Genomic DNA, 57671 nt, shown 5'->3' with positions numbered 1-57671 from the left:
TTGGCGCGGGCAATGGGTTAACACGCCGCATGGCGAGCACGCTATTGCTGCATCAAGCACAACATGGCGCTGCGGATCGCCCCAAGGCCCAAAACGCCGCTTATCGCCAGGCCCAAAGAGGTGGATCGTGAGCGTGGCTTGGCTTACCGCCAAATGCAATGGGCCGTTATCAACTCCCAACACCACAGCGCAGCGCCCAAATAAAGCCGCCAATTGGCCTAAATTGGCCTGCCCAACTGCATTCAGATGCGGAATCGTCAGCTGCTGGCTAATTGCTGCCACATCAGCAGCATCGGCAGGCCCGCCAGTCAACACAATTTGCGCCTGATCAGCCAATTGTTCAGCAACCTGCGCCCAGCGTTCAGCTGGCCATAATTTCGCCGCGCCACCGCTGCCCGCCTGAATCGCCACCAATGGTTTTTGAATCTGATGCTGGGCCAGCCAAGCAGCTGCCCAAGCATGTTCTTCGTCACTTGGCACAAAGCGCAACCTATGCTTTTGCGTGTCAACAGAGCCAAGTGCAGCAACCAGATCCAAGGCTTGTTGGGTTACATGGGCATTTGGGTTCCAAGCCAAGGCCGTGGTTAAGCTTGGTGCAACCAAGGGATGCGCAAACCCAATCCGGCGGCCACAGCCAGCTCCCACAGCCAACAAGCCACCCCACCAATGGTCATCGCGCATAACCAAGGCTGTATCAAACTTCATTTGGCGCAAACGAGCAGCTTCCTGCCAGAGCAAGCGATAGGGAGCCAAAGCCGAGGGCTGAGCACCACGCACAAAGCCAGGAAATTCGCAAATTTCAATTGCATCAAGATCGGGGTTATCGGCCAAGAGCCGCTTGGCCCACGAACCAACCAACACGCTGATATGGGCTTGCGGTTGGCTTTGGCGCAAAGCACGTAAGGCGGGGGTCAACAATAAAACATCGCCCAAATGGTCGGGCTTAATCACCAAAATGCGCTGCGGTTGAGCTGGCGCTGGCTGGGTAAAAACACCCAAGGTCAACGCCAAACTGCGCACGATTGTCGAACGAAGCAAAGCTTTCATAGAAGGATGAAGGATGAAGGATGAGGGATGAAAGCCGCCATCACAGCATCATAAAGCTCCCAACATAGGCCACTTTTATGCAGAAATGTGAAGGATGAGCGATGATCATATTCATACTTCATCCCTCATCCTTCATTCCTTAAAACAGGAGGCTTGCCGATTCGCGGGCGACTTGGCGCAAGCGATCAACGACTTCTTTGCGACCTGCTTTTTCCATTTGTTCGGCCAATTCGTTGACTTCTTTGACGAAATCGCCGTTGACCAAGGCCATGTTTTTGCGCAGCAACTTGGTAGCATCGCCAGCAGTTTCAGCACTCAACAATTGATTGATCAAGCGTTCTTGGGGAGTCATGGCCTCTTGCAGCACTTCGGCAGCGGTTTGGCGCAACAGAATCAATTGCTCGGCAATAATTTGCTGATTGGTGCGCATCGCTGCATTCAAGTTGGCATCGATCACAACAAAGAAGGCTTCGCTTAGCTCTTTATTCCGCTCGCTCAACAAGGCCCGTGGATCTTCGGCTTGCAAGGCATCGCGCAACAGGCCATTAGCTTTTTCAAAAATAGCTTGCGCTTCAGCATCCATGCGTTCGAGGGTGCTGTAAATATGCTCGCGGCGAGCTTGCGCAGCAGCTTGCTCTGCCTCAGGCAAGGCAGCAATTTGCGCATCCCACGCTTCGAAGGTTTCATCATCAATCAAGGGTCGATAATTGCTAATCACATCTTCGAGGTTTGCATCATCTGCATCGCGCAAGGCAGCAACCACATCTTCGACCGCTGGCTCTTGTAAGCCTGCGGCAACCGGATCAAAGCCACTTAATTGCATCACTCGTTGGCTTAATTCGCCAATCATTTCGGCGCTATCTTCGCGACCTTGTTGCAAGGCTGCTTCGATGTAGGAATTGAGCGTCAAGAAGAATTCGCCATCAAGTGCAGCTTTGTTATCGGCCACCACTTGGGCCAATTTACCTTCGGCTGAATCGAGCAAATTCTCGGCCCGATCGGCTTCGAGCGCTTCGGCCAGTTGGCTCAGCAACTCGACCCGTTGGCGTTGAGCTTGCATCGCTTCTTTGGTAATGCCTTCGCTTTCCAACAGCGTTTCAATCAGCGTTTGCATCGTCATAAAGCGCCGTGGCGTGAGCAAATAGCCGCGGGGAGCATCTGGTGGCAACAATTGCATGGCCACTTTGGAAGCCTCGCCAACGAAGCGTTCTTGTTCTTCTGGTGGCAAGTTTAATTCTTGCGGAAAGAGCGTCCAGAAAAATTTCTTTTCAGGATCATGGTAAATCAAGGGTGAGGCCAACATGCCGCCAGCGCCACAATTGGGGCAGACAGCGACATTTAATTGACCAGAAAGCATCGCACCTTTTAATTCGGGCTGCACCCCAACATCAACGTATGTCCAAAGTGCCACCACAAACGGCGTTTGGCAATTTTGACAGCGAATCTGAACCCGCTGTGGCGGCACAACAGGCCGCTGCGGGCCACCTTGGGTGGTTTCGTCCAGCCCTTGTGGTGGATTGGTCATTGAGTGATTCCTTTCAACGAACACGATTAAAAGCCACTATGCATTATACGCGAGGTTGCAGCAGAATACTATTCGTAGGCTGTTAGATTCAATTAACCAAAAAACCCCACGCTTGCGTTACCAAGCGTGGGGAATTCACTCTATACAGCTAATTACTTATTTGGATGTGATTGGAAGATAAACTCGGGCTTGCTCAACGCTAATTCGCGTCGCATACAGATTGCGATAACCATCGGCTACTGTACCCCCACGGAACACCACAAACGAGCTATCAGCGCTGATTCGAAACGGTACAGGGCCGCTTAGCGCATCAAAATCTGGATGGCCAGAAACAAATGGCACGAGGCCGTTCAATGCCAAGGGTCGCGCTGATCCATCAATTGGAGTGCTAAGCAATGCATGTTGCATATTATTGCCACTCCAAGCCCGATACACAACTTTTGAGCTATCGGGAGTAATTTCAATCGAAGGAATGTTAACGCGCCCATAGCTATAATTGTTAATTTGAACTTCTGGTTGCGAACCATCAACTGGAACGCTGAATAAGTTATTGGTGACAAACACCACTCGACTGCTATCAGGGCTAATGAAAAATCGCAAATCAACAGGATAATCTGGGTGTGGATTATCCAAGCGGATTCCAGTTCCACCTGCGCTTGGAATACTCCATAAACCCGTAAAGCCTGTATAGGTCGCAGCATATGTATAGATCACTTTTTGGCCATCGGGCGTGATCTGAAAACTCCGCACTTGGCCTTCAGGATCAGTATATTGGCTGCTCAAATTCGTCACAAGGCCATCACTCAAGCGCACTGAATGCAGCCGATGATCAGCAGTAAATGCTGCCATTGTGTCGCCTAGATAAAAAGAATTCATCGCGTTTGAGGCAAAAATCAAGGTTGGAGTAACACTAGTATGGGCTACTGCATATAAACCAGCAGGGTGGCCGGTTTCTGAAAAGGTAGTCGTGTAGAGAATATGCGTCTGATTGATTTGAGCATATTGATAGATACTGGAGTTCAGAGCGTATTGATCAAGCGCTACTTTAGCCCCAGTTAGCGGATTAACGCGATAGATGATGCGATCAGCCTCATTGGTAGCTTGAATCTCAATTAAGAAAGCTGAACCATCGCTCGCGAAGTAGCCACCATTGACACTATGCACATTTTCAAACAGCGTTTGATGGTTGCTGCCATCAAGATTCACCGAATAGACCGAATAGACTGCCATATTCTGGGCATTTCTGCTGCTTACATGGTAGATGAGTGTGGCAAACTGGGGATTGCGGCTAAACCCGGTAATTTGACTATTTGCAGGCAAATTGAGGCTGAGCAAGCGAGGAGTGCCACCAGTAATTGGCACTGTATACAATTGGCGTTGGCTATCGTTGCTATGGCGAGCAATATAGACCACATTTTTGCCATCAGCACTAATATTCATCGCGTAGTCAAGCCGTAAATCTTCGCTTGATAAGGCTGGGTTAAGCTTGATGCGATCAGTTCCATCAGCATTAATACTATACAGGCTTTGATTGTTATAGCCTGGCTTAATCCCGCTCACATAGACGATCCGGCCAAATTGCGAACTCAATTCCATAGTTAAAACGGTTTCAGTCTCGGGATTAAGCTGTTGCAGGCCGTTTGGTTGGGGTTGTTGGGCCGCAACACCCCTTAAAAGCCAACTAAGCATTGCCATAACGGCAATCACTCGCAAAGACCAACGTCGCATAGTTCACCTCACTCAAATAAAAACCTTGAGTGGTGCAGGCAGGAGCTTGTTTAAATTAACAGCTAGGATTTATAGGCGAGGAAATCCCTTGCTCATCCCATCTGTGCAACGCCATGCACGCTCATCGAGAGTGAGTCTATCACAGAGCTTTAGGATGTCAACCCCGCTAGTAAGCGTCACTTTTGCCATTTAGGCCATCCTTAGGTACCATAGCGAGCATCACACCGATGGGAACCCAAAATCCCCTCTTGACAATGAAACATTACCCTTGCTCAGCGCGTACCGAGTATAGTGGTGCGAGGTAGAACCGCGTGACAGAGATCAATAGTGAAGAATTGACGCTGGTGCGGGCGACAATTCGTGGCGACCAAATTGCATTTCAACGGATTGTCGAATTGTACCAGGGGCCAATTTTCAACTTGGCCTACCGGATGTTGCACGATGGCCATGAGGCCGAAGATGCAGCCCAAGAAATTTTCATCCGGGCCTATACCAAGCTTGAAACGTTCGATCAAAGCCGCAAATTTTCTACATGGCTCTTTTCAGTCGCATCGAACTACTGCATTGATCGCTTACGGCGACGGCGACCGATAGTGCCACTTGATGATTTGGCATTTGCCCTACCAAGTACCGATGATGGCCCTGAACGCTCAGCATTGCGTGGTGAGTTGCGCGATGCCGTCCAGCGTGCCTTAGCCACTCTGCCCGATCATTATCGGCTGGTGGCAGTGCTACGCTACTGGAACGATCTCTCCTATCAAGAGATCGAAAATATTACGGGGCTATCAGAAAGTGCGGTTAAAACCCGGCTCCATCGTGCTCGCAACATGGTGGCCGCTGCGTTGGATAAACAAGGAGCAGAGCTATGACATGCCGTTCGATTCGCGAGCTACGCGCTCAGCAACCAGATGACCCTGACGACCAACAACTGATTTCTCGCCATGTACAGGAGTGCCCAATGTGCCTCGATGAACTTGGGCAATTGCCCGCCGCCTTAGCCGCTCCCAAATCGGCTATTCCACCGCCAAATTTTGCCGCCAGCTTAATGGCAAAATTACCAGCGACTCCTGCGCTTGCAGCAACTCAAGCCCGTAGCCGTGCCTTACGTCAACGTGTGCTGTGGGGTGTGGTTCTGGGCTTCGTCACATTAATCGTCCTCTGGGGCGGTTATGGGGTCTTGTTCGATAGTTCTTTGCCTGCCGCCACCTTTGGCGGGGTTGATTCAAGCGCAGGCCGTGGGGTTATGGCCTTGACCTTAGCAGGCAAGCCGATGGCGGCAACCCTTGGATTAATTGGCATCCCCTTGCTCCTTGGGGTGCTTGTGCTTGCAGGTGCAGCACTGATGATCTGGCGACGTTTGTTGACCCCTTCACCGGCGCTGCTTGTGGAGGTAGAACAATGAAACGCAATCCACGAGCTTTCTTATTTGGCTGGATCATTCTAGCCCTGATTATTATTGCCTCACCAACCTTTGTGTTTGCGCAAGCACTGCGAACCGATGGTGATGCGTTGGTAGTTCGCGCTGGCTCAACCGAAGGTGGCGACATCGCAACCATCAGCCAACCAATCGTGATCGATGGCGTGGTTGAAGGCGATGTAACTTCAGTCACTGGATCGATTATCGTCCGTGGCTCAGTCGAAGGCGATGTAGTCAGTTTGTTTGGCAATGTTACCTTCGAAGCAGATTCGATTGCCCAAGGCAACGTGATGGCCGCAACGGGCGAAGTTCAGATGCAATCGGGCGCTGATGTTGCCCAAGCTGGAGCCGTTTTCAATGGCAATCTCAGCGACAGCGGCGCAGCAGCGCTCTTACCAGTCGAAGGCAATCAAACGCTTAACACGTCAACGCGGGTCATTCTGGCAGTTGTTTTGGCAATTTTGGCCACAATTATCGCCAGCTTGTTGAGCTTGATTTGGCCACGCTCATTTGCCAGCGGCGCGCAAATTATTCGCTTGGCAACCCAACGCGCTTTGGGCTTGGGATTGGTGTGGTCGGTGCTTTCGGTGGTGGTGGTTGGCGGCATTGCCTTGCTCTTGATCTTCTCGTTGGTTGGCTTAGCGGTCTTGCCAGTGCTGTTGCTGATTGCCCAAGTCCCCTATTTGATTGGGCTGGCAGCAATCGCCATGGTGATTGGCCAACGGCTCAACTTACATGGCCCAGCAGCAGTTTTGGTTGGCAGCCTAGCAATTGTGCTCCCAGCAATTGGCTTGGCAGCAATCAGTTTGCCCGCCGCGTTTGTTTGGTTCTATCTTAGTTCTGGGGTCGGCATTGGCGGCATGTTCTTGCTACGCTCGACAGTCGTTCAACGCCATAGCCTCCAGTTCTGAATACAGCAACAACCGATTATCATTTGAGAGGGTTGGTTTGTACCAACTCTCTCTTTTGGCTTAAATGGAGTTGTTATGGTGATTGTGGTTATGGGCGTGAGCGGAGTTGGAAAAACAACGATTGGTCAGCAATTGGCAGCAGCCCAAGCTTGGCAATTTATCGATGCAGACGATCTGCATCCCGAGGCGAATCGCCAAAAAATGGCCAGCGGCCAGCCATTAACCGATGCTGATCGTTGGCCATGGCTGGCTTTAGTGCGCCAACAAATTGAGGCTGCTTGTAGCCAAAACCAGAGTTTGGTGTTGGCATGCTCAGCCTTACGCGCCGAATATCGGGCCTATTTGCAGATTAATCAACAGGTGCATTTTGTACATTTGGTTGGCGACCCAAGCTTGATTCAGGCGCGGTTACAACAACGCAGCAATCATTTTATGCCCAGCAGCCTGTTAACCAGCCAATTGGCAACCTTGGAAATGCCGAGCAATGCCTTAACCGTCAACGTCGATGCTGAACCAAACACGCTGGTTGGGAGTATTCAGCAATGGATTCTCGGGTTAGAATAAGTTAGCCGCATAACACGAGGTATGTATGGAGTTTCCAGTGGTTTCTGAGGCGCAGATTCAGGCAAGCGCAGGCGTAGTGAACTTTGCACAGGGCTTGGAATATTTCGAGCACGGCATGGTCGAAGCTGTCCAAGCCCATGGCGCAAGCGTTCAGGCCTCGGTTGGTGATCGTAATAATCGCCATTATTTGGTTAGTATCCAAACTCATTCTGCTCAGCAGATTACAATTCAATGCACATGCGATGCCCAGCCCAGTGAGTTTTGCGCTCATGGCGTGGCGGCACTGCTCTTTTTGAGCTATTGCTCCGACCAAGTTCTGCCAGAAGCAACAACATCCAAGGTTACGCTCGATGAACTTGAGGCAGGCCAATTGCGCACCTTGTTGCGCGATGTTGCTGAGCAACACCCAGAAGTGAGCAGTTTGGTTAACGATCGGATTGAACGGCTCGGCTTTTAGAACATTTAACGCAGAGGCGCAGAGACATTGAGGCTCTAGGCTAAGTGTAGAAGTTCATTGGGTTAAAGACGATTTTCCCCTCACCCCCTAGCCCGTTCGACGGGCTAGGGGGTGAGGGGAGTCGGTACTCCCCTCGCCCGCGTGCAGTGGGAGAGGGGCTGGGGGTGAGGGCATGCACCTGTTTACCAACCCAATGTACCTCTACACCTATAGCTCAAAGCCTATAGCCAAGCTCCTATAGCCCAAGCTCCTACAATATCAAATTATCGATCAGTCGAGTTTTGCCAATGCGCACGGCCAACGAAACCAACGCGCCACGCTGATCGATGGTCGTCAATTCCTGCAAGCTTTGCGGATCGGCAATGCTCACATAATCGACTTGAGCCAATGGTTCTTGGTTGAGAGTTGCAAGCATTAATTGGCGCACTGCTTCTGCATCGGTTTGGCCTTCTGCATAGGCGGTTTGGGCTGCGCTCAAGGCGCGATAGAGCACTGGAGCTGCTGCCCGTTGCTCAGGTGTGAGATAACTATTGCGGCTGCTCAGCGCCAAGCCATCAGCCTCACGAACGGTTGGCGCAATCACCACTTCAACTGGCAAGGCCAAATCGCGCACAAATTGGCGAATAACCACAGTTTGTTGGGCATCTTTTTGGCCAAAATAAGCCTTGGTTGGTTGCACAACATTAAATAATTTGGTTACAACCGTGGCCACGCCGCGAAAATGGCCAGGTCGGTGCGCACCTTCGAGCGGCGCAGTCACGCCTTCAACATCGACATAGCTGCTAAATCCAGCAGGATACATTTCTTCAACACTTGGCATCCAAACCAAATCGCAGCCAGCTTCGGTTAATAAATCAAGGTCGCGCTGGGTATCCCGCGGGTAGCTCGCAAAATCTTCGTTGGGACCAAATTGGGTTGGATTAACGAAAATCGAGACAATCGCCACGCCATTTTCAGCCTTGGCTTGTTGCACCAAGCTCAGATGCCCAGCATGCAAAAAACCCATGGTTGGCACAAAACCAACAGTATTCCATTGGCGACGAGCTGCCCGAACTTGCTCAATTGTGGTTACAACCTGCATACATCATTCCTCATAGCTAGAACATGTGCTAGCAATTATCTTAATTCAATCGCTTATAAAGTGCCAAATAGAATATTTTTAACAGAAAATAACCTATCAATTCAATAAATTCAAGCCAACATATAGGCTGCATTTTGCGATAATAGCATGTTAAATATGATATAAATTTAGTCATTTTATTAAAGAAATCTAAAAAATTAAGTTGCTTTAATTATCTGAATATGCTAGTATCATGATCATATGAACAATTTTGCATGTTTGCAGATATATTCCATTGTTTGAAGTAATTTTCCATGCATGTGATTTGTTTAATCATGCACGAACAACAATTGAATATTTAGCCTGCTTATATGTTTAATTGAGCCTAGTCTTAATTAAATTTTATCGAGCTGTGCTTATTTACATTCGGGTAATTCGATTGAATAGTTTATGCATGATTATAGCCTAATCAGATTGAGACCGATCCCATAGACTGAAATGTACTAAACCTGTATATTTTTAGCTGCTGTAATTCAGAATAGCACTACAGTATTGCGTAGCGGCAAGCTTATACTATCGGCTCTTTTTTTAGGCGTTGTTTTTAATCTTTATTAAGGATTCACCGATGAATCAATTTAATCGCCGTGATTTTTTACGACGTTTAGGCTTCGTTGCCATCGGCATTGCTGCCAGCCAATTGGATCTTGCGCCCGTCGCCGGGCAAACCACAAGCATCGTTGTTGCCAAAGATGGTAGCGGCGCACATACCACTGTCCAAGCAGCAATCAACGCTGTGCCAACCAACAACCCCAATCGGGTGGTGATTTTCATCAAAAACGGCACCTACAAAGAAGTCATCACGATTCCCAACAACAAACCGAAAATTACGCTGTATGGCCAAAGCCGCGATGGCACTGTTTTGACGTATGACAACTATGCCAGCAAAACCAAGCCCGATGGCACAACCTATGGCACAAGTGGCAGCGCCAGTTGCTATTTCTACGCCAACGATTGCAACGCCACCAACCTAACGATTCAAAATAGTTCTGGCAATGTTGGCCAAGCTGTAGCCCTGTATGCCAGCGGCGACCGCCTAAATTTTCGCAATGTGCGCCTGTTAGGCTATCAAGATACGCTCTATTCAAATGCAGGGCGGCAGTATTACAACAACTGCTTAATTCAAGGTGCGGTTGATTTTATTTTTGGCAATGCCACGGCAGTGTTTGATACATGCCAAATTGTGAGCAACGGTCAAGGCTATATCACCGCCCACTCGCGTACCGCCAGCAACCAAACGACAGGCTATGTGTTTACCAACTGCACGGTTAGTGGCTCCAGCAATACATTAACCTACCTTGGCCGACCGTGGCGGCCTTATGCGCGCGTGATTTTCCTCAACAGCAATCTTGGCTCGCATGTTCGGCCAGCAGGTTGGGATAATTGGGGCAATAGCGCCAACGAAGCAACCGCCTATTACGGCGAGCAAGGCAATACTGGCGGTGGCGCAAGCCTCAACAATCGGGTTGGTTGGATGAAAAAACTCACTAGCCAACAAGCCCAAAGCTTCAGCACCGCCACATTTCTGAATAACGATGGCTGGCTAACCACCTCTGAGCAATATCTGAGTGGCTTGATTCAAACTGGCTTTCCTGGCACAACCCCAAATCCAACTCCAGCCCCAACCGGCTATTTCAAGCTAATCAATCGCCAAAGCGGCAAGGCGCTCGATGTGGCCGCCAAATCAACCAGCAATGGAGGCAATGTGCAGCAATGGGCCGATAACGGTGGCGCAAATCAACAATGGCAAATCGTTGATGTTGGGAGCGGTTTCAAAAAAATCATTAATCGCCATAGTGGTTTGGCACTAGAAGTTGCAGCTGGCTCAAAAGCTAGTGGCGCAAACGTGCAGCAATGGAGTTATGGCGGCACGGCGCATCAGCAATGGCAGGTGCTCGATGCAGGTGGCGGCTATATCTATGTCGTCAATCGCAATAGCCAACAAGCGCTTGATGTAGCGGCTGGCTCGGGCGCAGATGGAGCGAACGTGCAGCAATGGGGCTATGCAGGCGGCGCGTGGCAGCAATGGCAATTGATTGCGATTTAAGAGCATAGAACATATAAGTAGGGGCTAGGGATCAGGGGTCAGAGGGCAGAACATAGAACAAAGAGCATAGAACATATTAAGTAGGGGCTAGGGGTCAGGGGTCAGAGGGCAGAGCATAGAACAAAGAGCATAGAACATACGGATCGAGACCAAGAGCTAGGATTCAGGGATGAGGTACATAGGAATAATGCACTGAACCCTGATCCCTGACAACTCATCCCGCAACAAGGAGTTTGACCAATGAAATTAACCACAGCCCGACGTTGGATGCTTGCAACTGGATTAGTGACGGCTCTGATTGGTGCAATCAAAAGCCCAATTACCAATGCCCAAGCTGGCCTCAGCTGCCAAGTTAATTATGCAATTACCAATCAATGGGGCAGCGGTTTTCAAGCAGATGTGGTGGTGCGCAACACTGGAACCAGCGCAATAAATGGCTGGACATTGGCTTGGAGCGCACCCAGCGGCCAGCAAATTGGCCAAAGCTGGAATGCGACCGTGAGCCAAAATGGCAGCCAAGTCAGCGCCAAAAATGTCGATTGGAATGCCAGCATTGCCGCTGGTGGCAACCAAAGCTTTGGTTTTACCGCCACAACCACTGGCAGTTTGGCCGTGCCAAGCAGTTTTACGGTGAATGGCGTAGTCTGTGGGGGCGGGGTTAGCCCAACCGCGACTGTGCCAGTTGCCACTGCAACCCGCACTCCAGGCCCAACCGCCACGCGGACTCCAGCGCCAACCGCCACTCGTACCCCTGTCGCCACGGCGACGGTTGTTCCAACCAATCCGCCAGTCAGCAATGGCCTGATTGGCTGGGCAACGGTTTCGGGGGCTGGCTTGAGCACAACGACTGGTGGCGCAGGCGGCAGCACGGTCACGGCAGCTAACTTCAGCGAATTGCAAAATTACGCCAAATCAAGCTCACCGATGATTATTAAATTCTCTGGCACGCTGCAAGGCACGCTCACGGTGGCCTCGAATAAGACCATCATTGGCAGTAACAAGGCGTTGATTCAAGGCAATGTAAAAGTTTCAAATGCGCAAAACATCATTTTGCAAAACTTCACCATCAACGGCAATAGCTGTGCTAGCTACGACGAATGCCGCGCTGGCAACGATGCCTTGGGGATTAGCAATTCGCACCACGTTTGGGTCGATCATCTGACCATCACCAACGGCCAAGATGGCAACTTCGACATCAATAATGGCTCGGATTTCATCACGGTTTCGTGGAGCAAATTCGGTTATACGACCAACAAAGAACATCGCTTCTCGAATTTGATTGGCAGCTCTGATGATTCTGGCTCAACTGATAGCGGCAAATTGAACGTAACCTTCCATCATAACTGGTGGTTTGCAGGCGCAATGCAACGGATGCCACGCACGCGCTTTGGCAAAATTCACGTCTTCAATAATTTATATACCGCCACTGGCAACGATTATTGTGTTAGCTCAGGCTATCAATCCAAATTGTTGCTCGAAAAGAATGCCTTTATCGGGGTCAACACGCCACACCGATTGCACGAAGGCGATCTCAAGGCTGTCGATAACCTCTACCAAAATACGACTGGCGATCGGATCAGCACGGGCGTAGCGTTCACCCCGCCATACAGCTATAACGCCGAATCGGCTAGCTCGGTTAATAGTTCGGTGCAAGCTGGAGCAGGGGCCAAATAGGCACTAGGGTTCAGCGGCTAGGATTCAGGGGTCGGTAGTTAGCGCATAGAACAAAGAGCATAGAACATATATTCATTCTTCGTGCTCTTCGTGTTCTTCGTGGTTTCAATCATCCCGATCCCCGATTCCCCAAATTACAAGGATGAGGGTTCAGCGGATAGGATTCAGAGGTCGGTAGTTAGAGCATAGAACAAAGAGCATAGAACATATATTCATTCTTCGTGCTCTTCGCGTTCTTCGTGGTTTCCATCGCACCTAACCGCTGGCCCCTGTCCCCTCATCCCTGAACACTCAAAAAGGAGTAGCAAACCATGAACAAGCGTTGGCGAATTTGTCTGTTATTAATTGCAATTTTGGTAAGTACGTTTAGCTACACCAACACCAAAGCCCAAGCTAGCCTGAGCTGCCAAGTCAATTATGCAATTACCAATCAGTGGAGCGGCGGTTTTCAAGCAGATGTGCTGATCAACAACACCGGAACCAGTGCGATCACCGGCTGGACAGTGGCTTGGAGCGCGCCCAGCGGCCAGCAAATTGGCCAAATCTGGAATGCGACTGTGAGCCAAAATGGCAGCCAAGTAAGTGCGACAAACGTCGATTGGAACGCCAGCATCGCCGCTGGTGGCAGCCAAGGCTTTGGTTTTACCGCTACGACGACTGGCAGTTTGGCTGTGCCAAGCAGTTTTACGGTGAATGGCGTAGTCTGTGGGGGCGGGGTTAGCCCAACCGCGACTGTGCCAGTTGCCACAGCCACGAACCAACCAACAATAATCGCAACTGCAACCAACGGCCCAACCAATGTGCCAACGGCTACGCGCGTGCCGACGAGTGTGCCAACCGCCACCCGTATGCCAACCAGCGTGCCAACCGCCACGCCTGGCCCAACCACAGGCCGCCAAATGGAAAAACTCAATCGCGGCATTATCAGCGTGCGCCAAGGAAACAACAATTTTGTGAGCTGGCGCATGCTCGGCACCGACCCAAACTCGATTGGCTTTAATCTCTATCGCGGCACAACCAAAGTTAATGCTAGCCCAATTACCAACGCCACCAGCTATCTCGATAGCGGCGCGGCGGCCAACAGCGTCTACAGCGTGCGGCCTGTGCTCGATGGCGTTGAGCAAACCGCCTCGGAAAACTCGCTCAATTTTGCCAACGGCTACCTTGATGTGCCGTTGCAAATTCCTGCTGGTGGCACAACCCCCGATGGCGTGGCCTACACCTACAACGCCAACGATGCCAGCGTGGGCGACCTCGACGGCGATGGCCAATATGAAATTGTGCTCAAGTGGGACCCAAGCAACGCCAAAGATAATTCGCAATCTGGCTATACTGGCAATGTCTATCTTGATGGCTACAAATTGAACGGCACGCGCTTGTGGCGCATCGATTTGGGCCGCAATATTCGGGCTGGCGCACATTATACCCAATTTATGGTCTACGATTTGGATGGCGATGGCAAGGCCGAAGTGGCTGCCAAAACCGCCGATGGCACGCGCGATAATGCTGGCACGGTGATTGGCAACGCCAGCGCCGACCATCGCAATTCGGGCGGCTATATTCTTTCCGGCCCCGAATATCTGACCGTCTTCAATGGCCAAACTGGCGCGATTCGCTCAACCGTTAATTATGATCCACCACGCGGCACGGTTTCAAGCTGGGGCGATAATTATGGCAATCGGGTTGATCGCTTTTTGGGCGGGATTGCCTACCTCGATGGCCAACGCCCAAGCTTGATTATGAGCCGTGGCTACTACACCCGCAGCGTGATTGCGGCGTGGGATTTTCGCAATGGCAGCCTGACCAAGCGTTGGACCTTCGATAGCAACGTTGCAGGCGGCCAATATGCTGGCCAAGGCAATCATGGCCTCTCGGTTGCCGATGTTGACCAAGATGGTAAAGATGAGATTATCTTTGGTTCCATGACGATCAATGATAATGGCCAACCGCTGTGGAACACCCGCAACGGCCACGGCGATGCTATGCACGTTGGCGATCTCAATCCAAATCGGCCTGGCTTGGAAATTTTCAAAGTCAGCGAAGATTCATCGAAGCCTGGCTCGTGGTTTGCCGATGCCCGCACTGGCCAAATCTTGTGGCAAACAGCTGCTGGTGGCGATAATGGGCGCGGCGTTTCGAGCGATATTTGGGCTGGCAGCCCAGGCGCTGAATCGTGGTCAGCGATGGATGGCAACTTGCGCAGCGTCAGCGGGGCGACGCTTGGCCGCAAGCCATCATCGATTAACTTCTTGATTTGGTGGGATGGCGACCCAGTGCGCGAATTGCTCGATGGCACGCGCATCGACAAATATGGTTCATCGGGCGATTCGCGCTTGCTGACTGGCAGCAACGTCAGTTCCAACAACAGCACCAAATCAACTCCTGCGTTGAGTGGCGATATTTTGGGCGATTGGCGCGAAGAAGTGATTTGGCGCACCAGCGATAATCGGGCGCTACGAATTTATTCAACCAGCACCTCAACCAACCGCCGGCTCTTTACGCTGATGCACGATGCCCAATATCGGGTTGCGATTGCCTGGCAAAACACCGCCTACAATCAGCCACCACATCCAAGCTTTTTCTTGGGCGATGGCATGAGCAATCCACCGCAACCAAATATCTACCTGCGCTAAATTGTTTTGGCTTCGAAATTGCCAAGGCCGAGGAAATTCCTCGGCCTTGGCAATTTTAAGAGGTCGTTCCCTCAACCCTAGCCCCTTTCAAGGGTAGGTTTTTTAAAAAGCATGGTGATCAAACATTCCCTCACCCCCCAGCCCCCGCTCCCACGAAAACGCGGGCGAGGGGGAGCACGATTGGAGAACCGAAAATCATCGATCAACCACCATTCATGCCAAATCCATCCAACCAAAAGCCCCTCGCCCGCACCACGGGAGAGGGGTTGGGGTGATGGGATCTTAACTACCTACCCTTGTAAGCCAGCCCCCGCTCCCACGAAAACGCGGGCGAGAGGTTGGGGTGAGGGGATCACTCTTCATATTTTTGGCCCAACTTGACAGCGCGCAGGCTTAGCCGCACAATTGCAAGCGCTTGCAGAAATTTAATAACCCGATCAACCGAATCAAAAATCGAAACTTGATTCAAAAAACATCCCCAGCTAAAAATCCAACCTGCATGGGCGGCAATGGCCGATTCTAGGCTGTCGAATGGTGATTGCCAACTTGACTATGACAGTCAGCGTGCTCAATGAGGACAAACAGATATGCAGTATGAGCAACAAATCGAAGCCTTGTTGGCCCAAATGACGCTAGCCGAAAAAATTGGCCAAATGCGCCAACTCCATGGTACTGGCGAGAACCAAAAAACTCTCGTGCGTGAAGGCAACTTAGGCTCAGTATTGAACGTGATCGATGCAGAGGCCCACGAAATTCAGCGCATCGCAGTCGAAGAATCGCGCTTGGGCATTCCACTGTTAATTGGCCGCGACGTAATCCACGGCTTTCGCACAATTTTCCCAATTCCGCTTGGCCAAGCAGCATCGTTTAACCCAGATTTAGTGCGCGAAGCCGCTCGGGTTGCCGCCCGCGAGGCCTCAGGCGCTGGCATCAACTGGACATTCGCGCCGATGATCGATATTGCACGCGACCCACGTTGGGGCCGAATTGCCGAAAGCTGTGGCGAAGATGCTTATCTTGCCAGCTTGATGGGCGTGGCGATGGTCGAAGGTTTTCAGGGCGACGATTTGACTGCTCCCGAGGCGATTGCCGCCTGCGCCAAGCATTATGTTGGCTATGGCGCGAGCGAAAATGGCCGCGATTACAACACCGCTTGGATTCCTGAGGTCTTGTTGCGTGATGTCTATTTAGCGCCATTCCATGCTGCTGCTGAAGCTGGCGCAGCCACCTTTATGAGCGCCTTCAACGATTTGAATGGCGTGCCAACCTCGGGCAACGAATTTACTTTGCGCCAGATTTTGAAAGGCGAATGGGCCTACGATGGCATGGTCGTGAGCGATTGGGCTTCGATTGTCGAAATGATTGCCCATGGCTATGCCGCCGATGCCCGTGATGCTGCCTTGAAGGGCGTACAAGCTGGGGTTGATATGGAAATGGCCAGCACCAGCTACGCCGAATATCTGGCTGAATTAGTCGAAAGTAGCACGCTCAGCCTCGATTTAATTGATGATGCAGTGCGGCGGGTGCTACGGATTAAGTTTCGCTTGGGCTTATTCAATCAACCCTACGCCAATGCTGCCGCTGCTGAAAGCTTGCTTGCCGCCGAGCATTTGGATTTAGCGCGCCAAATTGCCAAAGAAAGCTGCGTGCTACTGAGCAATAAACAAACCTTGCCGCTTAGCCAAAACCAAACCAAGGTTGCCATCGTTGGCCCATTGGCCAATCATGCCGCTTATCAACTTGGCTGTTGGGTATTTGATGGCAAGCCAGAAGATAGCCAAACCCCGTTGCAAGCGATTCGTGCGTTGCTTGGCGACGCACAGGTTGTGTTTGCCCAAGGTTTGGCTGAGGCTCGCAGCACCGATCACAGCTTGTTTGACGAAGCGGTTGCTGCCGCTCAAGCAGCCGATGTGGTGCTGGCCTTTTTGGGTGAAGATGCAGGCCTGAGTGGCGAAGCCCACAGCCGTGCTTTTATCGATTTGCCTGGCGCACAATTGGCCTTGATCGATGCCTTGGTGGCAACTGGCAAGCCTGTAGTCGCCGTGGTAATGGCTGGGCGTTCGTTGGTGTTGGGCGAATTGCAGGATAAAGTGCAAGCCATGTTGTATGCTTGGCATCCTGGTACAATGGCAGGCCCAGCGATTGCCGATTTATTGTTTGGCTTGGATAATCCCTCGGGTCGCTTGCCGATTAGCTTCCCGCGCACGGTTGGCCAAGTGCCAGTCTACTACAACCGCAAAAACACTGGCCGCCCGCCAAGCGAAGATGCGCCCAGCATTCCAACTGGCACACCGCTTGACCCCAGCGGCTTTACGTCAAGTTACCTTGATGTTGATCATCGGCCCTTGTTTGCATTCGGCTATGGCCTGAGCTACACAACATTCGAGTATAGCAACCTACGCTTATCCAGCCCAAAAATAGGCTTTGATGAAACCCTCAGCATCAGCGCCACCATTACCAACACCGGCAAGTATGCTGGCTCGGAAGTTGTGCAACTGTATATTCGCGATTTGGTCGGCAGCATGACGCGCCCAATCAAAGAACTCAAAGGTTTTCAACGAATAGCATTAGAGCCTGGCCAAAGCCAAGAAGTGACGTTTGAGCTACGCAGTGCCGACCTCAGTTTCCACAATAACGCCATGCAAAAAATCGTTGAGCCAGGCGAGTTTCATGTTTGGGTTGCACCAAGCAGCATTGGCGGTTTGCAAGCAACATTTGAATTGACTAGGTAGAACATAGAGCAAAGAACATAGAACATGGAGCATAAATGTAATGGTTCATTGGATTGGCAACCAGGTGCATGCCCTCACCCCCAGCCCCGCTCCCACTGAACGCGGGCGAGGGGAGCACTTGTCTCGTGGTTCCCCCTCGCCCGTTCGACGGGAGAGGGGGCTAGGGGGTGAGGGGGCAAACCGTCGTTAACGCAATAAACCATTACATCTATTGGCTATCGGAACATGATTTGGAATTTCAAACCAATCTCCGATAGCCCACAGCCAATAGCCTATAGCCTCTCTCTCTCTGCGCCTCTGCGTTAAACCTCTCCAACTAATTATTCTTCGTGGCTCTTCGTGTCCTTCGTGGTTAAATAAGCACTTTTGGATTAAAATAGATTCGTCCAGTGTTTACTTCATCCACAAGGAACAGAACTATGTCGCTTGCTCTCAATGTGATTAATCAGAATCAGCCGAGTTGTGCTGGTTGTGGTGGTTTGTGTTGTCGCTCGTTTATTTTGCCAATTGATACCCCCGAAACCCGCGAAGATTTTGATGTGTTGCGCTGGCTGGTGCTGCATCGCGGCGTAAAATGCTTGGTCAAACAATCGGTTTGGGAAATAGAAATTGGCCTGCCATGCGAGCATTTGCAGGACGATAGCCGCTGTGGCATTTATATGCAGCGCCCAAATGTCTGTGTTGAGTATGAAGTTGCCACCTGCGAGCGCCATCAGCCGCCACATTATGAGGCAGTGATTGATAACGAACATGCCTTGAAAGCTTGGGTTTTCTCGCGCTATGGCATGTATCCCGACGACCCGGATTTTCCCTATGGCGAGCAAACAATTCGGGTTGGTTTGTTTTAAGCGCAATCATCGGTATCATGTTCGCAGCGAACGTCTAGTGATAAGGAACGATCAATGTCGATCATTCAGAGTACGCTCGATATTCATAGCCCTGAATTTCGCCAAAACGCCGATTTTCATCGCCAATTGGCGGCAGAATTACGTCAACAAACCAAGCAGATTGCCCAAGGTGGCAGTGCTGAGGCCCGCGCCCGTCACGAAAGTCGCGGCAAATTGCTTGTCCGCGATCGGATTGAGCGGTTGCTTGACCCGGGTAGCGCTTGGCTCGAAATTGGCACTTTGGCTGCTTGGCAAGTCTACGCAGACGATGTGCCAGCGGCAGGCGTAATTACGGGAATTGGGCGCGTATCGGGCGTTGAGGTGCTGATTGTTGCCAACGATGCAACGGTCAAAGGCGGCACCTACTATCCACTCACGGTCAAAAAACACTTGCGCGCCCAAGAAATTGCGCTGCAAAATCATTTACCCTGTATTTATTTGGTTGATAGCGGCGGGGCATTTTTGCCGTTGCAAGCAGAAGTTTTTCCCGACCGCGAGCATTTCGGGCGTATCTTCTACAATCAAGCCCAAATGTCGGCCTTGGGCATTCCGCAAATTGCAGTCGTGATGGGCAGTTGTACCGCTGGCGGCGCGTATGTACCAGCCATGAGCGACGAAGTGGTGATTGTGCGCGAGCAAGGCACGATTTTCCTTGGTGGCCCGCCCTTGGTCAAAGCAGCAACCGGCGAGATTGTCAGCGCCGAGGATTTAGGCGGAGCCGATGTGCATACCCGCCTTTCGGGCGTTGCCGACCATTTTGCCGAAGACGATGAGCATGCCTTGGCGATCACACGCTCGATTGTGGCCAATTTGCAGCATCGCAAAGCCAACCCATGGCCGCTACGCACACCAGAAGCGCCGCGCTACGATCCCCAAGAATTGTATGGAATTATTCCCGCTGATACTCGCAAGCAATTTGATGTGCGCGAAATTATTGCCCGCATTGTCGATGGCTCGCGCTTGGATGAATTCAAGGCGCGCTATGGCACAACCTTGGTGACGGGATTCTCGCATATCTATGGCCACCCAGTCGGCATTTTGGCCAACAACGGCATTTTATTCTCCGAAAGTGCCTTGAAGGCAGCCCATTTTATTGAATTATGCAACGAACGGGCGATTCCGTTGCTGTTTTTGCAAAATATCACTGGCTTTATGGTTGGCCGCGAATACGAGCAACGCGGGATTGCCAAAGACGGAGCCAAAATGGTGATGGCGGTTTCGAATGCCCGCGTGCCAAAGTTTACGGTGGTGATTGGTGGCTCGTTTGGGGCTGGCAACTATGGCATGTGTGGCCGTGCCTATAGCCCGCGCCAACTTTGGATGTGGCCAAATAGCCGAATTTCGGTGATGGGTGGCTCGCAGGCGGCCAATGTATTGCTGACCGTGCGCCGCGACGGGTTGCAAGCCAAAGGCCAAGATTTGAGTTTGGCCGAGCAACAAGCCTTTATGCAGCCAATTCTCGATAAATACGAAGCCGAGGGCAATCCGTATTATTCCAGCGCTCGCTTGTGGGATGATGGGATTATCGATCCAGTTGATACGCGCATGAGTTTGGCGCTGGGTTTATCGGCAGCAGCCAACGCACCATTAGCCGATGTAAAATATGGTGTATTCCGAATGTAATCTTCTCGATCCACGAAGAGCACGAAGATACACGAAGGGTGCTGTGGCTATTGGCTCTAGGCTATAGGTTTGGGGTTGTAGCCCGCATCCTTCGGAATTCACCTTACTCTCTGCGCCTCTGCGTTAAGTGCTGATCCACGAAGGACATGAAGCGCACGAAGCGACGAAACCGCGAAGAACGCGAAGAGCGCCAAGGTTAAGTTTTTTCGCCACAGATTCCACAGATTGATTTGATCATGTTTCCAATAGCCTAGAGCCATCAGCCATAGCCAATAGCCCCATTTCTTCGTGCTCTTCGTGCTCTTCGTGGTTAAAACAGCTTTTTGCCTTCTGATTTTTGACTTCATCCCTCATAATTCATCCTTCGGTTATACGGTACACTAAGCAGCAATTAACTGAAGGAAACAACCAATGCAACTCGAAATTCTCTACCGCGACGAGCAGATCGTGGTGATTAATAAACCAACTGGCGTGGCAACCCACGCGCCCCAAGGCGATTTGGCATTAACTGATGTTGAACGGGCATTACGCGCTCAGTTGCAACTTGACTATTTGGCAATTCATCAACGACTTGATCGCGATACCTCTGGCGTGATGCTGTTCGCGATTGATCCCGCCGCCAATGCCAATTTGGCCCTAGCTTTTGCTGAACACACGATTGAAAAAACCTATCAAGCTATAGTGTATGGCGTACCAAACCCAGCCCAAGGCGTTATCGATGCGGCGATTGCGCCTGCTGGCGATGGCCTGATGCAGGTCGCGCCAGCCCATGATCGGCGGGGCCAAACAGCAATCACCCATTATCGCGTTGTGGCGAGCAGCCCTGATCGGCGGTTTAGTGTGCTCGAATTGCACCCCAAAACTGGCCGCACCCATCAACTGCGGGTGCATTGCGAAGCATTGGGCCATCCGATTGTTGGCGACCCGCTGTATGATGTGGCGCGGGCTGCTCCACGGCTGATGTTGCACGCAAGCGATTTGCGTTTCACCCACCCAATTAGCCAAGCAACACTGCACATTCAAGCGCCAGTGCCAGCCTTATTTGCCCGCGTTGCCCAAGGCTTGCCCGAATTACAGCACAGCAACGAGCCAGCAGCGCTCAATGGCTTAATCGAATTGGCTGCTGAACGGCGAGCACCATTAGTTGCCGACCCTACCACTACCATTTTTCGGGTCTTTCACGGCCCCAGCGATGGGGTAACCCATCCATGGTTGAAAGATTGGACGATTGATAAACTTGATCAGGTGTTGATTGCGTCGTGCTACAACGAGCAGGTGCGCCAAGTACCCCAGAGCTTAATCAATGCCTTGGTTGCACAATGGCAGCCGCAGGCAATCTATGCCAAATATCGCCCGCGCACTGCCGCCAATGTGGATGAGGCGGCAATGGCCGAGCTAGCCCCAACTACACCAGTTTGGGGCACGCCGATTGAGCAGGTCGTGGTTCAAGAAGCTGACTTGCGCTATGAATTACGGCCAAGCGATGGCCTGAGCGTTGGCTTGTATGCAGATATGCGCGAGACCCGCCAACGGGTGCGCAATTTGGTTGCCAACAGCCAATTGCGGGTGCTCAACACCTTTGCCTATACCTGTGGCTTTGGCGTGGCGGCGGTGGCGGCTGCGCCCCAATCAATCGTCACCAATCTCGATCTTTCGCGCCGCTCGTTGGATTGGGGCAAAATTAATTATGGTTTGAACGATTTGGCAGTTGAAGATCGCCAGTTTGTGTTTGGTGATGTGTTCGATTGGCTCAGCCGTTGGGTGCGCCAAGGTCGCCAATTTGATCTGGTGATTCTTGACCCGCCTTCGTTTGCGCGCAATCGGGGCAAGCGTTGGCGGGCCGAAGAACATTATGCCGAATTGGTAGCCTTGGCGGTGCAATTATTGCCAGCCAATGGCCATTTAATCGCCTGTTGTAACCACGTTGGCTTGTCGCGACGACAATTTCGCAGCCACGTCGAGCGTGGCATGCAGCAAGGGCGATGGCATGGCGTGATTGAAGCCAATTATCCCGCCTCACCCTTGGATTACCCCGCAGCGTATGGCGAAAGCCACCTTAAAGTTGTGTTGGCGGTTGGCAAAGCCGAGGATTAAACTTCTGGTGTATAGTACAAAGCGGAGCATTTTGCTGTTTAAGGTCGGAGCACAATGGAACGTCAATCAGTCCAAGTTCGTTTGGCCAGCCAAGCAGATTATCCGGCGGTTATTGATGTAACCTATGCCGCCTATGCCGCCCAGCGCGCCAAAAGCGAACTCTATGCCTATGTCTACACGGAAACGGTCGAGAGCCTGAAGGCATCGAAGGCCAAGCATCCCAATTGGCAAATTTTGGTCGTTGAAGAGGCAGATCAGATTGTGGCGGCGGTACGGGTTGGAACCTTCAAACCAACCGACACCGATTTGCATCTTTGGCGTTTGAGTGTCAAGCCTGAAGCTCAAGGCCGTGGCTATGGCAAGCTTTTGGTCCAAACAGTTGAACAATGGGCCAGCGCCCAAGGCTATCAAAGCATTTCGTTGGGTGCGCTCGAAGTTTCGCCCGAAAATCAGGCTATGTACGAGCGCTGGGGCTATCGCTACTACGAACGGCGCGAGATGACCAGCGCACCTGGGAATTTTTATGCCATCCTGCATAAGCCAACTGATCGCAAGGTTAATCAAACCGTTGCCACCTACGAAATAATGGCCGAGGATTATCAGCAACGCCGTGGCGCAGTTGGCCCTTGGGTTTTAGAATCGCTTGATCGATTTAAGCAGCAGCTTGCAGCACCAGCCAAAATTCTCGAAGTTGGCTGTGGGCCAGGCCGCGATGCCCGTTTATTACGAGAGACAGGCTATCAAGTGGTTGCGCTTGACCCAACGTGGGCGATGTTGCAACTGGCCAAACAAGCAGAAGTGCCATTAGTTGCTGGCGATTCGCGGAGTTTGCCAATTGCGGCGGCAAGTGTGCAAGGCGTTTGGGCGCAAGCCTCGCTGCTCCACCTGCCGCACCTCGAATTCTCGCTGGCCTTAAGCGAGATTGCGCGGGTTTTGCAGCCGCAAGGGGTTTGCTACCTGAGCCTCAAAGTTGGCGACGGCGAACAATGGCATGCTGATGGCCGCTTTTTTGCCTTTCATCAACCAGAATTGGTGAACAAAGCCTTGGCTGGAGTTGGATTAACCGTGCTTGATCAATGGGTGGTTGATGCCGATTTGCCCAATAATCCGCCGTGGGTCAGGACGATTGCCCGCAAGGAGCATGCATGAGCGAAGCAAAAATTCCGTTGACTGCCAAACTGTGGTTTGCTTGGGGCCAAAGTTGCACCTATTGGGGCAATCGCACCCTTTCCAAGCAAATCTATCGTTGGGCGTTTAATGCCTATACCCGCGCCCAAAGCTATGCACCATGGTGGGGAATGCCAGTCCTGCGCCGAGCAGTCATTCGTGGCCGCGAGCTTGATGATTATGCAGGTGCAGTCCGCGATTTCAGCGATTTAATCAAGCAAGATCCTGAGTGGGCCGAGCCATATTTGCAACGCGGCATTTTGCATAGCTTTCATGGCTTGCAATCGGCAGCACGAGCAATTGCCGATTTTGATCAATTTTTGAAGCTAGCGCCAGCAACCCATACGTGGCGCGCCGATGCCGAGCGATTGACCGAACGCCTGCGCGAAGATTTGCAAGAGCGCGGCTGGAGCGAACAACTCGATTAAGCATCAAGCTCCATTCAAGAAAGCGCGATCAATTAATTGATCGCGCTTTTGGTTAATCCATCTATGATTGATCGAACTAGGGCAGGACATTATCCAAACGCCATGACGAAGTTTGATTATTCATCGCTCCCATTCCTGGACATACTTGGGTGCAATCGATACGTAATCCGGTCCAATTGGCATGTTCGTAATGCTCAAAATCGCGGCAGTTGCTAAACGCTTTGGCCGAACTAATCTGTTTGTTCCAGCCATATTCGACGGTGGCAAACCCATAGTTATAGCCATCGCAGCCAGCAGTTTGGCTTGTCGTCCAAATTTGGCTCAGCCCACCATCGGCGATTGAATATTGCGGATCGGCCCATTGAATGCCAATAATTGTGGTCTTGGCAGCAGCAGCAGATTCAAGCATTGTTTGGTCGAGCAACTCTGGCGAACTATCAGCTGAAAGCTTCACCAACCCATCAGTCGCATGCTCAATGGCTTGTTGAAACGTAGCGAAACATATCGCCGAATTAACCTTCGAGCTTTGCCCAGCCTTGCTTGGATCGATTGGCTCGATATTAATAACGCAATGACCTATTGCTTGCTTCTCTCCAGAAATTGCATCGACGGCTGGAATAATCTCGCAACCAGAGTCGGTCACTTCTGAGCTAGTTTGATCATCGGCCATTGGCTCGATATTGGCAAAACAATTAATCACTGGCGCTTGAAAGCTCGTTTCGAGCATTGTTTGGGCTTTAGCATTGCGTTGTACAACCACAAAACCAATTAAACTTATAAGACTAATCGCTAATAAGAACAGACGTAAACGCATTTAACACTCCTTAACTAATCTCCTAGATGTGGATTAACGAAGCCATACGGTATCAGAAATTAATTAATGCTGGCGGTGCTGTTGGTGCTTCTTGCAGCGAATATTCGCGAATGATTCGGGCTTCACTTATCTGCCCCCTCAAATAATTAACAGTAAAATGAAAACAGATTATTGAAGATGGCGAGGATAGTGCTTAGTGATGTGGCGGCTTCGTTCTCTACATTGCGATGGTAGCAAATAATCAAATACTATGTCAATGATATAATTCTGATATTTCGCTTGCAAAATATAAACATAAGAATATTATTTTTCGAGCCAAAATAAACAGAGACCGATTAATCAATAGTGATTCATCAGTCTCTGTTTTTTCAGGCAATTAGTTAATTGAGTTAGCGTTGAGCCAAACAGCTAAATCGCTGTAATCACGATAATGCTGTGCTTGCCAGCCATGGCTTTGGGCCGCAACAACATTGGCCTGGGTATCATCCCAAAATGCGATGCTCACAGGCGCTAGCCCTAATTGTTGTGTAACTAGCTCGAAATAGGCAGGCTCTGGTTTGCGCGCGCCAAGGCTTGATGAAGCTAAAATGCCATCGCACCAACGCCACATGCCCAAATCGTGCCAAAGATAGTTGCTACGATGCTGCTCTTGGTTGGTCGCCAAATAGCACTTTATTCCGCGATCGCGTAGCTGTTGCATGGCATTCAATACGCGAGCATCGATTAGGCTTTCTTCGCCAAACCAATGCGCTAAAAAGCTATCGAGATCATATGGCCACGGCCATTGCTCAAGATAGGCGGGCAACACGTCGCGCAGATCGGCATTGCCATCGATACACTCCAAAAACACGCCCTGAAAAAACTCACGGGTGTGGGCGCTGGTAATCCCATGTTCGCGCTCCAAGTAGGCGGCAAACCGCAAGGTTGGCACACACAACACGCCATCAACATCAAATAACACAGCTTGGAGCGTGCTCATTATTGCGGCTCGGCAGCTAAAGTACGTTGAATTTGGTCGATATGGCCAAGGCCATGGTCGGCATAGGTTTCAACCAAATTGAGCAAGCTGACAGGGCCATTTTCTGGATGAAAGCCAGTACGCTCCCAAGCATCCTCGGGTAATTCGCGCCAAAACTGCACCCAACGGGCATGCAACGAACGCAACAATTGCAACGAAATTTCAACATCAGCTTGCTGCGCATCGCCAAAATTGGCCCATAGCTCTTGATCGTATGGTTTGAGGGTTGGATTGTGCTCGGTGGCGATTAATTTGCAGCGAATGTAGCTATTCATATGCGAATCGGCCAGATGATGAATATTTTGGGCCACGCTCCATTCATTGGCGAGAAATGGCGTGGTCAATTGATTCGAGTTGAGTGGGCGAACAAGTTCGGTTAATTGGGCTGGTAATTGCTCAATTTGGGCAATCCATTGATCACGTTGGGCGCTCATGCTTGTGCTCCTGCTAGCTTGGGGCTGGTAATGCCTAAAGTTTCTAAGACTTTGCAATAAACCTCGACAATCACATCATCGCCAGCATCGCGGGCAATATATTCGAAGCCAGGCGAGGCATTGGCCTCAATCAACCACCATTCGCCAGCGCGATCTTGGGCAATATCCAAGCCCGTCCAGCGTAACGGTAGCGCTGCAAATAATGAAGCGGCAAAATTGCTGATCGTCGTGTGTAATGCTTGATCATCAATCACCACCGCCTTGCCACCATTCCAGTGTAGCGGGCTAAGATTGCCTTCAAACAAGGCTTGGTCGATATTTTTTTCGTAGAGCAAAATTAACTGGCCATCCAAAAAAACCGCCCGATATTCGTGGGCAATGTCAATTGTGCCCTGCGCCAAGGCAATATAATCAAAATCTTTGCTTGCACCATCGAAAATTTTGCCCAAAGCACGAATAATAGCCTCGCGATCGTGACAACGAAACACATTCAGTCCGCCAGAGCCACGATTGCGTTTAATCATCACAGGCAAGGCGAATTTAGCCAACACATCATCGGCAATTGCCTCAAAGCTATCAAAGGCACGATATTTGGCAAAGCGCTCTGGCCCAAGTGGGTGAAAATACGATTCAGTTTGCGGTTGCTTAATTGATGAGTGAGTCAGCGTATAAAAATAATCTTTATCACGGCAAATTTCGCTCAGCGTGTTGTCGTTGAGCGGAGCCTTCCAATTCACAAACAGCCAATTACGGGTTGGGCCAACAATCCGCAGGATATTCTCGGTCGAATGTAAATGTTCATACGTCAAACCGAGCCGTTCACAAGCCAGCGACAGCAAACGAATATTCGGGTTCATGGATTGTCCTTAAAAATGAAGGTGGGAACCTCTGTGGTTACCTTAGCATACCGCACTCTCCGCCGCTTGCAAGTAGGATTTTAGGCCTGCGGGCACAGCAAATCCGTCTTTCCTAACATATAATTACAACCAACTTTTAATCGTAGCGGCACGAAACCTGCTAATCAACGATCGTTTGCAGAGCGTATCCACATAGCTAGCAACCCCTTTGGAGCCAAGCCGATTAAATTTAGCGCGATAGCAAGCGCTCAAGCGCTTAATTAATGAATTTTTTAAATCTTCAATTTCGTGCTTGTCAATGTTGCCGAATGATGTGATAATGGGTCAACAACCCAGCCTGCAATTTTTGGCACTTGATACTAGAAGCGGGATACTCCGCAGTTGACGTTGTAGGATTACAGCAATGAAATCGTTTGAACATACCCAACTGGGTGAGTATACATTGCAAGAAGAGATTGGCCGTGGTGGGATGGCGCAAGTCTATCGCGCGCAGCACCAAGCCTATGGTCAGGTTGCCTTCAAAGTATTACCACCCTATTTTGCTCACGACAACGATACGCTTCAGCGCTTTATGCGCGAAGCCCGCGCCAATCGCACCTTGCATCACCCACATATTGTGCAGCTCTACGAAGCGAGCGATATTGCCCAAGCCCAAAATCCCTACCAGCCAATCCATTATATTGCAATGGAATATATTGCTGGTGGGACATTAACCGATCGATTGCGCCAACAGCCGCAACAGCCGCTGAATCTGACCCTAGAAATGGGCGAGCAAATTGGCTCGGCACTCGACTACGCTCACGGCAAAGGCTTTATTCACCGCGATATTAAACCAAGTAATATTCTGTTCCGCAGCAATGGCCATGCCGTGCTCGCCGACTTTGGGATTGCTTTGGCCAATAATGAAGCACGCATGACCAAAGCTGGTGGCTTTGCTGGCACAGTTGCTTATACCGCCCCTGAAATCTTCGAGGGCGAAACTGCCGATATGCGCTCGGATATTTATGCGCTTGGCTTGATTTTGTATGAATCGTTGGCCGGGCATAATCCCTACGCTAATATCAGCACCAATGCGCAAATTGCCATGAGCAAGATTCTGACTACGCCATTGCCACCATTGCAAGATGTAGCGCCGCATGTGCCACCATTAACTGCTGAAATCTTGGCCCAAGCAACTGCCAAAGATCCAATCCGCCGCTTTGCAACCATGTCAGATTTTGTTGAGGCGTTGAAGCAGGCTAAATTCAATCGGGTCAGTGATCGCCCAGCGCAACAATTGAACGCCAGCGGTCGCCCGATGATTCCGATTACCAATCGACCTGGTGCGCCAAATCGCCCACCACAACGCAATCCGCAGGCAGGCAATAATCAAAACCAAGCCTTTGGGGCTGGAGTAGCAGCCTCAGCAGCGGCCTCGGCGTTGCCCGATGCAGGCGAAGGCACCATGATTTATACGCCGCCAGCGGCCAATCCGGTGGTCAATCAACAACCTGCTGCGCCAGTTGAGGCGACCCAAATCTACACGCCGGCCCAGCCAAATCCGGTGGTCAACCAACAACCTGCTGCGCCAGTTGAGGCGACCCAAATCTACACGCCAGCTCAGCCAAATCCGGTGGTCAATCAACAACCTGCTGCGCCGGTCGCTCAACCACCAGTTGATGCAACTCAAATTTACACGCCAGCTCAGCCAAATCCGGTGGTCAATCAACAATCAACTGCGGCTCAAACGCCATTGCGCCAAGCCCCAACCACCAAGCCAGATCAAGAAATTCCACGCGCTCCCTCGCAGGCCAATCAGCCTGTGCCAGCAGCGCCAACCGTGCCGCTTGATGATCAAAGCACGATGATGTATACGCCGCATAGCGTGCCCAATCGACCGATTCCAAGTCAAACCAATCAACCTGTCGATAATGAAAGCACCGTCATGTATCCGGCCTATCCAGTAACCGGCAATCAAGCCTATCCGCAAACGGGTAATCAGGCCTACCCACAAACGGGTAATCAGGCCTACCCACAAACGGGTAATCAAGCATATCCGCAAACGGGTAATCAGGCCTACCCACAAACCGGCAATCAGGCGTACCCACAAACGGGTAATCAGGCCTACCCACAAACGGGTAATCAAGCCTATCCAGCGATGGGTGGGGCTTCGCTATCGAATGAGCCGATGCCGAAAAAAGGTCCAGCGCGGCCAATTAATGCCCAACGGATTGAGCTAGCGCGGCCTGCTGCAGCGCCAGTTGCCCAATCGTTTGAAGCAGATTATGCTGATGCGCCACCGCCCTATGCAATGCCACCAAAAGCATCGGCTGTTGGCAAAGCCAAAGATTTCTTCCGTTCACCAAAAGTCCTTGTGGCTTTGGGTAGTGCACTTTTAGCGTTGCTCGTCATTGCATTTTTGAGCTTTGGCCGTGGCAAAGACGATCCCAATATTGCGAGCGTTGTAACCGCAACCTCGGATGCCAGCGTTGCTGGTGGCGATGTTACACCAACTGCAACGACCACAACCACTGCTGCGGCAACGCCAACTGCCGAGCAAACTAGCGATCCCCAAGAAGCCAAGCGCTTGGAATATGTGGTTGGCCAAGAAGCCTATGCCCAACAAGATTGGCCAAAAGCTGCCGCCGCCTTCGATAAAGTGCTCGCAATCGACCCAGCCTATCTTGATTTGAGCAATATTGGCTCGGCAACCTACTACAACTGGACGATCAACGAATTGACCGGCCCTGACAAAGTGGCTAGTGGGCTTGAAATTTTGAATAAAACCTTTGGCTTCAAGCCCGACCATCAACCAGGTACCAATTTGGCCAAAGTGCTGAATCTGTATCGGAATGGCCAAACCGCTGCCGAACAGCAAGATTGGCAAGCAGCGATCAACGCCTATCGCGAAGCCCAAACTGCGGGCAGCGGCGAATTTGGTGATCTGATGGGCAAGCTGCAAACCGTCAAACAGCTGTATGAAGCCTATCTTGGCCGTGGTCGCCAACTTGAAGAAGCAGGCAATATCGAGGGAGCCAATGCGATCTATCGCGAGGCTGCTGGCCTGCAAGAGCTTGATGGCAATTTGGATGTAGCCACCGCCAATAGCCGCATTCGCGCGACGGCTCCAACCGAGGTTCCAGCAACGCCAACGCGGCCAGCGCCACCAACCGCCGTGCCAGTGGCTCAACGCTTGTACTTCCAAAAGTATGCAGAAAACGCGGTTGACCCAACCTGTTTTGCAGTCCACATTCGCGGCGTGGGTACCAATGGTTGGTTTGTCGCGGTTGATGGTTTGGGTAATCGCGGCAACGTCGACGGCGCAGGCAATACCAATGTCTGTGGGCTGGCAGCTAGCCAAGAAGTGACCTTCACGGTCTACAATGCCCAAGGTAGCGCAGTCCCAGGTGGTGGCGGGATTCCAACCCGGGGCGGCGACTTGATGACGGGCTATTGGCAATAACCATCTATACCACTTTTATATAGACCAAAAGTACCTTGCAAAATCCCCTAGTGCTATGTTGATAGCCTAGGGGATTTTTGTGTCTCAAATCATCATCACAATTCATAACATGTTATTCAATAGCAAGCCAGTTCCGAATTTAGATAAATTGGCAAATTGGTATGGATAAGGCACGAAATTTCCCATTAAAATGTATCTAAACAGAAAGGTAATGCCAACATAGATTGCTATGTAATCGCAGCAAAATGAAAATCAAACTTGCGAAGCGAACAAAATAATGTGATAATACTTCAATCATTCAATCAGTCTATAGTTCAAACGAACAGGTTCTTGAGCACTTATAAGCGGCGTTAGCTGTTTTCTAGGGCTATTTGCTTGTGATGATTTCCAGTTATTCAGCGTTACGGTTAAGGGGCCAGTATGAGTAACTTAGCACATCCTCAATTTAACAACCAACAATTCGGCGAGTATTTCATTCGGCATAAAATTGGCGCAGGCGGTATGGCCGAGGTCTATTATGCGGAACATCCCGCGTTTCCACCAATTGCCCTCAAAGTATTAAATCCAGATGCAACCGATGATCAAGATAGTTTGCTGCGTTTTCAACGTGAAGCAGCAGCAATCAATAAATTGCACCATCCGCATATTGTTAAAATTTATGAGACAGGCAAGTTGTGGCTTGTTGCAACACAACAGGAAATTCCATTTATTGCCATGGAATATATTAATGGTGGCACACTTGGCGATTGCCTCAATCAGCAACAAACACTTGATTTTATGATTAAAGTTGGTGAACAAATTGGCTCGGCCCTTGATTATGCCCATGGCAAAAACATTATTCACCGTGATATTAAGCCAAGTAATATTCTCTTTCGCAACAATGGTGATGCCGTATTAGCCGATTTTGGCATTGCGCTCGTAACGAATCAATCTCGTTTAACTCAAACTGGGGGATTTGCAGGCACCATTGCTTATACAGCTCCAGAAATTTTCGAGGGCGAAACGCCCGATATTCGTGCAGATATTTATGCGCTGGGATTAATCCTTTATGAGGCTTTGGCGGGCGAACATCCCTATTACCATAAAAATGCTGGGCTTCAAAGCATTATTGGTAAGATTCTTAAGGCCAATTTGCCAGCGTTGCCCCAACTTGCGCCCCTTGTACCGGTTCGGACAGCTGAAGTGATTGCCCAAGCAACAGCACGCCAACCAGCACAACGCTTTGCAACCATGGCAGATTTTATTGAAGCACTCAAACAATCCAAATATCATCAAGCACGGTCAATTCCTAATCAGCCGCTACCAGCTGTGGTTCAGGCTGCCCATCAACCAACAATTGAAACAGCAGGCTATCCAAGCGCTTCAACTCCAGCAAAAATCAATCAGCGTACTGCTAATCAGCCAACAAGCACACCCAACTTCAACCATGGGCCACATTCAACGCCAAACCAAGCAATTCAGCAACCTTACCAGCCAGCCAGCCAGCCCAATTTCAACCATGGGCCACACTCAATGCCAAATCAAGCAATTCAGCAACCCTACCAGCAACCGAGCCAAGTCAATTTCAACCCAGATTCGCAGCCAAATTTCGCGCCACCAAGCTATGTGTCACCAAAGCCAAACTCATGGCAAAAGCTTACCCACGATCGACGCTTGCTTGGTGCTGGAGCCTTTTTCATTGTGTTATGCCTGATTTGGGCTGGTAACCGAGCTTTCGGAACCAGCACCGTCGAACCGACCGCGACTCCTGCAAATCAAAGTGCGATCATTATCACCCCATCGCTCCAAGCAACTACAACCCTAGCGCCGGCCCCAACTGGCGCTGAAGAACTAAGCGATCCACAAGAAGCCAAGCGCTTGGCATATAGTGTTGGCCAAGAAGCCTATGCCCAGCAAGATTGGCCAAAAGCAGCCAAGTCGTTTAATCGGGTCTGGGAGATTGACAAAAACTATCTTGAGCTGACAAGTATTGGATCGGCGACCTATTTTAATTGGGCACTCAGCACGTTGACGAATCCAGATGCTGTTGTCATGAGCAAGCAATATCTCGCCGAGGCCTTTCGTTTTGAGCCTAATCATGCGTTGGCCAAACAGCTTGATCAGTTGCTCGGCAGTTATCAAGCGGGCAAACAAGCGTTCAGCGATGGAGAATGGGATGCGGCAATCGATCAATTAGATCAAAGCTTAGCCCAAATCAATTCGACGCAGGAATTCGCACGATTGAAAAACGATTTAGCGGTGATCGATGCAATGCTCAAGGCCTACCTCGCGAAGGGCCAGAATTTTGAAGAAACTGGGCAACTAGCAAAAGCTCGTGAAGTGTATAGTTTGGCCTTGGAGTTAGCGCAGGATGCACCGAATATCGATGTAGGCGACTTGCGTGCGCGTTTACGCGCAATTTCGCCCACCGCAGTACCAGCCACGCCAACACGGCCAGCACCACCAACTGCCGTGCCAACTATCGCAAAAACCCAACGTTTGTACTTCCAAAAGTATGCAGAAAACGCGGTTGACCCAACCTGTTTTGCAGTGCATATTCGCGGCGTTAACACCGGCGGCTGGTTTGTTGCTGTCGATGGGCTGGGCAATCGCGGCAACGTCGACGGCGCTGGCAATACCAATGTCTGTGGGTTGGCGGCCAGCCAAGAAGTGACCTTCACGGTCTACAATGCCCAAGGTGGGGCAGTCCCAGGTGGCGGCGGGATTCCGACTCGGGGCGGCGATTTGATGGCAGGCTATTGGCAATAAGCAAACGTATCGCAGCGAGCCACAATCAAAACAGATCGTGGCTCACCGCTATTTAAGTGTGCTGAAATCGCCGTTGGGCAAGCAGTCGTACATAGCAATTGCCATCATTGGCGAGTTGCTCAAGCACAGCGCTTGGGCAACTCGGGTTTTCGGCCAAGGCAGCCCGCCCAAGCCACCATGGCGAACGAACAGCCTTGGTCAAATGCTCAATTGGCGTAGCAGGATGGCCGCATGCCAGCAGATGCAACCATGGATCAAGCGCATACAAGGCTTCGATTAATGCCCGTTGGCGAACTTGTTGGCCAATTTCTGGCGCAATGTGCTGGCTCTGAAGCACGGTTTGGCGCACAAGCGAAGCCTGATCTTGGGCCAAAAGCGCTAGAATTTCGGGAGTTGCAACCGGATTACGGGCTGCGGCCAAACGAATTGGCAACCCCGACCAGCTATGATCGCGCGCCAGCATCAACAATAATGTTGGCGTAATGCTGTGATTGCTGGCCAATGCCGCCCGAACATGCTGCGAATCATCAAGCTCCAACAGTTGATGAACAGTCCGCGGGGTTGCTTGATTCTGCGCTACGACAAGCCGAATTTTCGGCTCATCGTCTTCGGCCAAAATTGCGAGGCCTTTAACATCATTGGAATTGGCAACTAGCAGGCGTTGAGCAAATGGCGCATCAAGCAGGGTGGCATATTTTGGGCTGAAATCAAGCGTTTGTGGCTCAAATGCTGGCGTGCTGCTGGCCGCAACTTGCATAAAGAGGCGTTGATGCTGCTCAAGGCTCGATTGACGCAACCAGCCCAACATTGGCTCGCTGATCGCGTTCAAACACAGCAATTCTTGCAATAGGATAGTTGCTTCGACAGCTGGCAACGCAACCTGCTGCTGATGGCTTTGATACTGAGCATACCAATCAGCAGCCAACGCTGGATTCGAGCCAATATGCAATTCTACAGTTTGCGCAATTGCTGGGCTAATTGTGCGAATCAAGGCCAAACTAGGCGCTGGAATGTTGGCGTAGCGCAGCAACTGCAATACGCGCAGCGGTTCAATCTGATGAAACAAGTTGGGATTGGCCAAAAGCCACGAATCCAACGCGGGATTGGCGAAGAAAGCAGCAGGCACAGCGGCAGCAAATTCTAAAGCAACTGTAGCTGGCGTATTGGGGTTGGCAACCAAGGCTTCCACTACAGGCGAGGCATTGCTCCGCTCTAGGAAAATTGCCAGCGGGCCTTGCGGTGCAAGCATCGTGAGATAATGCAAGCTTGTGCTAGGTTGAATCGAATGCGATACTTGAACGAGCTTAAGCCATTCGGCGAGCGCCTGTAATTGCTCGGAAGCAGTAGCAGGATCGTGGGCAAGCGTGAGCATGGCTGGTTGATCAAGCTGGGTCAAATCGAGCATTATTGCGCCTCTCGTGCCAAATTTACGAAGAACGTGCTACAATCAGGGTTGCTGAATTACGATGGAGTATACCCCATGTTTAGCTCAAGTCGCTTGACCCTGCGCTCTGTTGGCCAAGAAGATCTGCCAATCTTTCATCAATGGTGGGGTGATCCTGAGATTATGGCCTTGCAGACCGATGGTGATATTCGTTTGCGCCATGAACCAACGAATGTGATGATGTTTGACCATTGGTTTCGCGATGGTGGCAGCGATGTTGGCTTCTCAATTGAACTAACAGCAACTGGTCAATTGATTGGCTTTACCAATGTTTGGGGCGCGCAATTAAAAAATCGCTCGGCAGAATTGGGTATTATGCTTGATCGCGCGTTTTGGGATAATGGCTATGGCACCGAGGCAATGCACTTGGTCGTCCGCTATGTCTTTGCTGAGCTTAATTTTCACCGCTTGCAATTGACGGTGCGCGATTATAACCAACGTGCCCAGCGCGTCTATAGCAAAGTTGGCTTCCAAGTGGCTGGGCGTTTGCGCCAAATCAATTTTCGCAATGGGCGTTGGCACGACGATATTGTGATGGACTTGTTGCAGGACGAATATTTGGCAGCCCATGGAGCCTATCCAGCTAGCTCAACCATGCCCTAAATAGCTATAGACCAATGGCAACTTCGTGGTATAGTGATAGACAATCGCGACATGAACCGCGCCTGATTTTTCGGCGCGGTTTTGTATTAGCTTAAAACTCAGAGGATGTTGTGGAAACGCTGCTCTCGATTATTGAAATTTGTGCCACGATTGCCTTTGCCATTTCAGGCATTATTACTGCCCGCCGCCGTTCATTCGATTTAATTGGCGTGTATACGGTGGCGTTTGTGACCACCTTTGGCGGTGGGACAGTGAGGGATATTTTGCTTGATCGTCGCCCATTCTACTGGGTGCAACAACCGATTTACCCAATGTTGATGTTGGCATTGGCAATTGGTTCGTTTTTTGTGGCCAAGGCCGATTGGGTTGCGCTGACCGAAAAGGCAATTATGATTCCCGATGCCTTTGGCTTGGGCTTGTTTACGGCGGTTGGCGTGGCCTATGGTCTCGAAGCCTCAATGCCAGCCTTCATCGCCGCCTTGATGGGCGTAATTACGGCCTCGGTTGGCGGCATGCTGCGCGATATTTTGTGCAATGAAATTCCCTTGGTGTTTCAGCGCAGCACCCAATTGTATGTGACCTGCGCTTTTGTCGGCGCATGTGGCTATCTGTTGTGTACCTATCTTAATTTTGATGCGCTGGCAGTTTTAGTGTGTACTGGCATTACCGCGGCGATGCGCTTGGGCGCGGTACGCTACGATTGGACGCTACCGATCTAGCCGCTGCAACGCGGCCAATGCACTTTCCTGAATCATGGTGTGATAGGGGCTAGCTTCCAAGCCAATGAGGCTCGCCAAGCACAATCGATAATGCTCCACAGCGAGGGCACACTGATCAGTTTGTTCATACGACCAAGCCAAATTCAAATACAGCGATGGCAGAAAATCGCTGATTGCTGCGTGCTCAACCAATTGGGCCTGTTCAAGCGCAATTCGGTTCCATTCGAGCATCGTTGTTGGGGGTTGATGGCGGGCACAATAATGGGCCGCGATGCAGCCATCCAAGGCAGTTTGGCGCATAACCCAAGCTTGTTGATAGGCGGCTTGGGCAGCAGCAATCTGATCGTGCATTTCGGCCTGCACCCCGCGAATACACAATTGCACGACTGGATTATTTTGGTCAAGCAAAATACTACTCATAGCGAAAACGTTTGGCGGCTAAACGTCGCCAACGCCGCTGCCGGTGGCGATAAAAAACTTGAGCAAAGAGCCAGATAATTGGGGTTAGCCAGCCCGCCTCAACCACCACATGGTCACGATAGCGCGTGCTTGTGCCTTCAACCGCCACCTCAATCGTATGATCCCAGCGTTTAATCAAACGGCTATAACCATTATCGCGCAACGTAAAAGGATGCTGCTGCGGGTGCGAAATCACAATGGCTTGTTTGCCGCAGGGAATCAGGCCAAATAAGCGTAACTCGACCCAATACGTGCCATCGTGCCAAATCGTTGGCAGCTGGCTTGGGTGTTTGGGCACAAACGTAACCAATGGTTTGGCCACATATTCTAAAAGGCGTGATGTCGTGACATGCTCAATCGCGGTGCTGGCAGCACAATCCAAGCGCGTAGAAAGATCAACAATCATACCAACAACCCTTAGCTAGTGGAGCAGCATCGCTCCTAAGCTCTACCTTACAACCTTGAATGCTACGCAGCAAGCCCCAAATGCCGCCTTTGTCAATATTGTTCAAACATTCTCCACAACTTTTTCATAGCCAGTTGCTAGAATACAGCTCAAGCAAGCCCAAATCGCCAGTGGATGTTGCGCTATGCCTCGAAGCGTTGGGCTTGCTCCCTGCAATTTACATGAAACGAGAATGTATATGTTGTATCCTGTTTGGTTCAGCTGGCCGTGGAGCCGCAATATCGTTGGACAACTGCGCCGCATTTACCATTTTTGCGAGCCACTATGAGCTTATTGCAGGAGTTTTTGGGTTATCTCAGCGGATTTTGCTAATCCTATCTCATGATAAATTTCCAGCAATTCAGAATAAGTTGTTGGCTCGCCAATTAACGACCAAAACTCCTGACCAATGAGCACAGCATTGGTAAAATCGGTATATTTTTCGTAATACTTGAGCGATAGCTAGTCCGATTAATCCCCCAAGGATTGTAGGCCATTGCATAAAAAGCCTTGATTGGCACAGCGGATTGCTGTTTGATTGCATAAATGCGGAGTAACCGTTGCATAACCTCAAGGCATTGGCCTTTATTAGGTTTGGGTGATTTTATTTCAAAGAATAATTCGCTGCCATCATGGCGTTGAATGTATAAATCTGCGCGCACAACATGATTTTCTGTAATACCGGTTAATTGTATTGATTGAAGTTGATCAAGCATCGCATAAAGTGTTGGGATTTGGCGCTGCTGGCTACGATCAAGCGTAGCAATTAATTGATCGATTGCAGCCCATTGGGCTTGATCAAGCGAGGCCTGTAGATCATAGCTACGGAGCGCAATTGCATGATGATTAAGCGCAATTAAGCGTGCACATTCCTCAAAGGTTGAGCCAAGCCCGGTACTTAAGCTGCGTTCAAACCGATTTAAGCGCATAATTGCTGCTGGAATAAGCGATGCGTGAAACGGCTTCAGATCACCATCTGCTGATAGAGAAGCTAAATAACTATCAACATCGTGAAATTCACGCACGTTTCGTTGCGTATACACTGCTAATTGCTGTTCAATGAAACTATTGAGATAAGCTTTAATTTTATCGCGAGTCATTGGATTAATTGCCATAGCCTAAACCTCGCACAATTATGGCTCAAATAATTTTATACTTTGCAAAGCTTTACCAAGAGCAACAATAACTGGTGGAGCGACACTATTACCAATCAAGCGAAAATTTGCCGATTGGTTGGAGTGAAATTGGAATGATCCAGGAAAGCCTTGTAAACGAGCAGCTTCGCTTACGGTAATTTTCCGATAGCGTTTTGGGATTAACACTTGCTGAATAAAATTATGTTTATATTCCTCAGCATTAGCACCACTAACACTAATTTCAGCAATTTCATCGTGCATTCCACGTGCGGTTAATGTACCAAAAAAGCGCGCATTTGGTAAAAAAATTCGGTATGTTCCATCGATCCCACCAGATAAACGCCGATTAAAAAATTCATACTTACCATCAGCATATTGACGTAAAATTCGTTTTTCTACTAAGGTTTGTAATTCTTTTTCTGCTAAACCAGCAACCAATTCAGCTATATCCTGATAGCTCATCGGGTTGCCATCGCAGTCGCCATAACGAGAATTACGTCGATTACGCATAATAATCATACAAATCTGTTTTTCGCGCTCGGTTGTGGGGTATATTTCCCAGCTATGAATACTTGTTGGCCCATTGCGAATATCGTTAAGAATAAAAAAATCATTAAATGCACCACGAGGAGTTAATTTATTATAGCCAACATCAATTCGCTCACCAAATAAATTGCGCTGAATTGGAATTGATTCAAGTTTAGTTTCTGGTACTTCAAGATTATCTAAAATATGGTAAAGCCGTTGTTCAGATTCAGCATATTCTGGAAACGAAAAACTGATCAGATCAAGTTTTTGTTGAATACCAATTATAAAAACCCGATCACGATTCTGAGTAACTCCATAATCAAATGAATTTAATAATTTGTAGTAAACGTTGTAACCCAGATCTTTAAAACTATCAAGAATACTTTCTAAACATAAGCGATTACGTGGATCGACTAAGCCTTTGACATTTTCAAAGATAAAAGCTTTTGGTTGATTAATTCGCACTAAACGAATAACATCAGTCCACAATTGCCCACGTGGGTCATCAAATGCTTGATTTTTACCTGCAATCGACCACGGCTGACACGGTACGCCGCCGACTAATATATCGTGTGCAGGCAATTGCGCAAGGGTTGTAATATCGCCTAAATTGTGGTCTGCGCTATCAGCAGGCCAGTTTTGGCGATACACCTTCAGTGCCTGTTGATCGATCTCAGCCGAGGCAACACACATACCACCAACTGCCTCAAGCCCAAGTCGAAACCCACCAATCCCGGCAAATAAATCTATAAAGCGAAATTGTTGCATAGCGTTCTTTCATGGTTGTACTGTCTGTTCGATATTTTAGAACAGCTTGCCAATCTGTCAAAGTTAGGCGGTGCTTAGAAATTAATTAAATTATTTTCGTGCTTGATATGCTAGATTAAACAACCAACGGAGAGCCGAAGCTCCCCGCTGAAATCAAAAGCTCGCAGCAAATTTACAATTTAAGCGCTTCAGCAACATCGTTAACCAGAATTGTATATTCGCCTGGTTGGAGCTGCGCATCAACTTGAATCGTGGTGCTAAATGGTGAGATTTCTTGGGTACACATTGCATCTTTTGGCCGAATTGTGGTTACTTCAATTTTAATCGTGTTGCCTTCAACCACTTGCTTCGCTTCGTGGAATGCGGTGCAACCATCGTTGAGCATGCCGTTAATTTCAACCATTACTTGGGGCGGCATCGATTCTTTGACCGTAACTGACACACTCTCAATCATCATCAGGCCAATTTCGCTTTGGGCCAAATCAGGAGTTGGATAGCTCGCGCTATCGGTTGTGGGGGTTACCGCAACTGTCGCAGTTGGCGCAGTCGTTGGTGTGCTTTGTGCGGTGCCGCATGCTGCTAAAACGGAGGTCAATACGAGCAGCAAAATTCCCTTACGCATTCGATAAAACTCCTTAATTAAAATTGGCGTTGTGCCAACCTCACTGCGAGATCAACGTTAGGATAGCAGATTTTGTTCCTACCCTTGGTTGATGCACGAAGCACATGAAGTGTGTTTTTTGATCCACGAAGCACACGAAGATTATTTTTAACCACGAAGGACACAAAGAACACGAAGGTTAAGTTTTTAGCCACAGATTGGCACAGATTTCCCTGATGATACTTCCGATAGCCCATAACTTAGATCAGGCAGCCTAATCTCTGACACCTAGCCCCTGAACCCTAACCCCAACTCCTATGCTCTATGTTCTCTGTTCTATGTTCATCCTTCTCATTATGCATGCTCGCTGGCTTGCTCGGCTTTGATCAGGGCATCGGCGGCTTTGAGCATGTGCTCGCGGCGCGTAGTGCTGATGTTGCTGCTCTCAAGGTAGATTTCAAGCGCGCGGCGGGGCGTAAGCCCTTCGTTCAATTCGCTGGCCACAGCTGCATAGCGCGTGCGTTCGCTGCGTTTGGCATCAATCGCGATGCTGGCAATCACATGGGTTTCGGCGGCTTCAAGCAACCGCCGCAGCTCTGCTTCATCAAGTTGCGGGCGTTGCTCAGCGGCAGCACTAATCAAAAGGCGCACCACAGCACCTTCCAAATCGCGTTTGCTCATTGCTTGGGCCACCCGCTCCATAGGGTCGCTGCTGCCAGTTACATCAACTTTAATCGTAACGAATGGGCGTGGATGGACCGGAATTGGCTGGAAGGTCGCATCTTCCCAATTATTTTCAATTTCAACAATCACCACCTGTTTTTGCTCAGTTTCCTCGCTAAAATCGATCCGTTCAATCGAGCCTGGGTAGATCATCGGGGGATTTTGGCTGAGCACTTGATAGCGATGAATATGGCCCAACGCCACATATTGAATGCCTGGCTGAGCCAAAAGCGATGGTGGTAAAATCAGATCATTGCCCAACATCACCGAGCGTTCAGCGCCATAAGTGGCATTGGAAACCGTGCCATGAAAGGTTAAAATGGCTGGTAAATCGCCGCGCAAACGCTCAGGCACTTGTTCGAGCCAAGCCCCAACTCGGCGCAGCAATTCGGCTTCGAGTTCGGCAAATGGCAATTCACGAATATCATCTTTGGTTAAAATGGCGTGGCGGCTAATCCAAGGCACGGCAACAATTTGAATACTGCCAGCGCGGGTTTCGATCGTATGAATCCCAAGCCGATCGGCAATCGTCACGCCTTCAATCGCCAGCGTATCGAAAATTTCCACCGAGTGGGCCTTGCCAGCAGCGGCAGAAACATCGTGATTGCCAACCAAAATAAACACCGGAATTCCCCGATCCAAAACGCTACGGAGGCGGCGGGCAAATTCGCGTTGATGGGTTGGGTTGGGTGTGCGGTTTTTATAAATATCGCCAGCAATCAGCACCAAATCAACATCCTGCTCGATGCCAATCTGCAAGGCTTCTGCAAAGCGATCAAGATAATCGATTAAACGGGTGTTGAGGCCGGTTACATTATCGAGGCGACCATAATTTTCCATGCCAATGTGAATATCTGCGAGGTGGAGAATTTTCATTGCCCAATCCCTTTAATAGCTCATGTGTTTGGTTAGTCTACCACAATCGGCGGCTCGTGGTAGACTGAAAAGGCCGCTCGTTAATCCAAGTTTACGATTGCTTGCGGCTATTCTTGCGCGGAAAGGAAAGCTAGTATGTCAGTTAGCGTTGATGTATGGTCAGATTTTGTTTGCCCCTTTTGTTTTCTCGTTTCAACCAGCTTAAAACGTTTGGAAGAAACTCACGATATTGAATTGACGTGGCACGCCTTTGAGTTGCGACCATTTGGCTCGCCGCCACCAGATGCGCAATATCGCCAATTTATTGCCGAAAAAACGCCAGCCATGGTGGCAATGGCCAAAGCCCAATATGGGGTTGATATTCAACAAGGGCCATTTGGCATTGATAGCCGTTGGGCGCATCGGGCGACCAAATGGGCCGAACAACAAGGCGCTGGCAATGGTTTTGCCAAAGCTGTCTTGGCCGCCTATTGGTTGCAAGGCCAAGATATTAGCCAAATCGAAGTTTTGGCCGCGTGCGCCGAATCGGTTGGGCTTGATGCCAGCAATTTGCAAGCAAGTTTGGCCGAGCCGCTTTACGATGAAGCAGTTGAAGAAGATATTGCCTTGGCCCAGCAACTTCGCTTGAGTGGCGTGCCCGCCAGTGTTTTTGCTAAACGCTACTTGGTTGTGGGCGCACAACCCTACGAAGTGTTTGCCGATGTTTTGCAACAAGCCCTTGACCCACAACAACCAAGCAACTAGAGGAGGTCGTTGGTTATGAATGAACAGGCGTATCGAGCTGCCAGCGAGCAAGCAGTCTATCTGGATCGCTCGTCGGCTGGGTGTGTGGAAATTACAGGCCGTGACCGTTTGGTGTTGATTAATCGGCTTTCGACTAATGCTGTGCTCAATTTGGCTCCTGGCACTGGCCAAATTACCGTGCTGACCACCAACATTGGGCGAATTATCGATTTAATCACGATCTTATCGATCGATGATGATACGATTTGGGCGATTACCAGTGCTAATCGTGGCGCACAATTAACCACCTATTTTGGCCGCAATAAGTTTTATGGCGATCAATTTAAGGTGCGCGATGTCACCGAGAGCGTGCATCAGATGCGGGTGTATGGCAGCCAAGCCACCGCAATCTTAGAACAATTGACCAACCAAGCCTTGGAGCAGGTTGGATTGTGGCAGCATGTCAGCGCGGAAATTGATGGCTGTCCGGTGCGCTTGGCCCGCATTCGCCCAATGCGCGGCGCTGGCTGGGCGATTTTTGCTGATCTGGCAGCAGCCGATGCTTTATGTGAAGCCTTTGACGATGCCAAAGCTAGCTTGCTTGACCGCGAAACCTATCATACTTTGCGGGTTGAAGCTGGCTACCCAGCTTTGAATGAACTCAACGAAGAATTCATTCCGCTAGAAGCCAATTTGTGGGATGCAGTCAGCTTCAACAAAGGTTGCTACATTGGCCAAGAAATTATTGCTCGCATGGATAGTCGCGGACGCTTGGCCAAAAAGCTCCAAGGCTTGCAACTAAGCGGCGCAGTTGAGGTGCCTGCTCAATTGATGAGCAATGGCAAAGATGCTGGCACATTGACCAGCGTGGTTTGGTCGCCAGACTTGAATCAGCACATTGGCTTGGGCTATGTGCGCACCGGCCACGAACTTGGCAGCCAACTCAGTGTTGGTGAGCAGCAAGCAACCGTGGTCGAGTTGCCATTTATCGCCCAAACTGAGCCAACCGTCGTCGAATAATAATTCCACAACCGCCGAAGTTGCAGCCAATTTCGGCGGTTGGCGCGTTATTGTTGGGCGCTGGTAGTTTCGCCCAAACCAACGGTTGGCCCCAAAAAGGTTGGTTGCGGCTGGCTGATATGTACTTCAAACAAGGCTTTGCAACGTGCCAACCATTCGCGAGTGGTGTAGCGCACTTGGGTCATTGGCGGATAGTAGGTTGTGGCCTGTTCTGGCTGATGGCTCCAATCGGGGATGCTCAGGCCAATTGCATTAATACCCAACTCGCGACAGGTGTAGATTGCGCGCGGCAAATGATACTCTTGGGTCACGAGGATGGCTTGTTCAAGGCCAAAAATTGCCTTGGCCCGATAGCAGGTTTCGTAGGTGCTGAAACCAGCATAATCGCGGGTAATTGCGCTAGCAGGCACGCCGTGGGCCAGCGCATACTCGCGCATCACGCTTACTTCATCATAATTAACTTGGCTATTATCGCCACTCATCAACAAGTGTTGCACTTTGCCTGCTTGATATAAACGAATTGCCCCATCAAGCCGCTCGCGCAGCGCCGCGCTTGGTTGATTGTTGCGAATACCAGCCCCAAATACAATTGCAACCTGCTGGCTTGGAATGCTCACCACATCATCAAAACGATAAGCGGCAGTTGCCCAACGCACCCAACTATTGACCAGCAATAACGCAATTGCCAGCGCAAGCATTAAACGCACGCTCCAGCGCAGCAATTTACGTGGTTGTAGGCGGTTGCTCCACCCGCCGCCGAACTTGCTCGCGAACCAAGGCCAAAATCTCTTCACGCCGCACATTCCCCTTACTAACCACGCGTTCAACGGTTGCTTCGAGCTGCTGCCGTTCTTCCTCGGTTAGCTCTTTGGCCGAAACCACAATAATTGGCAAATCGCGGAATTGCTCAAGCTCTTGCAAAGCAGCAATCGTTTCAAAGCCATCCATTTCGGGCATCATCAAATCGAGAATCATGGCCCCAAATGGGCGGCTATGCAATGCGCCCAAGGCTTCGCGGCCATTGGCGGCCTCGTAAACTTTCCAGCCAGCGCCTTCGAGCATGCGCCGCAACATTGCCCGACTATCCTGATCGTCATCAACAACCAGCACTAATTGGGTTTTATCGTTTTGCGGGTCGATACAACTACGCAGGGTTCGCAATAATTGGCCGCGATCAACGGGCTTGATCAAATAATCGTACACCCCAAATGAAACGCCTTGATTCGGCTCGGCCACAATCGTATGCATAATCACCGGAATTTCGGCAATCGCTGGATCAGCCTTGATTTCGGCCAGAATTTCCCAGCCGTTGATATGGCCTGGCAGCAACACATCAAGCAAAATTGCGGTCGGATGATAGCTGCGCACCATCGACAAGCCGTCTTCGCCATTGAGCGCGCTCAAAACGCTCCAGCCTTCACGCTTGAGGGTGCGCGAAAGCATGTGGTGCACGTTACGATCGTCGTCGATAATCAGCACTTTTGGTTGGTTATTGTTGGCTTCGCTAATAATCACTGGCGCTTCATCAAGCAACGAAACCGGAGTCATATCGATGACCGATTGCGGCAGATGCACGCTGAAGGTCGAGCCAACGCCCAACTCACTTTGAACGCGAATATCCCCGCCAAGCAGTTGCGCCAAACGCCGACTTAAGGCCAAGCCAAGCCCAGTACCGCCATATTTGCGCGTCGTTGAAGCATCGGCTTGGGTAAATGGCTGAAATAAGCGGGCTAATTGGGCGTTGCTCATGCCAATACCATTATCGTGCACGCTGAAATTGATCCAGCCAGCTTCCTCGATGGGCTGCACTCGCAGCGTAATGCGGCCATGCTCGGTGAATTTGGCAGCGTTGCTCAGCAAATTGACCAAAATCTGGCGCAAGCGGGTTTCATCGCTAATCATCGTCAGCAAGCCCGCCGCCGATTCGATCACCAAGCGATTTTCATTTTTGATGATCATTGGATCGACGGTGGAGCGCACATCGTGCAACAATTGAGGTAGCGAAATTTCCTCAGGCAAAATTTCAACCTTGCCCGATTCAATCTTGGCCAAATCCAAAATATCGTTGATCAAGGTCAGCAAATGCCGACCTGAAAGCCGAATCCGGTCGAGATCTTCGATCATGGCGGTTTGGCCGAGGTCTTCGCATTCTTCTTGCAGAATTTCGCTATAGCCGATAATTGCGTTGAGTGGCGTGCGCAGTTCGTGGCTCATATTAGCCAAGAAATTGCTTTTGGCGCGATTGGCTTCTTCGGCCACAAATTGCAGGCGTTGCGCGTGATCCTTAGCTTGCTCAAGCCGCTCGATTTGGCCACGAATTGTTTGGGCCATAGTGTTGAAACTAGCGGCAAGCTGGCCAACTTCATCGTAGCGTCGAATCGGAATATCGCTGGAGAAATCACCATCGGAAAAGCGTTGCGCCCCATCGCGCACAAGGTTAAATTGACTACCAACCCGCCCCAGCAGATAGTAAACAAATAAAATGAGCAGCACAAATATCGCCATGCTGCGCCCAGTTAAGGCCACAATCATGCGGCCATTTTGCTTGGTAATCGAGGCTTCGAGTGCTTCAGATTGATCGTCAATAATATCGGATAAAACTTGGCTGGCAGCGTCGAGTTGGTCGGCACGCTCATCGAGAATTTCCCAAGCAGCGAGTTCAGCTGCAGAGCGGGTTGGCGCTGCTTCTTGGATGCGCAAATCGATTTGGGCAAGATAAGCAACGCCTGCATCTTGGTAATCGGCGCTGAGCTTTTGCACCTGATCGAAGGCGGCTTTGGTCTCGGGGCTTGGCTGCATTTGTTGAAAAAATTGTTCAAGTTCGAGGCGTTTATCATCGAAGGCTTGGCGATAACGGGTATAGTGTTCGCGCTCATCTGCATAGCCCAAGGCATAGGCATCGAGCGCATGAGCTTGATATTGGGTATAGAGGCTAATTTCGCGGGCTAAGCGTTCTGCATCTTCGAGATCAATCACATATTCAATATCATCATTCAGCCAATTACGCTCAATAACCCCAACGATATTTAACCCAGTCATTAGGCTCAAAAGCACGGTTGCAATGATGATCATTGTCCGGCGTACCGACCCTCGTTTCATGCAACCTTCCTTCGCCAAGCCAACGGATTCCAATTGCTATTATACTCCATTCTGTCTAGTTATCACCATTCGCTGCCTTGGTCGCGGAAGCGCTCCAACAGGCCAAAACTCACAAAGGTAACCAGCATTAACAGGCTGCTCATCGCCAAGGCTTGGCCATAGTTGCTTGCGCCAGGTTGGCCCAAAAAGCGAAAAATTACCACGGGCATGGTGGCAGTATCGGGGCTAGTGACGCTCACAACCAGCGCCGCTCCAAAATCGCCTAACGAAACAGTAAATGCAAAGAGTGCCGAAGCCATGATACTTGGCAGGAGCAAACCCAAATCAACTTCGCGCCAAGCCTGCCATGGTTTTGCACCCAACATGCGGGCAGCCTCACGTAAACGTGGGTTTAAACGCCGCAAGGCTGGCAACATTGTGCGAATCACAAATGGCAAGGCCAGCAAGGTATGAGCTAATGGCAACAAGCCCGACCAACGCCGCAGATCAGGGGTTTCCCAGCCCCAAAGTTCATACGAACGAAAAGCGATAATATAGCCCAAACCGATAGTTACCGCCGATGTGCCCAAGGGCAGCATCAGCACGCCATCGAGCAGCTTGGTGAGGCGACCTTGGGGCTGAGCCAGCAAATAGGCACAGGGTAAGCCAAACGCCAAGGCCAAAACAGTCGTAATGGCTGCATAACGCAGCGAGTTGAGCATAGCTTGGGTTGGCGGCACATAGGCATAACTCCCGCGCTGATTGATGCCTAGCATGCGAAAATATTCAAGGCTCCACTGGCCATCAATGCGCAATGCGCCAAGCAACAAACTACCCAACGGCAAAACGATCAAACTCCCTACCAGCAGCAGCATTATGCCGATTACCAAGCGGGTTGACCAACGCTGAGCACGGCGCAACGGCAATTGCTGGGCTTCTTGGGCCACGCTGCTCCGCCGCACAAGCCGCGTATAAGCCAAGGTCAAGCCCAAACTGGTGAGCATTTGCAACAGCGAGAGGGTTGCTGCAACAGGCAAATTAAATTGGCGAATTGCTTGATCATAAATTTCGACCTCGATGGTACGTTGTTGGCTGCTGCCCAATAACAGCACCGTGCCAAAGGCCGAAAAGGTAAAAGTAAAGACCAACAATGCTGCTGCTAACAAGGCTGGCATTGCCAAGGGCAAGGTCACTTCGAGCCAAACTCGCCAGCGTGGCGAACCCAGCACATTGGCCGAAGCCTCCAAACGCGGGTCGTGGTTGCTCCAATAGGCGCTGAGCAAACGCACGACAACCGTCAGATTGAAAAAAACATGCGCCAGCAAAATCATGCCAAGGCTTTGTTCAAGCTGCAACGGCGCGTGCGTAAGCTCAAACCACTCCATCAACCAGCGATTGACCAAGCCACGCTCGCCAAGCAAGGCGCGAAAAGCCAAGGCCACAACCACGGTTGGCAACACAAATGGCACTGCAATCAACGAGCGAATTAATGCCCTCCCGGGAAAGCGATAGTGCGCCAGAATATAGGCGGTTGGCACGCCGAGCAGCAGCGTAAAAAAAGTTGAAAGGCTGGCTTGCCAAGCGCTCCAAGCCACAACATGCAGCAAGCTGCGGTTGCTCACTACTGCTTGGATGGCAACCAACAAGCCCTTTTCTGCAAAGGCGCGTTGCATAATGGCCCAGAGTGGCACTCCAAAAAAGAGCATAAAAAAAGCGAGCGCTGGCAAGGCCAAAAGCCAATAGAGCCATTGAATGCGCCGCTGGTTACTGTTTGACATAGCTATTTCTCGGCTAGCAAGCGGGGAACGACCCTAGCGCCATTCGATGCGCTCGGCAACTTGGGCACGAAGTTCTGGCGTAAACCAGGTTTCTAGCAAGGCGAGTGCCAAATCAATGCCTGCCGAAACGCCTGCTGAGCTGGCAATTGGCGGCGCAATGATATAGCGTTGTTCGCGCTCGACCGTAATCTGGCTATTTTCCGCCAAGAGATCAAAGGCGGTGTAGTGGGTTGTGGCGCGTTGGCCATCGAGCAAGCCAGCAGCCGAAAGCACCAAGGCCCCAGTGCAAACCGACACAACCCAGCCCCGATCGCGCTGTTGGCGCAAATAATCGAGAATGAGGTTGTTGTGACGGGCATGCGTCCGTGCGCCAAGCCCGCCTGGCACCAACACCACATCAAAAGCTGGCGCATCGGCAAAGCCATAATCGGGCTGAATTTTTAGGCCATAGCGGGCTTTGACAGTTTGAGCTTGCTCAGCAACCGTGTTGACCGTGAGATCGACCCAATTGCTAGCCATACCAAATACTTCCAGTGGCCCGATAAAATCCAATTCCTCTGCATCGTTGAACAGCAAGATGCCAATTGATTTAATTGTCATTGTTGATTACCACGCAATATCAAAAGTTGGCTCGCGATGGGTTGGTTCTTGCCACGTAACTTCAACGTGTTGCACTTTGGCATGCACTGGGCCGCTATAGCACCAGCTAATCATGCGCTGCACGCCTGCTTGGCTGCCCTCGAAGATTGCTTCGACGCTGCCGTCGGGCAGGTTTTTGACCCAACCGCCAACCTTGGCCAAACGGGCTTGGTCGCGACAATTAGCGCGAAAATTTACCCCTTGCACGGTTCCGGTCACAATCACATGGGCGCGGGTTGTTTCCACACAATCCCCCTTATGCTTAGGTTGAACGAAGTTCTAAGGCTGCCGCCAAAGTTGGTGCCGAAAGCACGTTTTGGCGGTTGAGCTTTAACTGTACCATCATTGGCGCGACTTCTGGTTGCAATCCAGCCAAAATCACGCGTGCGCCCAACAAGCGGGTGCCTTGGATAATCCGTTCGAGCATCGTCAACAAGGTTTCCGAGGCTGCTGGCACGCTCGTCAGATCAAGAATCAAGGTGTTGGCGCGTTGTTCGTGCAAATAGCTAAGCAAGGACGCTTCCACCGCTTTGGCGCGTTGGGCATCGAAGCCACCAACTAATGGCAGCACCACCACATCGTCGCCAACCGGCAAAGCAGCCACCGTCAACGCATCAACGGTTTGGCGCAAGGTGGTTTCGGTTGAAACCAATTGTTGATTTGCGGTTTCTAGCCGAATTGCCAAGCTGGCTAGCTCATCGGAGCGTTGCTGCATCGCTTGACGTGATTCTTCTAAGGCTTGTTCACGCTGATTAATCACATGCATCAGGGCAGCAATAATCACTCCAGTGCCAATCAGCAAAATCGTTTGCGAAACCATGGCTAGATATTTGTAATTATCACTGACACTCATCATCAGTAACGAATCGCCATCGTTAAAGCCCCACGTGCGATTCATTTCGATACTGATGGCAATCAGATGAGTAAAAACACTAATTGCCACCGCTGCGAAAATCCAACGCCCACGCGCCAAAATAAAGCCCGCGCCAACCAATTCAATACAAATTGTAGCGAAATGATACGAGACAAATCCGCCAACATTATGATTGATCATGGCGACTGTAATTGAGCTGGCAAAGTGCAACAATAACGTTAATGGATAGAGATTATTGGGCTTGACCAGAAAAATATAGCCAACGATGAGCAAACCATGCACAATCGCCACATAAAAATTAATCTGCGAATGCACATTCTCCCAATCGATAATCGGAATTGGCATAAACAGCGCTGTAATGCCGAGCATAATTCGAGCGTAAAGTTTGGCGCGTTCGACGGGTAGCTGCTTTGAATCTAGCACGGGCTTGCTCCTTGCGGGTTAGGCAGTTATTTGCCAATACAGAAGCGACTAAAGATCATATTTAATAAATCATGCTCGACCGTTTCGCCTGTAATTTCGCCAAGGCTGGTAATTGCCTCATGCAAATCGATCGCAATCAGATCGACTGGGCGACCTTCTTGAAAGCCTTGGATCGCTTGCTCAAGGGCGGCATTGGCACGACGCAGGGCATCACGATGGCGTGGATTGGTCACTAAGCGGGCATCGCTGAGCGGCAAACCACCAAGCAATTGCTCAGCTACCATTGTACCTAAATAATCCAGGCCCGTGCCAGCCTGCGATGAGATTGCGATGCTACCACGGAGCGCAGGATGGGCTTGACTAAGCGGGCTTAAATCGGTGTTCTGGCCTAAATCGGCTTTGGTCGCAATCAGAATTGTTGGCCGTTCGTGGGTTAATTGGGCAATCGCCAGATCCTCGGCGCTCAACGGCTGCGAACCATCAATCAACAGCAGCACCAAATCGGCCTTGCTCAACGCTGCTCGCGAGCGTTCGACTCCAATTCGCTCAACCACATCGTCGGTTTCGGTAATTCCCGCGGTGTCGATCAGCACCACCGGTATGCCGCCAAGATTGGCGGTTTCTTCCAAGGTATCGCGGGTTGTGCCTGGAATTGCGGTGACGATCGCGCGTTCGGTGCGCAACAAGGCATTCATCAAACTTGATTTACCAGCATTTGGCCGACCAACCAGCGCCGCCCGCGCTCCTTCGCGCACAACCACACCTTGATCGGCTCCGGCCAATAATTGGCTGAGCAAGCTGTGGGCTTGACGCAACGGCGGCAGCAATTCCTCACTTGGCACATCATCTTCGGGAAAATCGGTTAGGGCCGTGACATAGGCCAGCGGATACATCAACTGCTCGCGCAGGCTGCGCAAATCGCGCGAAAGCCCGCCGCCAAGCTGATCGAGCGCCAAGCTCAGACCCAAATTGGTTTGAGCTTCGATCACGTCGAGGGTTGCTTCTGCTTGAGCCAAATCAATCCGGCCATTGGCAAAGGCGCGTAAGCTAAATTCGCCTGGGTTCGCCAAACGCGCGCCATGAGCCAAAGCCAAGCTGAGGGTTCGGCGCAACGGCAGCGGGCCGCCATGGCAATGAATCTCAAGAATATCCTCGCCAGTGAACGACCGTGGGCCTTTGAAAAAAACTGCCAACACTTCATCGACAACCTGACCTTGTTCGTCGAGCACATGGCCATAGCGCATTTGGTAGGAGCGCCAAACGCCTTTGCGGCGTGGCTTGATTATGGTTTGGGCAATTGTCAGGCTTTGCGGGCCGCTGACCCGAATAATGCCAACCCCACCAACCCCGGGCGGCGTAGCCAAGGCAGCAATCGTATCGGCATAGAGCATTAGCGCAACCTCGATGTGCTGGTTAATGGCGTGGTTGGCGGCATGCCCTGTACATGGCAAAAGCCACAGGTTGGCGCAAAGCTATGGTTAAAACTGGGCGCGGTTGGCAAGCCAGCGTTATGACACGTCTTACATTCAGCAACCGCCACCGTAACATCGTGGCCGGGCAATTCTTTAACATCGGGGCCATAGGCAGCACCAAAGGCAAAAACCCAAGTTGCAACAATTACCAAGCCAGTCATGGCAAACATCAAACGCATAGGCCAACTGCGCATCATGGCGCGGTAGCGGGCGCGGGCAGCTTCTTTATCGAACACTGGCGCAGCATCTGGCTGCTCGTCTGGCAGCATTTCAGGTGCATCGCTCATAGGGCAACATCCTTACTAAAATCAAGCTCATAGCAGTATCCGCTAGATCATATCATACTTGCAGGTCAGGGTTCAGGAGCGAGGGATGAAGTCAGAAGTCAGAAGTCAGAAGGCAGAAGGCAAAAGGCAAAAGGCAAAAGGCAAAAGGCAAAAGGCAGAAGTCAGGGATAGGCAGCGAAGAATAATCAAGCAAATCTGGGCAATCGGTGGCAAAAAAAATCAGTCTTCGTGGAATTCGTGGAATTCGTGGCAAAAATCAGCCTTCGCGATCTTCGCGTCCTTCGCGGTTTCAGCCTTCGTGCAATTCGTGGATCAAACCGTTAACGCAGCGGCACAGAGGAATGAGGGCTATAGGCTCTGGACTATCGGAACGTTTGGCAGGATAACACGGGTTCCAATAGCCAAAAGCCAATAGCCCATCTTCGCGATCTTCGCGCCCTTCGTGGTTTCGTTCTTCGTGCTCTTCGTGGATCAATCTTAGTCGTTTGACCAGACCAATTTTTTCGGGTACAGTGCTTGCTCAGAGGGTCATGCCCAAAGTGAATACTGTCTCGTCGCCGAGACAACCATGGTGGAGTCAGTCGCAGCAATGCGGCTTTTTTAGTTTAGTTTTGGTTGCATTTGCTGGCACTAGCCCCAAATTAACCAAAAAGGAGATGCGCATGTCGCTGATCGTGGTTCACGCCAATGCTGCCCCAGCGCCAGCCGCCGCTGCTGGTGATGGCATGTCGCCGTTGTTGCAGTTGGTGCTAGCGTTGGCAGTGTTGATCGCCGCTGCCAAAATTGGCGGGCTTATCAGCACCAAGCTCAAACAGCCAGCAGTTTTAGGTGAGCTTTTAGTGGGAATTTTGCTTGGCCCTAGTGTGCTCAATTTTCTGCAACTGGGCTTTTTTACCAGCCCACACTTACAAACAACCGTCTTTGAAATTGCCGAAATTGGCGTGATTTTCTTGATGTTTGTGGCTGGACTTGAGGTCAAATTGCCCGATCTCTTGGCGGCGGGCAAAGTTTCGACGATCGCAGGCGTGTTGGGCGTAATCATCCCATTGCTTGGTGGTTTTGCGCTGGCGTGGTTCTGGCCCAACAACTACTCATTTACCAAAAGCCTATTTATTGGTATTTTGCTGACTGCAACCAGCGTTTCAATTTCGGCGCAAACCTTGCTGGAGCTTGGCAAATTGCGTTCGCGCGTTGGTTTATCGCTGCTTGGCGCGGCAATTGTCGATGATGTTTTGGTGATTGTGCTGCTCTCGACCTTTGTGGCCTTGACTGCCAGCAGTGGCGGCGGCATTATGACGGTGCTGAGCATCGTGGGTGTAATGCTGCTCTACTTTGTGGTGATGAGTATTTTTGGGCTACGCGCGTTGCCTTGGCTTATCCGCAAAGCTGCCAAATTGCCCATTAGCCAACCGCTGGTGAGCAGCGCAATTGTCTTGGTGCTACTTGCTGCTTGGAGTGCTGAAGCTTTGGGTGGCGTTGCCGCTATTACTGGGGCATTTCTGATTGGTGTATTTATTGGCCGCACGCCCTATCACAACCGCATTGAGGATGGCATGCAAACCTTGACCTACGCCTTCTTTGTGCCGATCTTCTTTGCTAGCATCGGCCTGCACGCCAATATTTTTGCTTTACCAAGCGATTTGGTGCTCTTTGCAGTCTTGCTCTGCCTGATTGCGATTGTGAGCAAAATTGTTGGTTGTGGCTTGGGCGCAAAACTTGGCGGCATGAATAATAAAGAATCGTTGCAGGTTGGCTTGGGGATGATTTCGCGCGGCGAAGTTGGCTTAATTGTCGCCAGCGTCGGTATTCGCCAAGGGATTATTGGCGAAGATGTGTTTGCTATGACCGTATTGATGGTTTTGGTAACAACTTTGGTCACGCCATTAGTTTTACGTTGGTCGTTTGGCAACGATCAAACGCCGAAAGCCGAAACGCCAAGCCCACAACCCAACTAAAATTCTCGTCAGTCAGTGTTGTATCAAAGGAGCAATTGCTATGAATCAAGGCCAATTAGAAACGCTGATCTTTATTTTAAATGATGTTGATCTCTTAAACGAGGTGCTGCGGGCGTGGGAGGAGCAAGGTGTGCGCGGCGTGACGGTGCTGCGCAGCACAGGCCTTGGCCGAATTGGCAATGCGTTGTATCGCGATGATGCACCATTGTTTCCTTCATTGCGCGAATTGCTTGAGGACGATGAGATGCACCATTTTACGCTGCTCAGCGTGGTGCAAAGCAGCCAAGTTGAGCATTTGGTCGCAGTCACTGAGCAAATTACTGGCTCGCTGAATAATCCGAATACAGGCTTTATTGTGACAATGCCGGTTGGGCGGGTCTTTGGCGGCACGCGCAATTTTGAGTAGGCCGAGAGATCAGGGGTCAGGGGTCAGGGGCTAGAAGTCAGGAAGTTTCGAAACCGCGAAGGGCACGAAGAACACGAAGGGCTACAGGCTGAAGGCTTTTGGCTACCGGAACATGGGTTGGAATTGCAAACCAATCCCCGATAGCCCATAGCTGTACTGGTTCATTGCGTTAACCACCGCCTGATCCCCTCACCCCAACCCCTCTCCCGTGGCGCGGGCGAGGGGCTTTCATGCCATGGTTCTTGCGCAATTGGTCAGTAAAACGGGGACTCCCCTCGCCCGCGTTCAGTGGGAGAGGGGCTGGGGGTGAGGGCCTGCCCGCGTTGCCAACCCATGGCCGATAGCCCAAAGCCCATAGCCATTTTGCCTCTGCGTCTCTGTGTTAAATTAAACTTCATATGTTCTATGCTCTCTGTTCTATGTTCTTTCTGCCTTTTGATTTCATCCCTCATCTCCTTCGGCCAATCCGTCCTTGCGTTCTACGCTTCTCTGTCGTATGATTTTGGCGAGAATCTCCTTGTTGAGCATTGTAGAACGGCGAGCCTATGGCAAGTGGTCAAGAAACGATTCTAGTAATCGACGATAGTGAAGCAATTCGGGTGAAACTTCAGGCTCAATTGCGTTCGCTGGGCTATCAGGTCGTGTTGGCTGAAACTGGGCGAAATGGGCTGAACGCAATCAGCCAGCATCATCCCCACCTCATTTTGCTCGATTATCAACTGCCTGATACCACAGGGTTGGATTTACTGCGCAAGCTGCGCACCGATGGCAACACTGTGCCAATTTTGCTCATGACCGCTGAAGGCTCCGAACGGATTGCCGTGACGGCCTTCAAAATGGGCGTGCGCGATTATTTGATCAAGCCTTTCGAGCCGCAAGATGTTGCTCAGGCGATTGATCGGGCGCTGCGCGAGTGGCGTTTGCAACGTGAAAAAGAAATTTTGCTTGGTCAATTACAAGGCCAAGTGCGCCAATTAACCGTGTTGCATCGCGTGGGTAAGGCTGTGACCGCCCAACTCGATGCCAGCAATTTATTGGAACGAATTGTTGAGGCCTCGGTTTTTCTTTCGAATGCAGACGAAGGTTTTGTCCAATTAATTGATGATAATCAGTTGGTTGTGCGGGCTTCGCATAATATTAATCCCTTGCATTTGCGCGAGCTGAGCAAACATACCGATTATGAGTTGGCAAACCGCACAATCAAAACCAACAAGCCAATTCGGATTAACTCTGAGCGCGATGGCATTCGCGTGCAAGCCAATTATTTGGCCCAAGCTGTGCTGATGGTGCCGTTGTTGGTTGGCACCGAAGCCTTGGGCGTATTGACTGTCGCCGCAACTACCCATCGGCGCAATTTCGACGAAGGCGATGAGCGTTTGATGCAAATGCTCGCCGACTATGCCTCGATTGCCTTGCATAACGCCCGCACCTACAGCACACTGCGCGAAACCCAAGGCCGCTTGGTCGAGGCCGAAAAATTGTCGGGCATGGGCCGCATGGCGGCTTCGCTAGCCCACGAAATCAACAATCCGCTGGCGATTATTCGCTCGGGCTTGGAGTTGGTGGCGCAGCAACACACGCCTGGCAGCGCGCTTGGCGATTTGGTGCAAGGGCTGGATGAAGAAGTAGCGCGGATTGCGCGCTTGCTCTATACCCTGGTTAATTTTTATCAGCCCAATAATGATGGTGTGCCGCCTGATCTCAATCATTTGATTATTTCATTGATGCACATTACCAAGCCGCAACTTGATAAAGCCAATGTTAAACTCTATCAAGAATTGGCAACCGATTTACCAGCGCCAAATATTAGCAGCGATGCCTGTAAGCAAGTGCTGATCAACTTGGTGCGTAATGCAATTGATGCGATGCCCGATGGCGGCAAATTGACCATTCGCTCGGCACATCAAAAAGGCCAAATTTTCATCAATGTTGAAGATACAGGCATTGGGATTCCGCCTGAACATCGCGAACGTATTTTTGAGCCATTCTTTAGCACTAAAGGTGTGACGGGAACTGGGCTTGGGCTTTCAGTTGTGTATGGGATTTTGCAACAAGTTGGCGGCGCAATTTCGGTCGAAAGCACCGTGGATAAAGGCTCGAACTTTACCTTGCGCATTCCAGTTGCCGCCCAGCGCAGCCAATCGCCCGATCTTGATTCCGATGAATTGTTGATTGGTTAATCCGATGAATGAGTTGCCATTACAGATCTTGGTGGTCGATGACGAGCCACGTTTAAGTGGCCAGTTGCGGTTGTTATTGGAAGGGCAAGGCTACAGCGTTACCACTGCGGTTGGGGGTGCTGCCGGAATTGCCACGCTCCAAGCAAGCGACGTTGATGTCGTGCTGACTGATGTCACCATGCCTGATGTTGATGGCTATACGGTGTTGCAATGGGTGCGCGAAAATCGCCCAGACATGCCGATTATCGTCATGACTGGTTATGGTTCGCTGGAAAGTGCCACTCGGGCGCTGCGCCTTGGGGCTTACGATTATATTTTAAAGCCCTTTTCGTTGCCAACCGTGCAGGCTGCTTTAAACCGCGCTTCGGCAGCAGTTGCCAAACGCCGGGCCGATGGCCAACGCACCGCTGAGCTTTCAGCGATTGCCGCGATTGCCCGCCAAATGGGCCGCTCGTTGGAGCCGGTCGCGATGGCCGATGCAACGCTCAGCGCTATTGCCGAATCGACAGGTGCACAAGTTGCCTTGCTCTACACCGCTGCCGAAAATGGCATGCGCTGGCATTTATGGCGACACGTTGGCCTGAATGAGCAACTTATTCAACAATTAGCCGAATTGTTTCCCCCCAGCCCATTGAGCAAAGCCACGATTGTGTGGGAAGATCGCCCACCTTGGCTGGCCGAGATGCCCTACGAATTATTGCAAGGCATTTGTAGCAGCGTCGGCGGCAAAGTTGCTTGGGGCGCATTGCCGCTCGATGCAGGCCCACAAGCGCTGATGTCGCTGGTGCTGGTTGGTTCGAGCCGCAAAACCCAAGCTTGGTCGCCGCCATTTTTAATTTCCTTGGGCAATGCCTTGAGCATGGCCTTGGTCAATACGCGGCTGTTTAATGCAGTGCGAGAAGAGCGCGACCGTTTGCGCTTGCTGTATGGTATTAGTCGTGAATTGGCTAGCTCGCTCGACCCCGACCAATTGCTTTCGCGGATTATTCAACACACGGTGGCCGCAGTTAATGCAGAGCGTGGCAGCATCATCATTTCATCGCAAGATGGCCGCACCACTCAGCGCATCGTCGCCCGCTATGGCATGGATCAATCGGTGACTGAATCGGTGGCGGCAGCCTTGTTGCAAGCGGGGCTTTCGGGCTGGGTGTTTCGCCAGCGCGAAGCCGC

48 protein-coding genes (2 of these 48 only partly in view) are annotated in these 57671 nt (G+C 50.7%); 24 read left to right on the top strand and 24 right to left on the bottom strand.

Features of this window, described 5'->3' with window-relative positions:
* From JOD20_RS08965 to JOD20_RS08955, 3 genes are all read right to left on the bottom strand, one after another.
* Positions 1-1047: the 5' portion of a glycosyltransferase family 9 protein gene (locus JOD20_RS08965; RefSeq protein WP_204754943.1), read on the bottom strand. It extends 93 nt beyond the left edge of the window; the window shows 1047 of its 1140 coding nt (coding positions 1-1047); its start codon is at positions 1045-1047; its stop codon lies off the left edge, out of view.
* 139 nt (positions 1048-1186) lie between these two features.
* Positions 1187-2572: a CpXC domain-containing protein gene (locus tag JOD20_RS08960; protein ID WP_204754942.1), complete on the bottom strand. Its 1386-nt coding sequence runs from the start codon at positions 2570-2572 to the stop codon at positions 1187-1189.
* A 156-nt stretch (positions 2573-2728) separates the two neighbouring features.
* Positions 2729-4300, bottom strand: coding sequence for a hypothetical protein (locus JOD20_RS08955; protein WP_204754941.1), 1572 nt, complete (start codon positions 4298-4300; stop codon positions 2729-2731).
* A 311-nt stretch (positions 4301-4611) separates the two neighbouring features.
* Here JOD20_RS08955 and JOD20_RS08950 point away from each other — a divergent pair, with 311 nt between their 5' ends.
* The 5 genes from JOD20_RS08950 (at position 4612) to JOD20_RS08930 (ending at position 7649) form a co-directional block, all read left to right on the top strand.
* Positions 4612-5169, top strand: a complete 558-nt coding sequence (locus JOD20_RS08950) for a sigma-70 family RNA polymerase sigma factor (RefSeq protein ID WP_054534994.1) — start codon at positions 4612-4614, stop codon at positions 5167-5169.
* A complete protein-coding gene (locus tag JOD20_RS08945) occupies positions 5166-5702 on the top strand; it encodes a hypothetical protein (RefSeq protein WP_204754940.1) in 537 nt (178 codons plus the stop codon). The genes JOD20_RS08950 and JOD20_RS08945 overlap by 4 nt, the downstream gene beginning before the upstream one ends.
* Complete coding sequence (locus JOD20_RS08940) at positions 5699-6628, top strand: bactofilin family protein (RefSeq protein ID WP_204754939.1); 930 nt, start codon at positions 5699-5701, stop codon at positions 6626-6628. Before JOD20_RS08945 ends, JOD20_RS08940 begins: the two co-directional genes overlap by 4 nt.
* A 75-nt stretch (positions 6629-6703) precedes the next feature.
* Positions 6704-7192, top strand: coding sequence for a gluconokinase (locus tag JOD20_RS08935; protein WP_204754938.1), 489 nt, complete (start codon positions 6704-6706; stop codon positions 7190-7192).
* A gap of 25 nt (positions 7193-7217) precedes the next feature.
* Positions 7218-7649, top strand: coding sequence for an SWIM zinc finger family protein (locus tag JOD20_RS08930; RefSeq protein ID WP_204754937.1), 432 nt, complete (start codon positions 7218-7220; stop codon positions 7647-7649).
* 250 nt (positions 7650-7899) lie between these two features.
* On the opposite strand, the gene panC is transcribed toward JOD20_RS08930, so the two are convergent.
* The gene (gene panC, locus JOD20_RS08925) at positions 7900-8730 is read right to left on the bottom strand and encodes a pantoate--beta-alanine ligase (RefSeq protein WP_204754936.1); all 831 of its coding nucleotides are present in this window, start codon (positions 8728-8730) and stop codon (positions 7900-7902) included.
* Between the two features lie 604 nt (positions 8731-9334).
* Here panC and JOD20_RS08920 point away from each other — a divergent pair.
* From JOD20_RS08920 to JOD20_RS08880, 9 genes are all read left to right on the top strand, one after another.
* Positions 9335-10813 (top strand): pectinesterase family protein, encoded by a 1479-nt coding sequence (locus JOD20_RS08920; RefSeq protein WP_204754935.1) that lies wholly within the window; start codon positions 9335-9337, stop codon positions 10811-10813.
* 240 nt (positions 10814-11053) lie between these two features.
* Positions 11054-12487, top strand: coding sequence for a cellulose binding domain-containing protein (locus JOD20_RS08915; RefSeq protein WP_204754934.1), 1434 nt, complete (start codon positions 11054-11056; stop codon positions 12485-12487).
* A 311-nt stretch (positions 12488-12798) separates the two neighbouring features.
* Positions 12799-15120: a rhamnogalacturonan lyase family protein gene (locus JOD20_RS08910; RefSeq protein WP_204754933.1), complete on the top strand. Its 2322-nt coding sequence runs from the start codon at positions 12799-12801 to the stop codon at positions 15118-15120.
* A 587-nt stretch (positions 15121-15707) separates the two neighbouring features.
* Positions 15708-17852, top strand: coding sequence for a glycoside hydrolase family 3 N-terminal domain-containing protein (locus tag JOD20_RS08905; RefSeq protein WP_204754932.1), 2145 nt, complete (start codon positions 15708-15710; stop codon positions 17850-17852).
* Positions 17853-18271: 419 nt separating this feature from the next.
* Positions 18272-18700: a YkgJ family cysteine cluster protein gene (locus JOD20_RS08900; RefSeq protein ID WP_110513037.1), complete on the top strand. Its 429-nt coding sequence runs from the start codon at positions 18272-18274 to the stop codon at positions 18698-18700.
* 54 nt (positions 18701-18754) lie between these two features.
* Positions 18755-20362, top strand: a complete 1608-nt coding sequence (locus tag JOD20_RS08895) for a carboxyl transferase domain-containing protein (RefSeq protein ID WP_204754931.1) — start codon at positions 18755-18757, stop codon at positions 20360-20362.
* Positions 20363-20773: 411 nt separating this feature from the next.
* Positions 20774-22456, top strand: a complete 1683-nt coding sequence (locus JOD20_RS08890) for an RluA/RlmK domain-containing protein (protein WP_204754930.1) — start codon at positions 20774-20776, stop codon at positions 22454-22456.
* 54 nt (positions 22457-22510) lie between these two features.
* Positions 22511-23605, top strand: coding sequence for a GNAT family N-acetyltransferase (locus JOD20_RS08885; RefSeq protein WP_204754929.1), 1095 nt, complete (start codon positions 22511-22513; stop codon positions 23603-23605).
* Positions 23602-24051, top strand: coding sequence for a tetratricopeptide repeat protein (locus JOD20_RS08880; RefSeq protein ID WP_204754928.1), 450 nt, complete (start codon positions 23602-23604; stop codon positions 24049-24051). The genes JOD20_RS08885 and JOD20_RS08880 overlap by 4 nt, the downstream gene beginning before the upstream one ends.
* Before the next feature lie 76 nt (positions 24052-24127).
* Here the strand turns inward: JOD20_RS08880 and JOD20_RS08875 are convergent, their stop codons facing one another.
* From JOD20_RS08875 to JOD20_RS08860, 4 genes are all read right to left on the bottom strand, one after another.
* Positions 24128-24865 carry a hypothetical protein gene (locus tag JOD20_RS08875; RefSeq protein ID WP_204754927.1) on the bottom strand — a complete coding sequence of 246 codons (738 nt, stop codon included), beginning with the start codon at positions 24863-24865 and terminating at the stop codon, positions 24128-24130.
* 376 nt (positions 24866-25241) lie between these two features.
* Complete coding sequence (locus JOD20_RS08870; protein WP_204754926.1) at positions 25242-25844, bottom strand: HAD-IA family hydrolase; 603 nt, start codon at positions 25842-25844, stop codon at positions 25242-25244.
* Positions 25844-26317 (bottom strand): DinB family protein, encoded by a 474-nt coding sequence (locus tag JOD20_RS08865; protein WP_204754925.1) that lies wholly within the window; start codon positions 26315-26317, stop codon positions 25844-25846. The genes JOD20_RS08870 and JOD20_RS08865 overlap by 1 nt, the downstream gene beginning before the upstream one ends.
* Positions 26314-27174, bottom strand: coding sequence for an ATP-grasp domain-containing protein (locus JOD20_RS08860; RefSeq protein WP_204754924.1), 861 nt, complete (start codon positions 27172-27174; stop codon positions 26314-26316). Before JOD20_RS08860 ends, JOD20_RS08865 begins: the two co-directional genes overlap by 4 nt.
* A 403-nt stretch (positions 27175-27577) precedes the next feature.
* Here JOD20_RS08860 and JOD20_RS08855 point away from each other — a divergent pair, with 403 nt between their 5' ends.
* Together JOD20_RS08855 and JOD20_RS08850 are read left to right on the top strand one after the other, a co-directional pair.
* Positions 27578-30616, top strand: coding sequence for a serine/threonine protein kinase (locus tag JOD20_RS08855; RefSeq protein ID WP_204754923.1), 3039 nt, complete (start codon positions 27578-27580; stop codon positions 30614-30616).
* A 420-nt stretch (positions 30617-31036) separates the two neighbouring features.
* Positions 31037-33364: a serine/threonine protein kinase gene (locus tag JOD20_RS08850; protein WP_204754922.1), complete on the top strand. Its 2328-nt coding sequence runs from the start codon at positions 31037-31039 to the stop codon at positions 33362-33364.
* Positions 33365-33416: 52 nt separating this feature from the next.
* Here JOD20_RS08850 and JOD20_RS08845 read toward each other — a convergent pair whose 3' ends face one another.
* The gene (locus tag JOD20_RS08845; RefSeq protein ID WP_204754921.1) at positions 33417-34769 is read right to left on the bottom strand and encodes a hypothetical protein; all 1353 of its coding nucleotides are present in this window, start codon (positions 34767-34769) and stop codon (positions 33417-33419) included.
* Positions 34770-34844: 75 nt separating this feature from the next.
* On the opposite strand from JOD20_RS08845, the gene JOD20_RS08840 reads away from it, so the two are divergent.
* On the top strand, positions 34845-35411 hold the full coding sequence (locus JOD20_RS08840) for a GNAT family N-acetyltransferase (protein WP_204754920.1): 567 nt from the start codon (positions 34845-34847) through the stop codon (positions 35409-35411).
* A gap of 110 nt (positions 35412-35521) precedes the next feature.
* Positions 35522-36130, top strand: coding sequence for a TRIC cation channel family protein (locus JOD20_RS08835; RefSeq protein WP_204754919.1), 609 nt, complete (start codon positions 35522-35524; stop codon positions 36128-36130).
* Here the strand turns inward: JOD20_RS08835 and JOD20_RS08830 are convergent.
* The 7 genes from JOD20_RS08830 to JOD20_RS08805 all read right to left on the bottom strand — a co-directional run bounded on the left by JOD20_RS08830 (position 36119) and on the right by JOD20_RS08805 (position 41666).
* Positions 36119-36550, bottom strand: coding sequence for a hypothetical protein (locus tag JOD20_RS08830; RefSeq protein ID WP_204754918.1), 432 nt, complete (start codon positions 36548-36550; stop codon positions 36119-36121). The two genes, JOD20_RS08835 and JOD20_RS08830, sit on opposite strands and share 12 nt — an antisense overlap.
* Positions 36543-36995 (bottom strand): hypothetical protein, encoded by a 453-nt coding sequence (locus tag JOD20_RS08825; RefSeq protein ID WP_204754917.1) that lies wholly within the window; start codon positions 36993-36995, stop codon positions 36543-36545. The genes JOD20_RS08830 and JOD20_RS08825 overlap by 8 nt, the downstream gene beginning before the upstream one ends.
* A 330-nt stretch (positions 36996-37325) precedes the next feature.
* Complete coding sequence (locus JOD20_RS27080; RefSeq protein ID WP_476702820.1) at positions 37326-37451, bottom strand: hypothetical protein; 126 nt, start codon at positions 37449-37451, stop codon at positions 37326-37328.
* Positions 37421-38149 carry a TdeIII family type II restriction endonuclease gene (locus tag JOD20_RS08820; RefSeq protein WP_204754916.1) on the bottom strand — a complete coding sequence of 243 codons (729 nt, stop codon included), beginning with the start codon at positions 38147-38149 and terminating at the stop codon, positions 37421-37423. Before JOD20_RS08820 ends, JOD20_RS27080 begins: the two co-directional genes overlap by 31 nt.
* An 18-nt stretch (positions 38150-38167) precedes the next feature.
* On the bottom strand, positions 38168-39466 hold the full coding sequence (locus JOD20_RS08815) for a DNA cytosine methyltransferase (RefSeq protein WP_204754915.1): 1299 nt from the start codon (positions 39464-39466) through the stop codon (positions 38168-38170).
* A gap of 172 nt (positions 39467-39638) precedes the next feature.
* On the bottom strand, positions 39639-40088 hold the full coding sequence (locus JOD20_RS08810) for a hypothetical protein (protein WP_204754914.1): 450 nt from the start codon (positions 40086-40088) through the stop codon (positions 39639-39641).
* A 333-nt stretch (positions 40089-40421) separates the two neighbouring features.
* Positions 40422-41666: a metallophosphoesterase family protein gene (locus JOD20_RS08805; RefSeq protein ID WP_204754913.1), complete on the bottom strand. Its 1245-nt coding sequence runs from the start codon at positions 41664-41666 to the stop codon at positions 40422-40424.
* Positions 41667-41801: 135 nt separating this feature from the next.
* Between JOD20_RS08805 and JOD20_RS08800 the strand changes: the two genes are divergently transcribed.
* Both JOD20_RS08800 and ygfZ read left to right on the top strand, forming a co-directional pair.
* Positions 41802-42410, top strand: a complete 609-nt coding sequence (locus JOD20_RS08800; protein ID WP_204754912.1) for a DsbA family oxidoreductase — start codon at positions 41802-41804, stop codon at positions 42408-42410.
* Between the two features lie 15 nt (positions 42411-42425).
* Entirely contained in the window at positions 42426-43409 is a 984-nt protein-coding gene (gene ygfZ / locus JOD20_RS08795) for a CAF17-like 4Fe-4S cluster assembly/insertion protein YgfZ (RefSeq protein ID WP_204754911.1), read from the top strand.
* 47 nt (positions 43410-43456) lie between these two features.
* Here ygfZ and JOD20_RS08790 read toward each other — a convergent pair whose 3' ends face one another.
* The 8 genes from JOD20_RS08790 to JOD20_RS08755 form a co-directional block, all read right to left on the bottom strand.
* Entirely contained in the window at positions 43457-44107 is a 651-nt protein-coding gene (locus JOD20_RS08790) for a SanA/YdcF family protein (RefSeq protein WP_239583792.1), read from the bottom strand.
* Between the two features lie 25 nt (positions 44108-44132).
* A complete protein-coding gene (locus JOD20_RS08785; protein WP_204754909.1) occupies positions 44133-46508 on the bottom strand; it encodes a response regulator in 2376 nt (791 codons plus the stop codon).
* 62 nt (positions 46509-46570) lie between these two features.
* Complete coding sequence (locus tag JOD20_RS08780) at positions 46571-48265, bottom strand: ABC transporter permease (RefSeq protein WP_204754908.1); 1695 nt, start codon at positions 48263-48265, stop codon at positions 46571-46573.
* Positions 48266-48298: 33 nt separating this feature from the next.
* Positions 48299-48865: a DJ-1/PfpI family protein gene (locus JOD20_RS08775; protein ID WP_204754907.1), complete on the bottom strand. Its 567-nt coding sequence runs from the start codon at positions 48863-48865 to the stop codon at positions 48299-48301.
* A gap of 6 nt (positions 48866-48871) precedes the next feature.
* Entirely contained in the window at positions 48872-49150 is a 279-nt protein-coding gene (locus tag JOD20_RS08770) for an acylphosphatase (protein ID WP_204754906.1), read from the bottom strand.
* 16 nt (positions 49151-49166) lie between these two features.
* A complete protein-coding gene (locus tag JOD20_RS26865) occupies positions 49167-50201 on the bottom strand; it encodes an STAS domain-containing protein (RefSeq protein WP_204754905.1) in 1035 nt (344 codons plus the stop codon).
* 26 nt (positions 50202-50227) lie between these two features.
* Positions 50228-51592: a tRNA uridine-5-carboxymethylaminomethyl(34) synthesis GTPase MnmE gene (mnmE, locus tag JOD20_RS08760; protein ID WP_204754904.1), complete on the bottom strand. Its 1365-nt coding sequence runs from the start codon at positions 51590-51592 to the stop codon at positions 50228-50230.
* Positions 51592-51960: a hypothetical protein gene (locus JOD20_RS08755; protein ID WP_204754903.1), complete on the bottom strand. Its 369-nt coding sequence runs from the start codon at positions 51958-51960 to the stop codon at positions 51592-51594. Before JOD20_RS08755 ends, mnmE begins: the two co-directional genes overlap by 1 nt.
* A 662-nt stretch (positions 51961-52622) precedes the next feature.
* Here JOD20_RS08755 and JOD20_RS08750 point away from each other — a divergent pair.
* From JOD20_RS08750 to JOD20_RS08735, 4 genes are all read left to right on the top strand, one after another.
* Positions 52623-53915: a cation:proton antiporter gene (locus JOD20_RS08750; protein ID WP_204754902.1), complete on the top strand. Its 1293-nt coding sequence runs from the start codon at positions 52623-52625 to the stop codon at positions 53913-53915.
* Positions 53916-53955: 40 nt separating this feature from the next.
* Complete coding sequence (locus JOD20_RS08745; protein ID WP_204754901.1) at positions 53956-54321, top strand: hypothetical protein; 366 nt, start codon at positions 53956-53958, stop codon at positions 54319-54321.
* Positions 54322-54866: 545 nt separating this feature from the next.
* The gene (locus tag JOD20_RS08740; protein WP_204754900.1) at positions 54867-56501 is read left to right on the top strand and encodes a hybrid sensor histidine kinase/response regulator; all 1635 of its coding nucleotides are present in this window, start codon (positions 54867-54869) and stop codon (positions 56499-56501) included.
* A 4-nt stretch (positions 56502-56505) separates the two neighbouring features.
* Positions 56506-57671, top strand: the start of a protein-coding gene (locus JOD20_RS08735) for a GAF domain-containing protein (protein ID WP_204754899.1). The gene runs 1711 nt beyond the window's last position; the window shows 1166 of its 2877 coding nt (coding positions 1-1166); the start codon lies at positions 56506-56508; its stop codon lies beyond the right edge, outside the window.

The organism is Herpetosiphon giganteus (assembly GCF_016907925.1).
GTDB lineage: Bacteria > Chloroflexota > Chloroflexia > Chloroflexales > Herpetosiphonaceae > Herpetosiphon > Herpetosiphon giganteus.
The sequence above is the reverse complement of the archived record's forward strand: the minus strand, read 5'-3'. Positions and strand labels throughout refer to the sequence as shown.

Bases quoted from the DNA above. Each gene is read 5' to 3' on its own strand.
- JOD20_RS08910 (WP_204754933.1), top strand. From the start codon at position 12,799: ATGAACAAGCGTTGGCGAATTTGTCTGTTATTAATTGCAATTTTGGTA.
- JOD20_RS08845 (WP_204754921.1), bottom strand. From the start codon at position 34,769: ATGCTCGATTTGACCCAGCTTGATCAACCAGCCATGCTCACGCTTGCC.
- JOD20_RS08875 (WP_204754927.1), bottom strand. From the start codon at position 24,865: ATGCGTTTACGTCTGTTCTTATTAGCGATTAGTCTTATAAGTTTAATT.
- JOD20_RS08870 (WP_204754926.1), bottom strand. From the start codon at position 25,844: ATGAGCACGCTCCAAGCTGTGTTATTTGATGTTGATGGCGTGTTGTGT.
- JOD20_RS08820 (WP_204754916.1), bottom strand. From the start codon at position 38,149: ATGGCAATTAATCCAATGACTCGCGATAAAATTAAAGCTTATCTCAAT.
- JOD20_RS08810 (WP_204754914.1), bottom strand. From the start codon at position 40,088: ATGCGTAAGGGAATTTTGCTGCTCGTATTGACCTCCGTTTTAGCAGCA.
- JOD20_RS08865 (WP_204754925.1), bottom strand. From the start codon at position 26,317: ATGAGCGCCCAACGTGATCAATGGATTGCCCAAATTGAGCAATTACCA.
- JOD20_RS08900 (WP_110513037.1), top strand. From the start codon at position 18,272: ATGTCGCTTGCTCTCAATGTGATTAATCAGAATCAGCCGAGTTGTGCT.
- JOD20_RS08840 (WP_204754920.1), top strand. From the start codon at position 34,845: ATGTTTAGCTCAAGTCGCTTGACCCTGCGCTCTGTTGGCCAAGAAGAT.
- JOD20_RS08855 (WP_204754923.1), top strand. From the start codon at position 27,578: ATGAAATCGTTTGAACATACCCAACTGGGTGAGTATACATTGCAAGAA.
- JOD20_RS08920 (WP_204754935.1), top strand. From the start codon at position 9,335: ATGAATCAATTTAATCGCCGTGATTTTTTACGACGTTTAGGCTTCGTT.
- JOD20_RS08750 (WP_204754902.1), top strand. From the start codon at position 52,623: ATGTCGCTGATCGTGGTTCACGCCAATGCTGCCCCAGCGCCAGCCGCC.
- JOD20_RS08935 (WP_204754938.1), top strand. From the start codon at position 6,704: ATGGTGATTGTGGTTATGGGCGTGAGCGGAGTTGGAAAAACAACGATT.
- JOD20_RS08930 (WP_204754937.1), top strand. From the start codon at position 7,218: ATGGAGTTTCCAGTGGTTTCTGAGGCGCAGATTCAGGCAAGCGCAGGC.
- mnmE (WP_204754904.1), bottom strand. From the start codon at position 51,592: ATGCTCTATGCCGATACGATTGCTGCCTTGGCTACGCCGCCCGGGGTT.
- JOD20_RS08805 (WP_204754913.1), bottom strand. From the start codon at position 41,666: ATGAAAATTCTCCACCTCGCAGATATTCACATTGGCATGGAAAATTAT.
- JOD20_RS08880 (WP_204754928.1), top strand. From the start codon at position 23,602: ATGAGCGAAGCAAAAATTCCGTTGACTGCCAAACTGTGGTTTGCTTGG.
- JOD20_RS08815 (WP_204754915.1), bottom strand. From the start codon at position 39,466: ATGCAACAATTTCGCTTTATAGATTTATTTGCCGGGATTGGTGGGTTT.
- JOD20_RS08890 (WP_204754930.1), top strand. From the start codon at position 20,774: ATGCAACTCGAAATTCTCTACCGCGACGAGCAGATCGTGGTGATTAAT.
- JOD20_RS08825 (WP_204754917.1), bottom strand. From the start codon at position 36,995: ATGATTGTTGATCTTTCTACGCGCTTGGATTGTGCTGCCAGCACCGCG.
- JOD20_RS08945 (WP_204754940.1), top strand. From the start codon at position 5,166: ATGACATGCCGTTCGATTCGCGAGCTACGCGCTCAGCAACCAGATGAC.
- JOD20_RS08790 (WP_239583792.1), bottom strand. From the start codon at position 44,107: ATGCTTGCGCTGGCAATTGCGTTATTGCTGGTCAATAGTTGGGTGCGT.
- JOD20_RS08775 (WP_204754907.1), bottom strand. From the start codon at position 48,865: ATGACAATTAAATCAATTGGCATCTTGCTGTTCAACGATGCAGAGGAA.
- JOD20_RS08940 (WP_204754939.1), top strand. From the start codon at position 5,699: ATGAAACGCAATCCACGAGCTTTCTTATTTGGCTGGATCATTCTAGCC.
- JOD20_RS08905 (WP_204754932.1), top strand. From the start codon at position 15,708: ATGCAGTATGAGCAACAAATCGAAGCCTTGTTGGCCCAAATGACGCTA.
- JOD20_RS08740 (WP_204754900.1), top strand. From the start codon at position 54,867: ATGGCAAGTGGTCAAGAAACGATTCTAGTAATCGACGATAGTGAAGCA.
- JOD20_RS08830 (WP_204754918.1), bottom strand. From the start codon at position 36,550: ATGAGTAGTATTTTGCTTGACCAAAATAATCCAGTCGTGCAATTGTGT.
- JOD20_RS08785 (WP_204754909.1), bottom strand. From the start codon at position 46,508: ATGAAACGAGGGTCGGTACGCCGGACAATGATCATCATTGCAACCGTG.
- JOD20_RS08955 (WP_204754941.1), bottom strand. From the start codon at position 4,300: ATGCGACGTTGGTCTTTGCGAGTGATTGCCGTTATGGCAATGCTTAGT.
- JOD20_RS08850 (WP_204754922.1), top strand. From the start codon at position 31,037: ATGAGTAACTTAGCACATCCTCAATTTAACAACCAACAATTCGGCGAG.
- JOD20_RS08960 (WP_204754942.1), bottom strand. From the start codon at position 2,572: ATGACCAATCCACCACAAGGGCTGGACGAAACCACCCAAGGTGGCCCG.
- JOD20_RS08800 (WP_204754912.1), top strand. From the start codon at position 41,802: ATGTCAGTTAGCGTTGATGTATGGTCAGATTTTGTTTGCCCCTTTTGT.
- JOD20_RS08885 (WP_204754929.1), top strand. From the start codon at position 22,511: ATGGAACGTCAATCAGTCCAAGTTCGTTTGGCCAGCCAAGCAGATTAT.
- ygfZ (WP_204754911.1), top strand. From the start codon at position 42,426: ATGAATGAACAGGCGTATCGAGCTGCCAGCGAGCAAGCAGTCTATCTG.
- panC (WP_204754936.1), bottom strand. From the start codon at position 8,730: ATGCAGGTTGTAACCACAATTGAGCAAGTTCGGGCAGCTCGTCGCCAA.
- JOD20_RS08755 (WP_204754903.1), bottom strand. From the start codon at position 51,960: ATGAGCGATGCACCTGAAATGCTGCCAGACGAGCAGCCAGATGCTGCG.
- JOD20_RS08895 (WP_204754931.1), top strand. From the start codon at position 18,755: ATGTCGATCATTCAGAGTACGCTCGATATTCATAGCCCTGAATTTCGC.
- JOD20_RS08860 (WP_204754924.1), bottom strand. From the start codon at position 27,174: ATGAACCCGAATATTCGTTTGCTGTCGCTGGCTTGTGAACGGCTCGGT.
- JOD20_RS08915 (WP_204754934.1), top strand. From the start codon at position 11,054: ATGAAATTAACCACAGCCCGACGTTGGATGCTTGCAACTGGATTAGTG.
- JOD20_RS08780 (WP_204754908.1), bottom strand. From the start codon at position 48,265: ATGTCAAACAGTAACCAGCGGCGCATTCAATGGCTCTATTGGCTTTTG.
- JOD20_RS08745 (WP_204754901.1), top strand. From the start codon at position 53,956: ATGAATCAAGGCCAATTAGAAACGCTGATCTTTATTTTAAATGATGTT.